General features: G+C 62.5%; 44 protein-coding genes (1 of these 44 running past the window's edge). 13 read left to right on the forward strand and 31 right to left on the reverse strand.

All coding sequences use genetic code 11. From position 1 onward, the window contains the following. Together FHS84_RS21605 and FHS84_RS18705 are read left to right on the forward strand one after the other, a co-directional pair. Nucleotides 1-278 (forward strand): hypothetical protein (locus tag FHS84_RS21605; protein ID WP_208393966.1); only part of this gene is annotated, 278 nt, incomplete at its 5' end. A gap of 34 nt (nt 279-312) precedes the next feature. Then, on the forward strand, nt 313-651 hold the full coding sequence (locus FHS84_RS18705) for a hypothetical protein (RefSeq protein ID WP_166937064.1): 339 nt from the start codon (nt 313-315) through the stop codon (nt 649-651). A 131-nt stretch (nt 652-782) separates the two neighbouring features. Here the strand turns inward: FHS84_RS18705 and FHS84_RS18710 are convergent, their stop codons facing one another. After that, the gene (locus FHS84_RS18710; RefSeq protein ID WP_166937065.1) at nt 783-1,067 is read right to left on the reverse strand and encodes a hypothetical protein; all 285 of its coding nucleotides are present in this window, start codon (nt 1,065-1,067) and stop codon (nt 783-785) included. Between the two features lie 127 nt (nt 1,068-1,194). Next, on the reverse strand, nt 1,195-2,100 hold the full coding sequence (locus FHS84_RS18715; protein WP_166937066.1) for a patatin-like phospholipase family protein: 906 nt from the start codon (nt 2,098-2,100) through the stop codon (nt 1,195-1,197). Between the two features lie 137 nt (nt 2,101-2,237). On the opposite strand from FHS84_RS18715, the gene FHS84_RS18720 reads away from it, so the two are divergent. Beyond that, a complete protein-coding gene (locus FHS84_RS18720) occupies nt 2,238-2,681 on the forward strand; it encodes an SRPBCC family protein (protein WP_166937067.1) in 444 nt (147 codons plus the stop codon). A 4-nt stretch (nt 2,682-2,685) separates the two neighbouring features. Here FHS84_RS18720 and FHS84_RS18725 read toward each other — a convergent pair whose 3' ends face one another. The 7 genes from FHS84_RS18725 to FHS84_RS18755 form a co-directional block, all read right to left on the reverse strand. Then, entirely contained in the window at nt 2,686-3,054 is a 369-nt protein-coding gene (locus FHS84_RS18725; RefSeq protein WP_166937068.1) for a DUF1428 domain-containing protein, read from the reverse strand. 113 nt (nt 3,055-3,167) lie between these two features. Continuing rightward, entirely contained in the window at nt 3,168-3,968 is an 801-nt protein-coding gene (locus FHS84_RS18730) for an outer membrane beta-barrel protein (RefSeq protein ID WP_166937069.1), read from the reverse strand. A gap of 248 nt (nt 3,969-4,216) precedes the next feature. After that, the gene (locus FHS84_RS18735) at nt 4,217-4,564 is read right to left on the reverse strand and encodes an arsenate reductase (protein ID WP_166937070.1); all 348 of its coding nucleotides are present in this window, start codon (nt 4,562-4,564) and stop codon (nt 4,217-4,219) included. 10 nt (nt 4,565-4,574) lie between these two features. Beyond that, the gene (locus FHS84_RS18740; RefSeq protein ID WP_166937071.1) at nt 4,575-6,449 is read right to left on the reverse strand and encodes a CocE/NonD family hydrolase; all 1,875 of its coding nucleotides are present in this window, start codon (nt 6,447-6,449) and stop codon (nt 4,575-4,577) included. Nucleotides 6,450-6,491: 42 nt separating this feature from the next. Then, nucleotides 6,492-7,013, reverse strand: a complete 522-nt coding sequence (locus tag FHS84_RS18745; RefSeq protein ID WP_166937072.1) for a 2'-5' RNA ligase family protein — start codon at nt 7,011-7,013, stop codon at nt 6,492-6,494. Nucleotides 7,014-7,161: 148 nt separating this feature from the next. Next, the gene (locus FHS84_RS18750; RefSeq protein WP_166937073.1) at nt 7,162-7,482 is read right to left on the reverse strand and encodes a hypothetical protein; all 321 of its coding nucleotides are present in this window, start codon (nt 7,480-7,482) and stop codon (nt 7,162-7,164) included. A gap of 132 nt (nt 7,483-7,614) precedes the next feature. Further along, the gene (locus FHS84_RS18755) at nt 7,615-7,815 is read right to left on the reverse strand and encodes a response regulator transcription factor (protein ID WP_425061569.1); all 201 of its coding nucleotides are present in this window, start codon (nt 7,813-7,815) and stop codon (nt 7,615-7,617) included. Between the two features lie 378 nt (nt 7,816-8,193). On the opposite strand from FHS84_RS18755, the gene FHS84_RS18760 reads away from it, so the two are divergent. Continuing rightward, complete coding sequence (locus FHS84_RS18760; protein ID WP_208393968.1) at nt 8,194-9,504, forward strand: MFS transporter; 1,311 nt, start codon at nt 8,194-8,196, stop codon at nt 9,502-9,504. A gap of 9 nt (nt 9,505-9,513) precedes the next feature. On the opposite strand, the gene FHS84_RS18765 is transcribed toward FHS84_RS18760, so the two are convergent. From FHS84_RS18765 to FHS84_RS18775, 4 genes are read right to left on the reverse strand one after another with little or no spacing between them, the layout of a single operon-like run. Next, a complete protein-coding gene (locus FHS84_RS18765) occupies nt 9,514-10,257 on the reverse strand; it encodes a glucose 1-dehydrogenase (RefSeq protein WP_166937074.1) in 744 nt (247 codons plus the stop codon). Next, nucleotides 10,254-11,150: a 2-hydroxy-3-oxopropionate reductase gene (gene garR / locus FHS84_RS21610; protein WP_208393969.1), complete on the reverse strand. Its 897-nt coding sequence runs from the start codon at nt 11,148-11,150 to the stop codon at nt 10,254-10,256. Before garR ends, FHS84_RS18765 begins: the two co-directional genes overlap by 4 nt. A gap of 3 nt (nt 11,151-11,153) precedes the next feature. After that, nucleotides 11,154-12,092 carry a transketolase family protein gene (locus tag FHS84_RS21615; RefSeq protein WP_208393970.1) on the reverse strand — a complete coding sequence of 313 codons (939 nt, stop codon included), beginning with the start codon at nt 12,090-12,092 and terminating at the stop codon, nt 11,154-11,156. Further along, nucleotides 12,089-12,928, reverse strand: a complete 840-nt coding sequence (locus tag FHS84_RS18775; protein ID WP_166937075.1) for a transketolase — start codon at nt 12,926-12,928, stop codon at nt 12,089-12,091. The genes FHS84_RS21615 and FHS84_RS18775 overlap by 4 nt, the downstream gene beginning before the upstream one ends. Nucleotides 12,929-13,171: 243 nt before the next feature. On the opposite strand from FHS84_RS18775, the gene FHS84_RS18780 reads away from it, so the two are divergent. Then, the gene (locus tag FHS84_RS18780; RefSeq protein WP_166937076.1) at nt 13,172-14,440 is read left to right on the forward strand and encodes a glycerate kinase type-2 family protein; all 1,269 of its coding nucleotides are present in this window, start codon (nt 13,172-13,174) and stop codon (nt 14,438-14,440) included. 105 nt (nt 14,441-14,545) lie between these two features. Here the strand turns inward: FHS84_RS18780 and FHS84_RS18785 are convergent, their stop codons facing one another. After that, on the reverse strand, nt 14,546-15,088 hold the full coding sequence (locus FHS84_RS18785) for a flavin reductase family protein (RefSeq protein ID WP_166937077.1): 543 nt from the start codon (nt 15,086-15,088) through the stop codon (nt 14,546-14,548). A gap of 85 nt (nt 15,089-15,173) precedes the next feature. Beyond that, nucleotides 15,174-15,917, reverse strand: coding sequence for an SDR family NAD(P)-dependent oxidoreductase (locus FHS84_RS18790; RefSeq protein WP_166937078.1), 744 nt, complete (start codon nt 15,915-15,917; stop codon nt 15,174-15,176). A gap of 152 nt (nt 15,918-16,069) precedes the next feature. Here FHS84_RS18790 and FHS84_RS18795 point away from each other — a divergent pair, with 152 nt between their 5' ends. Next, nucleotides 16,070-16,771 (forward strand): glutathione S-transferase, encoded by a 702-nt coding sequence (locus tag FHS84_RS18795; RefSeq protein ID WP_166937079.1) that lies wholly within the window; start codon nt 16,070-16,072, stop codon nt 16,769-16,771. Nucleotides 16,772-16,776: 5 nt separating this feature from the next. On the opposite strand, the gene FHS84_RS18800 is transcribed toward FHS84_RS18795, so the two are convergent. The 7 genes from FHS84_RS18800 to FHS84_RS18830 all read right to left on the reverse strand — a co-directional run bounded on the left by FHS84_RS18800 (nt 16,777) and on the right by FHS84_RS18830 (nt 27,770). After that, the gene (locus tag FHS84_RS18800) at nt 16,777-18,939 is read right to left on the reverse strand and encodes a glycoside hydrolase family 3 N-terminal domain-containing protein (protein WP_425061570.1); all 2,163 of its coding nucleotides are present in this window, start codon (nt 18,937-18,939) and stop codon (nt 16,777-16,779) included. A gap of 229 nt (nt 18,940-19,168) precedes the next feature. Beyond that, complete coding sequence (locus tag FHS84_RS18805; protein ID WP_166937081.1) at nt 19,169-19,987, reverse strand: carbohydrate ABC transporter permease; 819 nt, start codon at nt 19,985-19,987, stop codon at nt 19,169-19,171. Continuing rightward, the gene (locus FHS84_RS18810) at nt 19,984-20,859 is read right to left on the reverse strand and encodes a carbohydrate ABC transporter permease (RefSeq protein ID WP_166937082.1); all 876 of its coding nucleotides are present in this window, start codon (nt 20,857-20,859) and stop codon (nt 19,984-19,986) included. The genes FHS84_RS18805 and FHS84_RS18810 overlap by 4 nt, the downstream gene beginning before the upstream one ends. Further along, nucleotides 20,856-22,109, reverse strand: a complete 1,254-nt coding sequence (locus tag FHS84_RS18815; protein ID WP_166937083.1) for a sugar ABC transporter substrate-binding protein — start codon at nt 22,107-22,109, stop codon at nt 20,856-20,858. Before FHS84_RS18815 ends, FHS84_RS18810 begins: the two co-directional genes overlap by 4 nt. Then, the gene (locus FHS84_RS18820; RefSeq protein WP_166937084.1) at nt 22,106-23,626 is read right to left on the reverse strand and encodes a glucoamylase family protein; all 1,521 of its coding nucleotides are present in this window, start codon (nt 23,624-23,626) and stop codon (nt 22,106-22,108) included. Before FHS84_RS18820 ends, FHS84_RS18815 begins: the two co-directional genes overlap by 4 nt. A 188-nt stretch (nt 23,627-23,814) precedes the next feature. Next, a complete protein-coding gene (locus tag FHS84_RS18825; RefSeq protein WP_166937085.1) occupies nt 23,815-26,709 on the reverse strand; it encodes a TonB-dependent receptor in 2,895 nt (964 codons plus the stop codon). Nucleotides 26,710-26,768: 59 nt separating this feature from the next. After that, nucleotides 26,769-27,770 carry a LacI family DNA-binding transcriptional regulator gene (locus FHS84_RS18830; RefSeq protein ID WP_166937086.1) on the reverse strand — a complete coding sequence of 334 codons (1,002 nt, stop codon included), beginning with the start codon at nt 27,768-27,770 and terminating at the stop codon, nt 26,769-26,771. 151 nt (nt 27,771-27,921) lie between these two features. On the opposite strand from FHS84_RS18830, the gene FHS84_RS18835 reads away from it, so the two are divergent. Further along, the gene (locus tag FHS84_RS18835) at nt 27,922-29,268 is read left to right on the forward strand and encodes a GH1 family beta-glucosidase (protein WP_166937087.1); all 1,347 of its coding nucleotides are present in this window, start codon (nt 27,922-27,924) and stop codon (nt 29,266-29,268) included. Here FHS84_RS18835 and FHS84_RS18840 read toward each other — a convergent pair whose 3' ends face one another. Next, nucleotides 29,269-30,369: an ABC transporter ATP-binding protein gene (locus FHS84_RS18840; protein WP_166937088.1), complete on the reverse strand. Its 1,101-nt coding sequence runs from the start codon at nt 30,367-30,369 to the stop codon at nt 29,269-29,271. 135 nt (nt 30,370-30,504) lie between these two features. Here FHS84_RS18840 and FHS84_RS18845 point away from each other — a divergent pair, with 135 nt between their 5' ends. Next, nucleotides 30,505-32,259, forward strand: coding sequence for a family 43 glycosylhydrolase (locus FHS84_RS18845; protein ID WP_166937089.1), 1,755 nt, complete (start codon nt 30,505-30,507; stop codon nt 32,257-32,259). 161 nt (nt 32,260-32,420) lie between these two features. On the opposite strand, the gene FHS84_RS18850 is transcribed toward FHS84_RS18845, so the two are convergent. The 3 genes from FHS84_RS18850 to FHS84_RS18860 all read right to left on the reverse strand — a co-directional run bounded on the left by FHS84_RS18850 (nt 32,421) and on the right by FHS84_RS18860 (nt 35,277). After that, on the reverse strand, nt 32,421-33,677 hold the full coding sequence (locus tag FHS84_RS18850) for a radical SAM family protein (RefSeq protein WP_166937090.1): 1,257 nt from the start codon (nt 33,675-33,677) through the stop codon (nt 32,421-32,423). 37 nt (nt 33,678-33,714) lie between these two features. Continuing rightward, nucleotides 33,715-34,350, reverse strand: a complete 636-nt coding sequence (locus FHS84_RS18855; protein ID WP_166937091.1) for a 4'-phosphopantetheinyl transferase superfamily protein — start codon at nt 34,348-34,350, stop codon at nt 33,715-33,717. A gap of 387 nt (nt 34,351-34,737) precedes the next feature. Beyond that, nucleotides 34,738-35,277 carry a YcjF family protein gene (locus FHS84_RS18860; RefSeq protein WP_166937092.1) on the reverse strand — a complete coding sequence of 180 codons (540 nt, stop codon included), beginning with the start codon at nt 35,275-35,277 and terminating at the stop codon, nt 34,738-34,740. Nucleotides 35,278-35,555: 278 nt separating this feature from the next. Between FHS84_RS18860 and FHS84_RS18865 the strand changes: the two genes are divergently transcribed. Genes FHS84_RS18865 through FHS84_RS18880 form a run of 4 tightly spaced genes read left to right on the forward strand, consistent with a single transcriptional unit; the run spans nt 35,556 to nt 51,786 of the window. Next, nucleotides 35,556-48,026, forward strand: a complete 12,471-nt coding sequence (locus tag FHS84_RS18865) for a non-ribosomal peptide synthetase (RefSeq protein ID WP_279589367.1) — start codon at nt 35,556-35,558, stop codon at nt 48,024-48,026. Next, nucleotides 48,023-49,696, forward strand: a complete 1,674-nt coding sequence (locus FHS84_RS18870) for a cyclic peptide export ABC transporter (protein ID WP_166937094.1) — start codon at nt 48,023-48,025, stop codon at nt 49,694-49,696. Before FHS84_RS18865 ends, FHS84_RS18870 begins: the two co-directional genes overlap by 4 nt. A 40-nt stretch (nt 49,697-49,736) precedes the next feature. Next, nucleotides 49,737-50,615 carry a prohibitin family protein gene (locus FHS84_RS18875; RefSeq protein ID WP_166937095.1) on the forward strand — a complete coding sequence of 293 codons (879 nt, stop codon included), beginning with the start codon at nt 49,737-49,739 and terminating at the stop codon, nt 50,613-50,615. A gap of 37 nt (nt 50,616-50,652) precedes the next feature. Next, on the forward strand, nt 50,653-51,786 hold the full coding sequence (locus tag FHS84_RS18880; protein ID WP_166937096.1) for an ABC transporter substrate-binding protein: 1,134 nt from the start codon (nt 50,653-50,655) through the stop codon (nt 51,784-51,786). Nucleotides 51,787-51,884: 98 nt separating this feature from the next. Here the strand turns inward: FHS84_RS18880 and fabI are convergent, their stop codons facing one another. From fabI to FHS84_RS18905, 5 genes are all read right to left on the reverse strand, one after another. Continuing rightward, nucleotides 51,885-52,649, reverse strand: coding sequence for an enoyl-ACP reductase FabI (fabI, locus tag FHS84_RS18885; protein WP_166937097.1), 765 nt, complete (start codon nt 52,647-52,649; stop codon nt 51,885-51,887). A 9-nt stretch (nt 52,650-52,658) separates the two neighbouring features. Next, the gene (locus tag FHS84_RS18890) at nt 52,659-53,534 is read right to left on the reverse strand and encodes a 3-hydroxybutyryl-CoA dehydrogenase (protein ID WP_166937098.1); all 876 of its coding nucleotides are present in this window, start codon (nt 53,532-53,534) and stop codon (nt 52,659-52,661) included. Nucleotides 53,535-53,590: 56 nt separating this feature from the next. Next, the gene (locus FHS84_RS18895; RefSeq protein ID WP_166937099.1) at nt 53,591-54,766 is read right to left on the reverse strand and encodes an acetyl-CoA C-acetyltransferase; all 1,176 of its coding nucleotides are present in this window, start codon (nt 54,764-54,766) and stop codon (nt 53,591-53,593) included. Between the two features lie 94 nt (nt 54,767-54,860). Continuing rightward, nucleotides 54,861-56,036: an acetyl-CoA C-acyltransferase gene (locus FHS84_RS18900; RefSeq protein ID WP_166937100.1), complete on the reverse strand. Its 1,176-nt coding sequence runs from the start codon at nt 56,034-56,036 to the stop codon at nt 54,861-54,863. A gap of 1 nt (nt 56,037) precedes the next feature. Further along, on the reverse strand, nt 56,038-56,934 hold the full coding sequence (locus tag FHS84_RS18905) for an SDR family NAD(P)-dependent oxidoreductase (protein ID WP_166937101.1): 897 nt from the start codon (nt 56,932-56,934) through the stop codon (nt 56,038-56,040). Nucleotides 56,935-57,183: 249 nt separating this feature from the next. Here FHS84_RS18905 and FHS84_RS18910 point away from each other — a divergent pair, with 249 nt between their 5' ends. Next, on the forward strand, nt 57,184-57,671 hold the beginning of the coding sequence (locus FHS84_RS18910) for a TonB-dependent receptor (protein ID WP_166937102.1). 2,002 nt of this gene lie beyond the right edge of the window; only the first 488 of its 2,490 coding nucleotides appear in the window; it begins with the start codon at nt 57,184-57,186; its stop codon lies beyond the right edge, outside the window.

The raw sequence follows: 57,671 nt of genomic DNA on the forward strand, positions 1-57,671 counted from the left end.
ATGGCGGCGTGAAGGTAAACGGCGCTCGAACTGCAACTTCACAAGATCGTCAGGCCGGAAAAGACGCGCTCAGTGTCGAGTTTTTCCACAAAATCCGCCATAACGCGACATTCCCGCATCCTGACGCTCTCGGCTTTTCAACAGCACAAACTGCGCGCTATCTTAACAGTAGTGATCATTCGGGGCGTGGTCGTGTCTTCCATTTCGCCATATGCAGGCTGCATCATCGCAGCAGCTCTGTCGGTAATGCTCAGTGGCATGCCCGCGTACGGCTCTAACCTAAAGGGCTACAGCATCTCTCCGAGGGTTAAGATGACGGACAACGAGCGAATCGTTGGCCTAACAATCACGCTTACAAATGGCACGTTCAGTTCGTTCAACGGCATTCCAGAGGGCTGGTATTTCCGCATAGACAACAGCACTCACGCACAGGAGGCGTTGTCTGGCGAGGTGTCGGTAGGCGCCGGTGCGTTGTACCGCAAGGAACTGCAAAACGTATGGATCTGCGCTCGTGCCAGCGATCGGGCGAACGCTAAGTTCGCAGTGTCCGGTGAGCTTTGGATTACTACGGATTTCGTGAAGACACGGAAGCTCAAGTTGACCCAGGTTGACTTTGCGTCCCGACCTTGTGCGGCGCTACCGCACGAGTAGTGTGCAAACCATCCCAGGCGAACGGCGGCAACTGGCGGCAAACCGCCGCTCGGCCAATGTCTGGAATCGGTCTGGGATCGGAACTAGCCGCTTGGGCCGGAACGCGCCAGGAACGGTCATTCGCGAGCACTTCAACTCGTGCCCACGGTACAATTGCCTGCGGCTCCCGTCGCGGCGTCCACATTGACCATGATTGCAAACGTTTTTCCGCTCTTGTCGCCGCCCCACCAAACGCGCCACACACCAGCACTGTATTTTGCATGGAGTTCTTTGCGCGGAGGTGGTCCAGCCATGCATTCGGCCACGCCGATGCGAATGGCGGTTTCCTCGTCGCGAACAACAGCCCCTGTACCCGGTCCGTTTGCACAACCCGCTACCAGCGCCCCGGCGGCCATTGCCACAACGACCTTCTTCATCGCTGCCCCCTAATCTTCCTCACAGTGTAGCGGACAGTTGGAACGGCGACTATTGGCGCATTTCGGAAGTAGGCGATCCGTTGGGAATGTCTGCTTTCGAGACAGCATCGGACACGCGTAAATGGGGTCAGAGGAATGTCAGGCGCGCCGCTTCCCGTTTGCCTTGGGCGAAACCGGCGCGGGCGGCGGGGATGCGGGTCGCAAGATCCATCTGGTTGGTGCCCATCGCGGTGCGGGTCTCGGCGTCCGGCGTGATCACTTCGACGCGGCTGCCGTGTTGGCGTAACGCTTCGACCTGACTTGCCAAGTCCGTCCCCCATGCCGGATCGCGGCGCAGGCCCTCGAACTGGCCCGGCGGTCTCGGCCCGCCGAGCGGCGACAGCACCACAACGTTGGCATAGCCCGCCGCGAGGTCCGCATTCTCAGGTGAGCGGACACCGCCGTCGATATAGCGCGTGCCGCCAATGTCGTGCGTGGGAGCCAGACCGGGCAGCGCGCAACTCGCGGCGACCGCATCCACCACATCGACGCCGGACTCGCGGTTGAACGCCACCAACACGCCGGTATGCGCATCGACGGCTGTCACGAGCATCGCCTTCTCCGGCCATTCATGACGCGGCAATCGGGAGGCGACCGTCGCGCGGCGCAACTCCGCTGCGGGCGCGAGGACGGCATCGCACTCCAACCCGAACGCGCCCATCGCCCGTTGCAGGTCTACCGCCGACACGGCTGCGGCGCCGATCTCCCGCATCCGCGCGAACACCGTCGTCATCGGCACGGACGGCTGCGGCGCCCGGCTCTGTCCGCCGGGCGGAGCCGGTGGCGAAAGCACCGAGGCCAACAATTCCTTCGCCGGTATGCCGCTCAATATCTGCGCGGCGGCGGTGGCGCCGGCCGACGTGCCGATCACCAGATCGGCGATCTGCGCCATATCGAGACCGGCATCGGCCAAGCCGGCGACGATACCGATCAGCCATGCATTGCCGACAGCACCGCCGCCGCCGAGAACCAGTGCAAGATGTTTGCGAGCCATCGCCGCACTATTCCAGTCCGCCGACGCGTCCGTCCATCCCATTTTATTCGGGAACCAAATCTCCTGTCGCGCGTTCCGGCGTCATCCACCCTTCGCGTCTCCGAGACGGCGCCATCCCCAAAAAACAGGGAGAGATCATGCCCAGCACCATCCGTCTGCATCGCGTGCTCGCCACCAAGCCGGAAAAAGTCTATCGCGCGTTTCTCGAACCGGATGCGCTCGCCAAATGGCTGCCGCCGAACGGATTTGTTTGCAGCGTCCATCAGTTCGAAGGAAAGGTCGGCGGCACCTTCAAGATGTCGTTCCGGAACTTCACCACCAGCCAGAGCCACGCGTTCGGCGGCACATACGTCGAACTCGTGCCCCACGAACGGATCGTCTACACCGACGCGTTCGACGATCCCCACCTGCCCGGCGAAATGCGCGTGACGGTGACGCTGAAGCCGGTTTCGGTCGGCACCGAGGTCAGCATCGTGCAGGACGGCGTGCCCGACGTCATTCCGGCGGAAGCCTGCTATCTCGGCTGGCAGGACTCGCTGCGCAATCTGGCCAAGCTGGTCGAGCCCGACATCCAGCAGTGAGGCGCTATTTCTCCAGCCGCACCACCGGCTGGAAGCCGCCGAAGATCATGCGCTTGCCGTCGAAGCAGGGCGGATGCTTGGCGGGATCGAAGCGTTCGTCGGTCTGCATCATCTCGTGCAGCTTGGCCATGCCGGCGTCGCGCGCGGCTTTGTCGGGCCATTCGACCCAGGAGAAGACGATGCTCTCGTCCGGCGTCGCCTGCACCGCGCGGCGGAAATCGGTGAGCTTGCCGTCGGGCACGTCTTCGCCCCAGCATTCGAGAATGCGCAGCGCGCCGAGTTCCATGAACACCGCATCGATGGCATTGGCTTGCTCTACGAACGTGTCCTTGGCGGCGGTAGGCACGGCGATGACGAAACCGTCGACGAACATGGGTCTCTCCTGTCCCGGATTTCTCCGGTAACGCCGCCAAGCCGGAAAGGTTGCCAAAAAAACGGCCGCACCCCGGAAGGATGCGGCCGCCAATACGTCAAATGCCGAAGCCTTTAGTGGCTGGGCGCTGTGAAGTCGTAGTTCAACGCGTTGACCGGCAGCTTCACGCTGCGCGCGTCGAGCGGGCCGTTGCGATCGTATTCCACCAGCGAATTGCCTTCGCCCAGGTGCCAGGTCAGACGCACCATGAGGCCGTTGCTGTAATAGCGGCGGCCGTAATAGTTGGTGTTGTTGTAGGTGTAGGCGGCCGACAGCGACACCGGAACCTCGGCGAACGGCATGTATTCCGGCCCGATCTCGACATTGGTCCAGTGCAGTCCGCCCAGCGTGGCGTAGGAAAGATCGGCCTTCGCCGCGAGCTGCGGCAGGATGTAGTAGTTGACGCCGGCGCCGAGATAGCCGCCGTCCTTCGAGAAGCCGTCGTAGCCGCCGCTGATGCCGCCGCCGCGCACGCGCACGGTCAGATTGTCGGCCGCATACCATTCGCCGAACACGCCGTAGGTGCCGTAGTTCGAACCGGTGCCCAGCACCTGCTGCGCATGGTAATCGCCGTTGGCGCCCAACGCGAAGTTACGGTCGCGCCAGGTGAGCGCGCCGCCCGACGTCCAGGTATCGCGCGGGGTATGCTGCGAACGGACTTCGGAATAGTCGACCAGACCCTGCACGTTCAGTTTGGTGCCGGGAATGGCGTAATTGGCCTGACCGCCGAAGTTATAGGCATCGTATCCGGTCCCCCGCACATCGGAATAATCGTAGCCCCCGGTAAGCGTGCCGCTGAATCCCGACCAGTCCGTCGCATTGGCGGAGGTGGCAAGAACGGCAGCGGTCCCCAACAAGAGCATCGTAAAGCGCATAATGTACTCCATGACGAATTGAAACTGCGCTTTACATAGGAAGCATCAAGCCCTCCCGCCACATACGAGATTTTCATAATGTATTTCGATGTATTTCGACGGCCACGAAAAAGGCGCGACGGCCACAAATCCGACAGACGCTGACCAATCTCGCCACATTAACGCGGCCGTCGGACGCAGACCTGTTGCGTGATCGTCACTACACGGACAAATTCCGCGGGAAACGCCGCAACGGCCTTACCGCGATGTCATCGTCCGAACAGCGCCGCGTAACGTTCGGGCTTGAATCCGATCTCGATCGCACTGCCGGTTTCGAGGATCGGGCGCTTGATCATCGACGGATTACCGAGCATCAGCGCGATCGCCTTGGTCTGATTGAGGCCGGTCTTGGAATCATCGGGCAGCTTGCGGAAGGTCGGGCCGGCGCGGTTCAGCACCGTTTCCCACCCCATCGCGCGGCACCACTCGGTCAGTTGCGCCTTGGTCGGCGGCACCTTCTTGTAGTCGTGAAAGTCGTAGGCGATGGCGTTCCCGTCGAGCCAGGCGAACGCCTTCTTCATCGTGTCGCAGTTCTTGATGCCGTGAATCGTGACCATGGTGCGCTTCCTATTTGACCGGCAACAAGACCGCCGACGGGCCGTATTCTATCGTGATCGTCGCTTTCTTGAAGTCCGACGGCTTGGCGAAGAAGACGTTCGGCACGAAAGTCTGCGGATTGCGGTCGTAGAGCGGGAACAGGCTCGACTGGATTTGCACCATGATGCGATGGCCGCGCTTGAAGGTGTAGTTCATCGTCGGCAGCCGGAACTTGATCTCCGCCGTCTCGCCCGGCTTGAAGGCTTGCGGATGCGCGAAGCCGCCCCGGTACCGGCCGCGGAAAATGTCCTGGCTGACCGGAAGCTGATAGCCGCCAAGCTCCGGCTGTTCGGCATAGCTCGGCGGATAGACGTCGATGACCTTCACCACCACGTCGGCGTCAGTGCCGGTGGTCTTGAGGAAAATGTCGGCGAACGGCGCGCCTTCGACCTTGACGTCGTCGCTCAGCACCGGCGTCTGATAGACGAGCACGTCGGGACGGGTGGCGACGGGACGCTGATCCTCGACAAGCCACGTCGTCCAGCGGGCGTGATTGTCGAAATCGACCGGCGGGGTCAGGAACGGCACCGGCTTGGCGGGATCGGACACATACGAATCTTCGCCGCCCGCGGGCTTGTCGAAACCGAGCGCGAAACCGGGCTTGAGATAAAGCGGCCTCACCGCCTGTTTTTCCGCCACCGGCCAGTCGGCGAAGGTTTCCCAGCGCTTTTCCGCGGCATTGAACAGCATCGCTTCCGGCAGCGGCGGCGCGGCGCGATCCTTCAGATGCGCATTGAAGAACGGCAGCAGCACGTTCTTGCGGAAATCGGCGGAGGTGTCGCCGTTCCACTTCAAGGGCCCGAGCGTCTCGCCGGTGCGATTGATCTGGCTGTGATACCACGGCCCCATCACCAGATGATTGTTGGCGCCGTGGCCGGAGCGCTTCAGCGCCTCCCAGGTCGTGATGGCGCCGTACATGTCCTCCTGGTCCCATAAGCCCTGCAGCCAGATGGTCGGCACGTTGGACGGATGGGCCGCAACCAGCTTGTCGAGCGCCTGCAATTGCCAGAACGCATCGTAAGCGGGATGGGCGGCGACGCGGTTCCACCACGGCAACTGCTTGAAGCCGTAGATTTCGGCATAGGCGCCCGCGGAGCCGGCATCGAGATAACCCAGGTAATCGTCGCTGCCCTCGCGCGGAATGGATTCGCCGCGGCCGCGAGCCGTGGTCTGGCCGAGATAATAGTCGAGACTGTTCTGGCGGAAGGCGCCGTAATGGAACCAGTCGTCGCCCATCCAGCCGTCGATCATCGGGCTTTCCGGCACCGCCGCCTTGAGCGCGGGATGCGGCGCCAGAAGCGCCATGGTCACCGCCCAGCCGTCATAGGACGAACCGATCATGCCGACGCGGCCGTTCGATTGCTTGATGTTCTTGGTGAGCCAATCGATGGTGTCCCAGGCATCGGTGGTGTCGTCGGTCTTCGACGGATTGAGCGGCCCCATCGGCGGACGCGTCATCACATAGGCGCCGTTAGAGCCGTGCTTGCCGCGAATGTCCTGGATCGCGATGATGTAGCCGTCGTCGATGAACTCGCGGAACGCGCCGCGCGCCGCATCGCGCATATGCGGCTTGTCGTCGACAAACCCGCCCGCATTGTAGGGCGTGCGCTCCAGAATGATCGGCAGCCCTTTCGCGTTTTTCGGGATCAGGATGACCGTGTTCAGCTTCACCCCGTCGCGCATCGGGATCATCACGACACGTTTTTCGTAGTCGTAGCCCGGATGCGGAGCGACGAACTTGCCGGTGACGTCGGAGCCGGCCTGCACCATGTCGGGCGTGACGGGCGCAGAAATTGCCGGGGCGGCAAGAATAGCGGTGAAGGCAAGAACAACGGAGCGGCGCATCGGTGCCTCGGAAAGTGAGCGGAGCAAGCTTAAGGGACGTTTTCAGGCGGATAAACCGCGATTGGTCGCGGCGCCCTCACGTCGTCGTGATACGGAATTCAAAGGCCAGCGCCGCAGCACCGAGAACGCCCCGGTTTGCTCGCCGCGCAGGAGCGCCAGACCGGTGACGCGGATCTTGACCGGCTTGATCGCTTCCGGCGGCATCCGCGCAAGACCATACGCAAGCGGTAGAAAAGGTGCCGCCTCCTCCGCCTTGAGACCGTTCTGCACAAGAGCGGTGCGCAAATTCTCCTGCACGGCCGCCAGCGCCGGATCGCGGCTCGTCAGCGCCAGAACCCGGCGCTCGGGCGTCGTCACCGTTCCCACCGCATCGAACCGCAATGTCAGCCCGGCCGCCGCAACCGCCTGCCCCGCCAGCTTGGCGCCGTAGAGCACCGGGTCCTTGCACGCGTAAAGACGCTGCAACGCGACGATCGGCTTGACGCGTACCGCCTCGACCCCGTTGGCGATCAGGAAGCGATCGAGAAACTCGGTCAGCACGAACGAGGCCGTCTCGTCGGGCATCAAGGCAAAAAACAACCGCTCCGGTTTGCGCGCCCGCGCCGGAGGCCGACAGAAATCGAATGCCGCTTGAACTGACACGCCGCCCAACTCGAGTCTTGATCCGGCCGAACTAGAACAAATCGGGAACTATTTTTCAAGAGGGAGGCGTTCAATCCTTCGCCATCGAGCGGATGACCTTCAGTTTGTCATCCGAGAGGCCAGCAAGCGCCTTCTCCTCCAAACAGCCATTGCGAAGCGACCATGCAAACACCAGTGGGAGCTTGGAGTAGCTGTAGATAAATATGGAACTGATTTCCCATCGCCGGTCGCCCAGATAGTTCTGCAAATCCCACATTTCCGACGGCGACGCGGCGGCCTGCGCCTTCTGCTTGAACTCGGTCATGACCTTGTTGAGAGCGGCGTGCAACGCGGCGTCATAAGCGGACCGCGCGATCTTCTTTTCTGCGGCAGACCATTTTAGCTGAAACATCGTGGTGCGCCTTCCACAGGACAAACCGCGCGAGCACTGTACCGGTAAATTATCGCGTTCGGAACTTCACGAAATCGCAGGCTTGCGGCCTTCGACCCGTGCATCGCCGGCGTTGGCGCGAGCGGCCTATCTCTATGCGGACGGCTTGGTGTGCATCGCCTGCGCCGCCAGCGCGACCTGGGTGCGATTGCGGACGTTCATCTTGCGCATGATCGTCGTCATGTGCGCCTTGACCGTGGCTTCGGCAATTCCGAGGTCGTAAGCGATCTGCTTGTTGATCCGGCCGGCGCGAACGCCGTCGATGATCTTCCACTGCAGGGGCGACAGAACCAGCGATGCTGCGTGGCAACCGCAGGCGTCATCGCCTGCTTCCGCAACGATCTGGTTGTCCACGAACCACCTCCCGGCGTGCCGGCACGCGCGTTTCAGGCCGCTAAAGGCCGGGAATAGCTTAGCAAGATTGGTCCGGTTGCTTCAAGTGGTACCGGTACCATTTTGCCGGGTGCTGGAGTTTCCGAAACGGTCCGGTCAGGCCTGCCGTTCCAATTCCGGTATAATCCGTATACGGATCACACCCGCAGCGCATCGGAAAATCAGGACACACCTTCCGGGACGGAATGCCGACTTTGGTAGCATCGACACGATTGTTTCTATCACAGACCATTGATGCCGTTCGCGGCAGCGCGTTCGCTTGCCTGGGAGCAGATCGCAATGCCGGCCCTGAAAATGCGGCAAGACCAAGCCGCGGAAAGCGACACGATCCAGGATGCGGCGACGGTTCCGTCGGCGCGCTGGTGGCGCATCATTCCCGCCGCCATCCTGGTCTACATCTTCTCGTTCATGGACCGCACCAATATCAGCTTCGCCATGGCGGGCGGCATGAACGAAGCCCTCAACATGACCGCGGCGCTGTCGGGACTGGCGGCCGGCATCTTCTTCATCGGTTATGTCGTGCCGCAAATTCCCGCCGGCCATTTCGCCGAACACGGCAATGCCAAGCAGTTCATCGGCCTGTCGATCCTCGTCTGGGGCGGGCTGTCGATCCTGTGCGGTTTCGTGCGCAGCCCGACGGAACTGTTGATCGTGCGTTTTCTCACCGGCGTCGCCGAAGGCGGCGTGTGGCCGGCGATGCTGGTCATCATCAGCCACTGGTTTCCCAACGAGGAGCGCGGCCGCGCCAACGCGTTTTTCATCATGAACATCGCCATCGCCTCGATCCTCACCGGACCGTTGTCGGGATGGATGATCGCCTGCTGCGGCTGGCGCTGGGTGTTCATCGGCGAAGGCGCGCTGACCCTGCTCTTGATCCTCATCTGGTATCCCTTGATCGCCAACCGGCCGGACCAAGCCAAATGGCTTTCTGCCGCCGAGCGCGACTGGATCGTCGCCCGCCTCAAGGCCGAACAAGCGGAGTTCAAGGGCAAATCCCGCATTTCCTATCGCGCGGCCCTGGCCGACGCCAATCTGTGGAAGCTGGTGCTGCTCTACTTCTGCTATCAAGTCGGCATCTACGGCTTCGCGATGTGGCTGCCGACGCTGCTGAAAGTTCTGACCAACAGCGGCATGGCCGGCATCGGCTGGCTGTCCACCCTGCCCTATGTCGTGATGGTGGCCGGGCTCTACACCTTCGGGCGCCTGTCCGACCGCAGCGGCAACCGCCGCCGCTACATCGCGCTGCCGATCCTCGGATTTGCGGTGTGTTTCCTGGTGTCGACGCTGTTCACGGTCGATATCTGGCTGTCGTACACGTTCCTGGTGGCGTGCGGCTTCTTCATGCAATCGGCCTCCAGCGTGTTCTGGACGGTGCCGCCGCTGATCTTTCCGGCGGAAGTGGCGGGCGGCGTGCGCGGCGTCATCAACGCGCTCGGCAATCTCGGCGGCTTCATCGGCCCGCTCGCGGTCGGCTGGCTGCGCGTGGTGTTCCACAATTACGATGCGGGCATCTATTTCCTGACCGCCTCGCTGGTAGCCGGGTTTCTCATCACGCTCACTTTGCCGAAATCGACCACGGGCAAACCGTGACGCGGCGGCTCAATCCGCCGTGGCGCCGCCGTCGATGGGGAGCGCGACGCCGTTGAGGAACGCCGCTTCGTCGCTGGCGAGATACGCCGCCGCATTGGCGACATCCGCCGACGTTGCCAGCCGTCCGAGCGGCACCTCGCCGAGGCGTTCGGCCCGGCGCTGCGGATCTTTCAGCATCTCGCGCACAAAAGCGGTTTCCACCGTCGAGGGATGCAGCGAGTTGCAGCGGATGCCGTCCTTGCCGTAGCGCACCGCAATCGACTTGGTCAGCAGCGTCAGCGCGCCTTTGGTGGTGGTGTAGGTCTCGTTGGTATAGGCGTGGCCGATCAGGCCGCACACCGACGACATGTTGAGGATGACGCCGCCGCCCGCCGCGCGCATCACCGGCAGGGCGTGCTTGATGCCGAGGAACGGCCCCTTCACGTTGACCGCCAGCATGGCGTCGAGCGACTCCACCGGCATCTCCTCGATGGCTTTGCGGACATTGATGCCGGCATTGTTGACCAGGATGTCGAGCTTGCCCGCCTGGGCAAGCACGGCGCCGATGGCATCCTTCCAAGCGGTTTCGCTGGTCACGTCGAGGCTGAGGAACGTGCCGCCGAGCGATGCCGCAGTGGCCTCGCCCTGATCCTTGACGACGTCGGCGATGAACACCGTGGCGCCTTCTTCGTGGAAGCGCGTTGCGATCGCGGCGCCGAGCCCACCGGCCGCACCGGTGATCAGCGCGACCTTGTCCGCGAGGCGGCCGCTCACGCGAGGCCTCCTTTGCGCACTTTGATGCCGGCCAGTTTCTCGTAGAACTGGATCAGGCCGCCGTGATCGTCGCCCGCTTTGCCGTCGACCTTCAGCGCTTGCAGGAATTCCATCACCTGGCTGGTCAGCGGAACCGGAACGCCGGTGGCGTGGGCGGTGTCGAGGGCGTTCTGCAGATCCTTGATGTGCAGCTCGATGCGGAAACCGGGCTTGTAGTTGCCGGTCAGCACCATCGGCGCTTTCGCGTTCAGCACCGTCGATCCGGCGAGGCCGCCCTTGATCGCGTCGAACACTTTTTCGGGATCGACGCCCGCTTTGGTGGCGAGCACGAAGGCTTCCGACATCGCCGCGATGTTGAGCGCCACGATGACCTGATTGGCGAGCTTGGTGACATTGCCGGCACCGATATCGCCGCACAGAACCGCGCTCGCGGCCATTTTGAGCAGAAGGTCCTTGACCTTGTCGAACACGGCCTGTTTGCCGCCGACCATCACCGACAACGTGCCGTCGATGGCTTTGGGCTCGCCGCCGGACACCGGCGCATCGAGCATTTCGATACCCTTCGCAGCGAGCGCTTCGGCGATTTCGCGGCTGGCGAGCGGAGCAATCGAACTCATGTCGACGACGATGGTGCCGGGCCCAGCGCCTTCGATGACGCCGTTCTCGCCCAGCACGGCCGCTTTCACATGCGGCGAGTTCGGCAGCATGGTGATGACGATCTCGCTTTGCGCAGCGACATCCTTGGGCGAGGTTCCCGCCTTGGCACCGGCTTCGACCAGCTCGGCCACGGGCGCGGCCACGACGTCGTAGACGACGAGGCTGTAGCCCGCCTTCAACAGATTCCTGGCCATGGGCTTGCCCATGATGCCGAGGCCGATGAAACCGATGGTCATGTCCTATGTCCTCTTCAGAAGCGCCTTGGCGGTCTTGACGACCGTCGCCGGGGTGAGACCGTAGCGCGCCATCAGGCCGTCATAGCCTTCCGCCGAAACGCCGAACGTGTCCGGCACGCCGACGAACTCCACCGGCGCGTGGGCGACGCTGCGCAGCGCCTCCATCACCGCCGAACCGAGTCCGCCGATCAGCGAATGCTCCTCCGCCGTCACGATGGCCTCGACGCCGGCGGCGTAACGGACGATGGCGTCGCGATCGAGCGGCTTGATGGTCGAGACATTGACGACCCGCGCCGAAATGCCTTCGGCTTCGAGCGTCTTGGCGGCTTCGAGGGCAATCGACACCATGACGCCGGCGGCAAAAATTGCGACATGACGGCCGTCGCGGAGCTGGGTCACCTTGCCGATATGATAAGGCTCGTCGGGCGGCGTGACGAACGGCAGGTCGTTGCGATTGATGCGGATGTAGACCGGCCCTTCCCAATCGAGCAGGCACTCCATCATCTTCTCGCATTCGATGGAATCGGCCGGACAGACCACCGACATATGCGGGATCGCCCGCATCAGCGCCACGTCTTCGATGCTCTGGTGGGTCTTGCCGTCGCCGAAATCGGACAGGCCCGCGCTGGAGCCGCAAATCCGCACATTGAGGTTCGGCACGCAGATCGAATTGCGCAACTGGTCGTAGGCGCGGCCGGTGGCGAAGATCGCGAACGTATGCACGAACGGAATCATCCCGGCGAGCGCCATGCCGGCGGCGGTCGAGGTCATGTCCTGCTCGGCGATGCCCATCTGGAAATAGCGATCGGGAAACTCGGCCTGGAACATCACCGATTGGGTCGATTTGCCGAGGTCCGCTTCCAGCGCCATGACGCGCCAGTCCTTGCGGCCGAGCCGGACCAGCGCTTCGCCGTAAGCGGTTCTCAAATTCACCGCGGTCATTGCAGTTTCCTCTTGGCTTCGGCGATTTCGGCGAGCGCCTGGTCGTATTGCGCCTGGGTCAGCGACGCGTTGTGGAAGGCGGAGGTGTTCTCGGCGAAGGAAATGCCCTTGCCCTTGACGGTCTCCGCGATCAGCACGGTGGGAATGCCTTTGGTGGTGGTCGCGGCATCGAGCGCATCGAGGACCGCCCCGACGTCGTGACCATCGACGCTGATCACGTTCCAGCCGAACGAACGCCACTTGTCCTCGAGATTGGGAATGTCGAAGACGTCCTTGGTGGCGCCGGTTGCCTGGAAGCGGTTGCGGTCGACGATGCCGGTGAGCGAATCCAGCTTGTAGCGCGCCGCCGCCATCGCCGCTTCCCAGATCTGGCCTTCAGCGATCTCGCCGTCGCCCATGACCACGTACACATGCGACGGGCTCTTGGCGTAGCGCAGCGCCAGCGCCATACCGACACCGATGGAGAGGCCCTGGCCGAGCGAACCGGTGACGGCCTCCATGCCCGGCGTCTTCATGTCGGGATGGCCTTGCAGCTTGCCCTTCAGCGTCTTGAGACCGCCGATGTCCTCGCGCGGGATGATGCCGAGTTCGATCAGCGCGGCGTACTGGATCGGAACGGTGTGGCCCTTGGAGAGCAGGAAGCGGTCCCGGTCGCGGTCGGTGTAATTCTTGGGATCGAACCGCATTTTGGAGAAGTACAGCGCCGCCGCAATCTCGGCCAGCGAGCACGAACCGCCGATGTGGCCCACCTTGCCGACGCCGATCATCGTGATGACGTCGGTGCGAAGATCGCAGGCGATCCTTTCGATCCGGCGGATTTCCTCAGGCGTCGCCATCCGGCTTCCTCCCGCACATGTTTTTCGAATCCATGGAAACCTCGCTCTCAGACAGGCCGGTAGAGGCGGCCGCGCACCCCCGATGATGTACCGATACCACCCCGCCGTGGTACCTAGACCAACGTCGATAAGGCCGTGCCGCCGCAGGCAAAACCGGGCTAGAATGTCCGCGATCGGCCGGACCAATGCAGCCAGTGGATATCGGTGTTTCGTCGTAACCGTTCAGGTCGGGAGAAAAATCTTATGCGTCCGCTCCTGCTTCTCCGCGCCCTGTTCGATGCCGCCGTCGCCGCGGCCCAGCCGGCGCTGTGCGTTCCCGCCAACCTGCCGCCGCGGCCCAAGGGCCGGTTGATCGTGATCGGCGCCGGAAAAGCTTCGGCCGCGATGGCCAAGGCGGTGGAAGATCATTGGGATGGCCCGCTCGAGGGTCTGGTGGTGACGCGCACCGGCTACGCCGTGCCCTGCACCCGGATCGAGATCGCCGAGGCCGCCCATCCGGTGCCGGACACGGCGGGGCTCAAGGCGGCGGAGCGCATCCTGGCGCTGGCGCGCTCGGCAGGACCTGACGACACCGTGCTGTGCCTCATTTCGGGCGGCGGATCGGCGCTGCTGCCGCTGCCTCTCGACGGCATCAGCCTGGAAGACAAGCAGCAGGTGAACCGCGCCCTCCTCGCGTCCGGCGCCACCATTACCGAGATCAATACGGTGCGGCGGCATTTGTCCGCGATCAAAGGCGGACGGCTGGCGGCGGCGGCGCATCCGGCGCGGATCTTGACGCTGCTGATTTCCGACGTGCCGAGCGACAATCCGGCCGACATCGCATCCGGTCCCACGGTCGGCGATCCAACGACGTGCGACGACGCCCGCGCCATCATCGACCGGTATGGGATCGAACTGCCGGCGAATGTCCGCGCCGCGCTGGAGCGCGACGATGCGGAATCGATCAAACCCGGCGATCCGCGGCTGGCCAATGCCGAAGCCCGGATCATCGCCGCGCCGCAAATGGCGCTGGAAGCGGCGGCCGAGGTGGCGCGCGGCGAAGGCCTGCCGGTGCATATCCTGGGCGATGCCATCGAAGGCGAAGCGCGCGACGTCGGCAAGGTGATGGCGGGCATCGCGGCGCAGGTGGCGTCGCGCTATCAGCCGTTTGTGCCGCCCTGCGTGCTGCTCTCCGGCGGCGAAACCACCGTGACGGTACGCGGCAAGGGACGCGGCGGACGCAATGTCGAATTCCTGTTGTCGCTGGCCATAGCGCTGGGCGGGCGGGAAGGCATCTGGGCGCTGGCGGGCGATACCGACGGCGTCGACGGCCTTGAAGAGATCGCCGGCGCGGTGGTGACGCCGACCACGCTGGCGCGCGCGCGCAAGGCCGGGATCAATCCACGCGATGCGCTCGCCAACAACGACGGCCACGGTTTCTTCGGCGCCCTCGGCGACTCGGTGGTGACCGGCCCGACACTGACCAACGTCAACGATTTCCGCGCGATTTTGGTTGAGCGCGAAGAAGGGTAAGGGCGCCGAAGGAAGAGCACTTTCCTCCCCCACGGTGTCGAAACCAGCGAGCCGCACAATGCTCAAAAAGCGGGGGAGGAAAGGAGTATCGGCTCCTGAAAGCGATCACACGCCGTCCGGCAACTTGGCGCGCATCATCCGCTTGCGGTCGAGGCGGCGGCCGTCGACGATAAACGTGCCGTCGCCGACGGCATGAAGCATTCGCTTCTCCTTGCGCGCGATGTCGATAGAGGCCGCAAGGCCTTGCAGCACGACGATGTTGTATGGCGTGACGATGTCGGCCACCCGGCACTCGATATTGGCAAGGCATTCCTTAATGAGAGGCACCTTGACCTTCTTGGCCTTCTCACGCGTCAACGCGAATTTCGCGAACTTGTCGGTGTCCGATCCCGAGCACATTCCGATGCCGACCACGGTATCGATCATGTCCACGGTGGGAATGGCGATCACGCATTCCTTGGTCCGGCGCAGCGCTTCGAAGGAGTAGTTCCACGGTCCGGTGGTGATCGCGAACGAGGCCGAGAAATCCAGCACCATGGTCCAGGTGATGGTCATGACATTGTCTTTGCGGCCGTCGTTGGTCGCGACCAGAACGACCGGCCCAGGCTCCATCAGCGTGAACGCCTTGCCGAGCGGCAGAGTTCTCATGGTCCGCCCCCATCAAATTCCGGCTTACATTATATACTCCGGGTTTCGGGAGACATGACACTTTCGCGTGCGAAGCCGGGCCCGGTTATTTCGGCGCCAAACGGATGGCGCCGTCGAGACGGATCACCTCGCCGTTCAGATACGCATTGGCGACGATGTGCCGGACCAGCGCCGCATATTCTTCGGCCTTGCCGAGGCGCGACGGGAACGGAACCATTTTGCCGAGCGAATCCTGGACCTCCGCCGGCATGGCTTGCAGCATCGGCGTTTCCATAATGCCCGGCGCAATCGTCATGACGCGGATGCCGGAACGCGCCAGTTCGCGCGCGACCGGCAAGGTCATCGCCACGATTCCGCCTTTGGACGCGGCATAGGCCGCCTGCCCGATCTGGCCCTCGAACGCAGCCACCGATGCGGTATTGACGATCACGCCGCGCTCGCCGTCCGCATTCGGATCGTTGCGGGCCATGATCTCGGCCGCGAGCCGCAGCATGTTGAACGAACCGACCAGATTGACGGAGATCGTCCGCACAAACGACGACAGCGCATGGGCACCGTTCTTGCCGACGACTTTTTCGGCCGGTGCGATTCCGGCACAGTTCACGAGTCCGCGCAAAGGCCCCATCGCTGCCGCAACCTCATAGGCCGCACGGGCGCCCTCTTCGCTCGCAACATCGGTGTGCACATAGCGGGCGCCATCCATGACAGCCGCCTGGTTGATGTCCGCGACCACGACCTTGCCGCCGTTGGCGACGATCATGCGCGCGGTGGCGGCGCCCAATCCGGAGGCGCCACCGGTCACCACAAACACGCCACCTGCGATTTCCATGTGCGTGGTCCTTCAAAAGCGCGGTCATGAGAGGCGGAGACCGATCGGGCGTCAACGGGCGCCGTTAGGGCATTGCGCGGCGCGCGGTGCATGACCGCTGCGACGGAACCGCAGCCCGGACGCGGCGTTACCGGCTGACACCGGAGGCTCTCATGTCCGATTACGATCTTTATTACTGGTCGGTGCCGTTTCGCGGCCAGTTCGTGCGCGCCGTTCTCAGCTTTGCCGGAAAGCGCTGGACCGAAGGCGGCGACGAAGCCATCGCCAGACTGATGGGCGGACCGGTGCGGGACATGCCGGTTCCCTTCATGGGGCCGCCGCTCTTGATCGACAAAAAGGCGCACGTCGCCATTTCGCAGATGCCGGCGGTCGTTCTTTACCTAGGCGAGACGCTCGGGCTGCTGCCGGACGATGCCGCCAGGCGCGCCATGACGATGAAGATCGTCTGCGATGCCAACGACGTGATCGACGAGATCACGCTCGACGGCGGCCGATTGATGTGGACGGAGAAGCGTTGGGACGAGTTCGTTCCGCGATTGAAGAAATGGATGTCGTTCTGGGAAGAGACCGGGCGACGCCACGGACTGACCGCGGACTCCGGATTTCTGCTCGGCGGCGAAACGCCGGGGATCGCCGATGTCGTCAGTGCCACGCTGTGGTCGACCATGACCGAGCGCTTCGAAACGCTGAAATTGCTGTTGGAAGAGACGGCACCGATGACGGCGGCATTGACGGCACGCATCGCCGCGCTGCCGCCGCTGGCCGAACTCGCCGCCAAAGCCCGCGAAGACTATGGCGACGCCTATTGCGGCGGCCAAATCGAAGCATCGCTGCGCAAGGTGCTGGACGCGTAGACGGTTCAGACCCGCTTCGGTTTGATGCCAATCCCCGGCAAGAGGCGGAATTGCGCGAACGTGCCGGCGGTCGAGGACGGCGCCACCCACACTTTGAAGAGTCCGGGTTCCGCTTCCCATTTCAAGGATGCATTGACGAACGCGAGATCGTGGCGCGACAGCGTGAACGTCACCGTCTTGCTTTCGCCGGGGGCGAGATCGATGTGCCGGATGCCTTTCAGAACACGAACAGGCTGCGTCAGGCTGGCGACGGTGTCGCAAATATAAAGCTGCGCCACTTCATGGATCGCCCGCTTGCCGGTGTTGGCGATCACGGCCGAAACGGTGACCGTGCCGTCCCAGGACAGCTCCGGCATATCGACGGCGGTGGCGCCGTAGGAAACGCTGCCGTAGGTGAGGCCGTAACCGAACGGATACAGCGCTTCATTGGTCACCTCGCGATAGCGCGACTTGAACGAGGCATCGTCCGATGTCTGGGCGCGGCCGGTCGGACCATGATCGTAGAAAAACGGCTCCTGGCCCGAGGCTTGCGGGAAGCTGACCGGCAAGCGGCCGGACGGGCTTGCATCGCCGAACAACAGATCGGCCATCGCATGACCGGTTTCGCTGCCGAGGAACCACGTCGCCATGATCGCATCGGCATTGCGCACCGCGCCGGTGAGCGCCAGCGCGCGGCCATGACGGAGCAGCACGACAACCGGCTTGCCGACGGCGGCGACGGCTTCGGCCAACGCCTGCTGCGGCGGCGGCACAACGATCTCCACCCGCGCCTGCGCTTCGCCGGACATATTGGCGCCCTCGCCGATCGCCAGCACGACGACGTCGGCCGATTTCGCCGCAGCAACCGCCGCGTCGATGCCGCCGGCCAGAGGCTCCTCGATGCCGCTGCCCGCAACGACCGTCAGCAAGGACGAATCGCTCAGCGCGGCACGCAAGCCTTGTTCGAGCGAAACCACTGCGGTGCGGTCGGGGAAGATGGTCCAGGGACCGAACAGATGATCGCGGTCGGCGCCGAACGGGCCGATCAACGCGATCTTCTTGCCCGACTTCGGCAGCGGCAGCAGCGATTTCTCGTTCTTCAGCAGCACCACCGAGCGGCGCGCGGATTCCCGCGCCAGCGCAACCGTTGCAGGCGTGCGGATATCGCGCTTTTCGCGTTCTTCATTCAACGAGCGGTACGGGTTCTCGAACAGCCCGAGCATCTTCTTGACGTACAGCACGCGCCGCACCGCTTCGTCGACCACCGCAACGTCGAGCGCACCGCTGCGCACCAGATCGGGCAGATACTTGTTGTAGAAGTCGCTCTGCATGCTGATATCGCAGCCGGCCGTGATGGCTTTGCGCGCCGCATCGGGACCGTCGGCGGCGTAGCCGTGCGCGATCAGTTCCTCGTCGGAGGTGTAATCGGAGACGACGAGGCCGCGGAATTTCCACTCGCCGCGCAGGATGTCGGTGAGCAAATGATGGTTGCCGGTCGAAGGCACGCCCGCGATGGTGTTGAACGAACTCATGGTCGACAGCGCGCCCGCCTCGAACGCGGCCTGGAACGGCGGCAAATGAACCTGGCGCAGCGTGGTCTCGGGAATGTCGACGTCGCTATATTCCATGCCGCCCATCACGCCGCCGTACGCCGCGAAGTGCTTGGGACAGGCGAGCACGGAATCGTCGTTCTTGAGACTCGAACCCTGGAAGCCGCGCACACGCGCCGCCGCCAGGAGACTGCCGAGATAGGTGTCTTCACCGGCCGCTTCGGCCACCCGGCCCCAGCGTTCGTCGCGGGCGATGTCCACCACCGGCGCGAAGGTCCAGTGGATGCCGAGTGCGCTCATCTCGACCGCCGACGCGCGCGCCGTGCGCATCGCCAGATCGGGATCGAAACTCGCCGCCTCGCCCAGCGGAATCGGGAACACCGTGCGCATGCCGTGAATGATGTCGCCGGCGAAAATCAGCGGAATGCCGAGCCGCGAACGTTCCACGGCCGTCTTCTGCAATTCGCGCCCGCCCGCCACGCCGATGCCGTTGAACAGCGCGGTAATGCGGCCCTTGGCGATCAGATCCAGCGTCTGTTCCCTGGTGACCGCATCGCTGGCGGGATTGATGCGCTGGTAATCGAAGCGCGTCTGGTCGGAATAGATGCTGAGCTGCCCGGCTTTTTCCTCCAGGGTCATCCGGCCGATCAGGTTCTCGATGAACGGATCGCGCGCAAGCTTCGGCTTGGCAAAGCCGGGGGCGGCAACGGCCGCAAGCGCGAACATCGAGGCAGCACCTTTCAAGGCACCGCGGCGGCTAAGCTGACAAGGATTCACGGGAGCACTCCGGGCATAACCAGTCGTTGTCGTGAAAGTAAGGTTGGAGGCCGCAAAAGGCAAAGCTCCTCACGCGGCCAGACAAAGAGTCTCATCCTTTGACGCTCCCCGCCAACAGCCCCCTCACATAGTGGCGCTGCAACGCAAGGAACAGGACGAGCACCGGCGCAGTGGTGACGACGGCGCCGGCCATGACCATCGCACTGTCCTGGACATGCTCGCGCGACAGCGAAGCGACCGCCAACGGCAACGTATAGAGCTGGTCGTGGGATAACACGATTAACGGCCACAGGAAGTCGTTCCAGGCACTCAGGAACGTGAAAACGCCGAGCGTCACCATGATCGGGCGGAGGTTGGGAAGTACGATTTTGAGGAAAATCTGAACTTCGCTGGCGCCGTCGACCCTGGCCGCCTGCAGCATCTCGTCGGGCAGGCCGAGCGCGTATTGGCGGACCAGGAAAATGCCGAACAACGACGCCATGAACGGCACGACGACCCCGCCGTAGCTGTTCAAAAGGCCCAATTCTTTCATGAGAAAGAAAAGCGGTAACATGCTGAGCTGGCCAGGGATGATGAGCGCCGCCAGCAGACCGCGAAAGATTCGGTCGCGGCCGGCGAACCGCAGCTTGGCGAAGGCATAGCCAGCCGCCACGTTGAAGGCGAGCGACAATACGGTGGCCAGCGACGCGACGATGAGACTGTTGAGGACATAGCGGCCCATGTTCTGATGGGCGAAGAGTTCGCGATAATTGGCGAGCGTCGGATGCGACGGCCACAGCGGCGGCGGGAAACCGACCGCATCGTGCGGCGGCATCAGTGATACCGATACCATCCACGCCAACGGGAACAGCGCCATCAGCGATGCGGCGGTCAGAAAGAGTTCGGCCAGGATGGCGCGACGGGATTTCATGCCACGCCCTCCCGTGTCCGCGGCCGCAGCAGCGACAATCCGACCAGAACGGCGAACAGGATGAACGCGGTCGCCGAGGCGTGACCGAGGTTCCACCATTTGAAGCCGTCCTGATACATGAAATAGAGGAGCGTGACGGTCGATTGGGCGGGGCCGCCTTGGGTCATGACATACGGCTCGGCAAAAATCTGGAAATAACCCGCGGTGGTCAGCAGCGCCACCAGCCAGAGGCTCGGCGCGATACCGGGGACGGTGACATGGTGGAAGCGCATCCACGGCCCCGCCCCATCGACGCGCGCGGCGTCGTAAAGATCCTGCGGCACGTTCTGCAACGCCGCCAGAAGGATCAGCATGTTGTAGCCGAAGTTCTTCCACACCGCGAACAGGATGATGGCGGGCATCGACCAGCGCGGATCGCCGAGCCAATCGACGGCGGGAAGTCCGATGGCATGCAGGATTTCGTCGAACGCACCGCCGCTGCCGAGCAGATAGCGCCACACCACGGCGGCCGCGACGAGACTGGCGACATAGGGCGCGAACAACGCGGTGCGATGCAACGATTTCAGCCGTACCGCGGGGACGTTGAGCGCCATGGCGGCAATAAGCGACACCGCGATCGACAGCGGCGCGCCGACGAAGGCGAAATAGCAGGTGTTGGCGAACGCGCGCCAGAACAGCGGCGTTTGCAGCAGGTCGAGGTAATTGGCGAACCCGACGAAGCGCAGGTTGTGCAGGCTCGCCAGGGCGTAAATGTCGAAATCGGTGAGGCTCATGACGAAAGCGGCGCACACCGGCCCGAAGAAGAAAACCGTCAGCACGAACAACGCCGGTGCCGCGAAAAGAAATCCGGGAGAAAGCCGCCGCGTCCTCATGCTTGCGCCCGCCCCCGCATCCAGCGCCGCTTGGCGAGCACCGCATCGGCGAACGCATCGAGGCGTGCCAGAGCGGCGTCGAGCGGCTCCACCCCGCGCACAATGCGCTCGAGCGCCGTCGCCATCTCATTGGCAATGCGTTCCCATTCCGGCACCATCGGCGGCGGCTTGGCGATCATCAGTTGATCGAAGAACGCCTTCGAGCGCGGGTCGCGCATCAGTCCGGTGTCGAACCAGGCCATCTGATCGGCGGGCAAATCGCCGGTGGTCCGATGCAGGATCTGCTGCTGACGGGCGTTGCAGATATAATCGATGACGGCGAAGGCGCGCGCCTTGTTGCGCGAGGCCCGCATCAGACAGAGACTGACGCCACCGGCGAGCGACGCACCGGCACCGGAGAGTCCAGGCAAGGGCGCGGTCGCCCAAGCATCATGCAGGTCCGCCGGAAGCCGCTGGGCGAATTCGCCCAGATTCCACGGCCCCGAAATCAGGAATGCAAAATCGCCGCGGGCGAAGCTGCCATAAATGTCCGGTACCTCGGTGTTGGTGACCACCGGCGCGAAACCGCGATCATACAGCGACGCGACATAAGCGAAGGCCTGCCGCACAGCGGGCTGACGGAAGCCGCCTCGCGTACCGTTGTCGAGCAGAAGCGGAGCGCCGGCTTGCAGTGAGAAGGCCACCAGCGGCTCGTACTCGTTGATCGGCATCAGCAAGCCGTGACCGGCGCGCGACAGCACCGACAACTGCCGATCCCATTCGGAACGCGTCACCGCGATGCGGTCGAACCCCGCCGCTTTGAGCAGGTCGCGCCGGTAGTAGAGAAGACGGGTGTCGACATACCAGGGAAGGCCGTAGAGCTTGTCCGCGATCGTCACCGAGCGCCGCGCAACGGCAAAGTCCTTGTTCAAATCGATCCTGTGGGCGGCGACGAACGGTTCGAGCGGTTCGAGGGCATCGAGGGCGACGAACTCGGGCACCCAGGTATTGCCGAGCGCCAAAACGTCGGGAAGGCTGTCGGCGGCAAACGCCGTCAGCAGCTTTTCGTGCGCCGAGCTCCACGGCAAAGCCTGAACCACCACCTCGGTGCCGCGATCCCGCATGAAGCGCTCGGCGAGCGTACCAAGCGCCTCGCCTTCGACGCCCATCGCCCACACCTGTATGGCACCGGATGAACGGGAACAGGAGGTGAGGCCAATCGCGCCCGCAGCCGCGGCCGATGCCAGAAGATGGCGCCGGTCGAGCTTCATTTTGCCCCCGCGACGAGCCACTTTCCGTCGCTCTCCAGCGGTTCGAAGCCGGCATGCAACAGGCCGCGCCGTATGATGGCGCCGGTATAGGGATCATCCTTGAGCAGCTTCCAGACAAAGCCGGACCGGTAGTTCTCGAGCATCGCCAGGATCGGCCCCTGATCGATCCCGAGATAATCGTTCGACACCCAGCCGGCCCGCGGCGTCTGCCGTCCGTAGGGCGACTGATAATCGCCGCGGAAGGTCGGATTGAACGAGTCGTAGAAACCGTATTTGCCGTAAATGTCGCTGCCGTATTTGGCCAGCATGGCTTTCGTGGCCTGGATGCAGATCTCGGGCGCAAACACCACCGACGAAATCGCCGCGGTCGGCGCGATGGTGCCGTCGTCGAGCACGCCTTCGTCGTCGTCCTGCGACGGGCCGCGGGCGGAATAGCTGTGGAACTGGATTTCGCGGCCGTCGATCTTGAGCGTGACGTCGCCGGGACCGTCGCACGCCGTCAGCCCCCAGATGTTCGGACCGTAATCGGCAAATTTCTTCGGATTGGCGATGGCGTAATTGCGCTGAGCAACCGTCGCGATGCGCGAGTTCTCGAAATAGTCGCTGTGATGGCTGCGCATATAGGGGTCCACGATATGCTGCAGATCGTACCACACCTCGGTGTATTGGTGGCCCATCATCGGACCGAACCCGAGGTGAGGGTCTCCGAAATTCGTGCCCCAACTCAAGTCGTAGGTGGCGCACCAGTAAGCCCAGGACTCCGGCGACAACGGATACTTCGGCGACGCCATGGCGAGAAGGTAGATCATCATGCCTTCGTCATAGCCATTCCACGTCGTGCGGTTGAACCCGGTCTCGGGGTCCCATCCCATACTCAAGACGCCGTTGGCCTGCTCGAAGAACGTCCAATCGGCGCGCTCATAGAGGGCGTAGGCGTGGGCCCGGATCTCGGTCTCGACCGGCGTCTTGCGATTGAAGAACGCGGCAGCGGTCAACGCCCCGAGGAAGAACATGGTCGAGTCCACGTTCGACAGTTCGCAATTGGCGAAGCGGTTGCCGTCCTTGAAGTCGAGAAAATGATAGAAGAACCCCTTGTTTCCGATGCAGCCGGTCTTGGCGTCGCCTTGGCGGCCGTTCCAGAAGGTTCGCAAGGTCGTCAGCGTGCGCTCCGCCGCCTCGCTGCGGCTGACGAAACCGCGATGAACGCCGATGCAATAGGCGGTCAAGGCAAAGCCCACCGCGGCGATGGAGCAGTATTGGTTCGACGGCCAGCGGTCGGGCGCCAGTCCCGTCTTGGCATCCGTCGCATGCCAGAAAAAGTCGAACGTCCGGCGCTGAACGTCGGTCAGCGTGGCATCCCAATACTTGGGTGCTTGCCGCTGATGGCGCGCCGAACGCCGCGCCGCAGCCCACGCCGATTCGCCGTAAAGAACGAGGCCGGGAACAGCCGTCAACAAAGCGCGGCGATCGAGGCCGCGGACGACGTTTTTCTTCACACCCTCAGAAACCGCGGACATGCTGCTTCCGCCCAGGCGCCCGATCAGAAGAGGATTACGCAAGGCAACGCCTCCGCGAACCACTGCCGAACAGGTTCAACGCGCCGCTGTAGCTGCGGTGCCCGGTTGCGCACACGGTTCCACCCCCTCTATACGTCCGATCCGCAGCCGGAAAAACACATCCGGACTGCGGACCGGTATTGACTCCGTTAGAAATGATACTTGATGCCGACCTGGAACGTACGGGCGGGTCCGGTCGTGTCTTTGTCGGGCCGCAGCGTGGCAGGCGTCGTGTCATTGCTGAAACCGGCGACCCATTGCGAATAGGTCCGGTTGATCCAATCGAAGACGTTGTAGACCTGGAAGTCGAGCGTCACGTTCTGGCCTTCGAAGGTGTCGAACGTCTTGGCAAGCTTGAGATCGATTTGCTTGTAGTTCACCAGACCCTTTGGATAGTACCAGCTCTGATTGAGCCTGCACGCCGGAGCCCGGCAATCGGCCCTGCCGAACGGTGCGCCCGATGCCAATGTCACCAAGCCGGAAAGCGACGTGCCCCACGGACCATCGACGACGGCCGAGGTCACCCAGCGATAGCGGTCGACACCGGAAGCCGCGTGCCAGCCGCCCGCTTCGGGCGTGGCGACATCGAAGTTGAATGCGTCGCTGTCGTTGCCGAGCGCCCGCGCATTGGCAATGGTCAAGGTCGAACTGAAGCCCCATGGCGAGGTCTCGCTATAGGCCTTCGAAGCGGTCAGATAGACCGCATTGTAGTGCGTGCGGCCGCTGTCGTTGGAGATGATGAAGCTGCCGAAACCGGGCAGCCCATTGCCCCAGGGCTGACAGGCATATTGCGGGCCGTTGACGCACCACGATCCATCCGCCTGGCGGTTGCCCAGCATCCAATTGAAGTTGTGGTAGCCTTCGATATGCGCGAACGTCACGCCGGTATCGAGCCAGCCGAATTTCTGACGGATGCCGATGTTGAACTGGTCGGTGTAAGGCACCTTGTTGTTGTTCTTGAGTGCCTCAATTTCGCGCGCCCCCGAAACGGCGCCGAGGGTTTCCAGCTTGGCCGGATCGAGATAAGCCGGATTCCACGGCACCTGCCCTGGCCCAGTGCCGAACACGAGCGAATACTGCGATGCATAGGAGCGGCGATATTCGAGCTGGGTATAGTCGTAGATGTCGCGATCGTAATAGCGGCCCGCGCCGGCAAAGAACACCGTTTCGCCATCGCCGTCGAGATCGTAGGACGCGCCCAGACGGGGCTGGAACATGCCCGCCGTTGCCGTGCGATTGCCGCCATTGGAGATGTAGTCTTCGGGATTGAAGCCGGCGTTCTTGAAGTTCGACCAGCCGCGGATCGCCGCCGCCACATCGGGCGGGGTGATGAAATTGTTGTCGAACATGTTGGTTTCGTAGTCCCAGCGCAGGCCGATATTGACGGTCAGGTGCTGGTCCACCGTCCAATCGTCCTGAATGAAGACGCCCAATTGCATGTTGGAGCTTTTCACTTCCGGACTGCCGACATTCACTTGCGCCGCGATCGGGGTGTTGGATCCGCTAAAATTATAGGTCGTGGTGTCGTAGAAGTACTGATGCAAGGCTTCGGTAGCGCTGTAGCTGTAATGGGCGATCTTGATGCCCGCCTTCAGGATGTGCTGGCCGTACCAGTCGATGCCGGCATAGGTGAGATTGTCCTTGAAGGTGAAATTGTCCTGCGATTTTTTCTGGTGATACTGGTTGCCTCCGGTCAGCGCCACAACGGAGCAGTAGACCGTGCAGCCAGCGGTCGATGATGTGTCCACCAGCGTGATATTGGGCGAGTTGTCGAGGTTCGACTGCTTCCAGTGATAGGCCTGCACTTCGAAGCTCATCTCGTTCAGCACGTCGCCGGCACGATGCTTCCAGTTCAAAGTCCCCTGACGCACGAACTGGTTGAGGTTGTGACCGGCCGAATAGGTGGTCGAGCCGCCGAAGTCGCGCCGGTCGCTTTCCTCGCGATCCATCAGCGTCAAGTCGATGGTGTCGTTGTCGCCGACGTCCCAAGTGAACTTGGCGAACGGCATCTTCTGATGGAAGTTGCCCGCAGAGGCCGTGCCGGTCAATTTCGCAAGTTCGGGCGGAGCCAGCCGATTGCTGAAATTATAGGGCGTGGTTGGGGTATTCTGGTCGACGGCCTCGTAAGCCAGAAGGAAATGCAGTTTGCCTTCGATGATCGGGCCCGAGAAATTGGCGCCGTACTGGTGCCGACTGTAATCGGGCTTCTCCGCGCCGCGCGAATAGTATGGCTGACCGACCATATCCTTGCCTTGGTATTCCTCGAACAGATCGCCATGGAAGTCGTCGCCGCCGGTCTTGGTCACGGCCGTGATGATGGCGGTGCCGGCCTGCTCGTATTCCGCCTTGAAGTTCTGGGTCGATACTTTGTACTCGTCGATCGCCGCCAGCGGGAAGGGGTTGCCGCGGGAACTCTCTTCGCCCGCTACACCGCCTTTGAGCACCTGATTCTTCATGCTCTGGCCGTCGATGAAGACATTGACGCGGCTGGACGAACCGCCGCCGGCGCTGAACGTCTTGTCGCCGGCAATACCGGCGTTCTGCACGATGACGCCGGGCGCCGTCGCGGCAAAGCCGAGGAAGTTGCGGTCGAGCTGCGGCAGCTTTTGAATCTCAATTTGCGAAACGGAGGTCGCCACTTCCGATGCGTGAAGATCTTGCTGCGGGGCGAACCCCTGCGCCACTTTGGTGCCCGAAACGACGACGGTCTCGGTCGCCGCGGCACTGGCATCGAGATTGAGCGTCGCCGTGGTGCCGACCGACAGCCGGATGCTTTCCTTGTCGCTTCCGGCCGTGATTTCGTAGGCGCCCGGCCGCAGGCCGAGGAAGATATAGCTGCCGTCGCTGCGCACTTTGCCTTGGACCGTCTCGCCGGTCGTCCGGTTGACGGCTGTGATCGCCGTTCCCGCGGCGGCGTTGGCGACAGTGCCTTGCAGCCGCGCGGTCTGCTCGACGGCGTACGCCGGATCCACTGAGAATGCGGCCATTATCGCGATGGCCGATGCGGTCAAAACGAGCCGCGCCCGATTGGTCAGATTGAACATGCCGTAACCTCCCCTGATTTCCGTTTTGCGGAGCCGCCGGTTTCCGGTCGTGCCTCCGCTCAGTTGGTGTTCGTTCCTCTCTTCGAACTCTCCCGAACTACGAGTTGGGGAGAAATCACGATGCCTTCCACTTCCGATGCGTCACCGGCTTCGATGGCCGAGACCAGCATCTCGAGCGCCTGCTTTCCGAGTTCGCAGACTCCCACCCTCAACGTGCTAAGCGGCGGAGAGGTGAAGCGGGCCAGCGGAATATCGTCGAATCCGATCACCGCAACGTCTTCCGGAACGGCAAGACCGGCTTCCTTGATGGCGAGGATCGCGCCCGCCGCCATCATATCGTTGGCGACAAAGACGCCGTCCGGCCGATCGGCGCGATCGAGCAGAGCAGCCATCGCGCGATGGCCGCCCTCTTCCGTGAAGTCGCCTTCGCGGACGCGCAACTCAGCACCGGGATCGACCTCGGATGCCGTTGCGGCAAAACCGCGGAAGCGTTCCTGGGCATCGAGATTTTCGGCAGGCCCGGAAATGTGCGCCAGACGGCGGCATCCATTGGCGGCAAGATGGCGAACCGCCGTGCAGGCTCCGGCGAAATTGTCGACTCCGATCGCGCACCGCTCGCTGCCGTCCGGCCTGCCGCCGATCGTTACCAGCGGAACGGTGACCGGCAAATCGCCCGCGCTTGCGACCGGCGACATGACCAGAAGCCCGTCGACCCGTCCCGACATCGACTCGATGACGGCCGCAGCTTCGGCGAGATCGCCGTGCGATCCCGACACCAAGAGATGCAGGTCGCGCGCACGCGCCGCGATATCGACGCCGCGGATGATCTCCGAAAAGAACTCGCCGTAGATATCGGGAAGGAGCAGACCGACCGTGTTGGTCCGGCTGGTGACCAGGCTGCGCGCGCCCCAATGCGGCACGTACCGCAGCCGTTCGGCCGCCTCGAGCACCCGCGCCCGGACGTCCTCGGTAACCGTGCCGATCCCGTTCATCACCCGCGATGCGGACGCCACTGAGACGTCTGCCTCACGCGCCACATCCTTGAGTGTCGACCCCTTCATGGTGGGCCCCGCGTTGCCATGCCTTCAAGAAAACGTTTTCTTTAGAGCTTGTCAAGAAAGAAGTAAACGTTTACACAAGGCAATAACGCCATTTGAGGGGCCCAAAATGCGATGTGCCGCTAAGACAATTTATTGGTGTGCGAGGTAGCACGTGGCGGCTTTCCCGAGCGGATTCCTGTGGGGGTGTGCCACCTCGGCCTATCAGATCGAGGGCTCGCCTCTGGCCGACGGCGCCGGTCCCAGCATCTGGCACCGCTTCGCCCATACACCCGGCCTGATGCGCGACGCCGAAACCGGCGACATCGCCTGCGACCACTACCGGCGGTTCAAGGACGATGTGGCGTTGATGAAGCGCCTGGGCATGCAGGCCTACCGCTTTTCGGTTTCGTGGTCGCGGATTCTGCCCGACGGTACGGGCCGCGTGAATCAAGCCGGCGTCGATTTCTATTCCCGCCTCGTCGACGAGCTGCGCGCCAACGGCATCGAACCGTTCGTAACTCTCTATCATTGGGACATGCCCGCGGCGCTGGACGACAAAGGCGGCTGGCTCAATCGCGACTCCGCGGAATGGTTTGCCGAATACGCCAGCGTGCTGTTCCGGGCGCTCGACGGCCGCGTGACGAAATGGGCGACGCTGAACGAGCCGTGGGTCGTCACCGACGGCGGCTATCTCTTCGGTGCGCTCGCACCGGGGCACCGCAATCTGTTCGAAACGCCGATCGCCTCGCGCAATCTGATGCGGGCGCATGGCGCGGCGGTTCGCGCCTATCGCGAGACCGGACGGCACGAGATCGGCCTCGTCGTCAACATCGAGCCGAAATATCCCGCCTCGGAAAGCCCCGAAGACCTCGCCGCCACGCGCCGGGCGACGGCGTATATGAACGAGCAATATCTCGATCCGGCGATGCTCGGCCGCTGTCCGCCCGAACTACGGGACGTCTTCGGCGAAGCCTGGACGGATTGGAGCGACGACGATCTCGCCGCCGTTCGCCAGCCGATCGATTTCCTCGGCATCAACTACTACACGCGCGCCGTAACGCGCGACGATCCGGCGGCCTGGCCGGTCCGTACCGCAACGGTGCGCCAGGACGGCGCGTTCTATACCGAGACCGGCTGGGAAGTGTACCCGCAAGGGCTGGTCGACACACTTGTGTGGATCAAACAACGCTATGGCGACATCCCGCTCTACATCACCGAAAACGGCGTGGCGCTGGCCGATGCGCCGGTGGAAAACGGCCGGCTGCACGATCCGCAACGCATCGAATATCTGCGACAGCACCTCCTGGCGCTGCACCAGGCCATCGCGGCGGGGGTGGACGTTCGGGGCTACATGGTGTGGTCGCTGCTCGACAATCTGGAATGGTCGCTCGGCTTCTCCAAACGTTTCGGCATCGTCCACGTCGACCGGCAAACCCAGGAGCGCACGCTCAAGGACAGCGCCGAGTACTACAGCCGCATCATCGCAAGCCATGGACGCGCACTGGACGATCCAACCTGATCACGGCCGCTTGCGCGCGAAGGCCGCGCCGCGGGCGTCGAAGAGATAAGCGTCATGGGGATGGAAGCCCAAGTTCAGCATCTCGCCAGCTTTCACGTGCTCCGCCGCCGCGACAAGCGCGACCAGCGGCGCGTCATATCCGTCCAGCACGCCATAAACCGTGACGCTCGCGCCCAAGGTTTCCACGATATCGACGCGCACCGGGAAGCCGTTGTCCTTCTCATCCGGTTTCAGCGCATCGGGACGCACGCCCACTGTCACGCGGTCGCCCGGCTGCGGCGCAACGTCAGCGGCGGCAAACCCGACGCGAATCTGCCGGCCGCCGGCGATCTGCACGCGCGCTTCTTCGCCCTCGACGGCCACGAGTTCGCCGGGCAGAAGGTTCATGCGCGGCGAGCCAAGGAACGACGCCACGAACAGGGTCTTGGGCGCGTGATACACCTCGAGCGGCGAACCGACCTGCTCGATGCGGCCCTCGTTGAGCACCACGATCTTATCGGCGAGCGTCATGGCCTCGACCTGATCGTGCGTCACATAGACCGTCGTCGTTTTGAGTTCGCGGTGCAGGCGGGCGAATTCGTGCCGCATGTGAACGCGCAAGCCCGCATCGAGATTGGACAAGGGTTCGTCGAGCAGGAACAGACTGGGCTTGCGCACGATGGCGCGGCCGATCGCGACGCGCTGGCGTTGGCCGCCGGACAAGGCCTTGGGCTTGCGGTCCATCAGCGCTTCGATCCCGAGCAGCCGCGCCGCCCGCTCCACCGCCGCGCGGATTTCGTCGGGAGCCTTGCCCGCCACCTTGAGCGCGAAGGCCATGTTCTCGAACACGCTGAGATGGGGATAAAGCGCGTAGGACTGGAACACCATGGCGACACCGCGCTTGGCCGGCGCGACGCCGAGAACGCTTTGCCCGTCGATCAGCACATCGCCCGAGGCCGGCGCCTCAAGTCCGGCGAGAATGCGCAGCAAAGTGGACTTGCCGCAACCCGACGGACCGACCACCACGACAAACTCGCGGTCGCCGATCTCAAGATCGACGTTCTTGAGAACGGCCTGACCGCCGAACGCCATTTCCAGAGACTTGAGAACAACAGCAGGCATGAAGCACCCCCTCGCGCACGATAGCGGGTCGCGCAGGGAAACGGGAGTCCCGGCATGCAATACGATACGGCACTGTCCATGGTGAGAGCGGCACTCGTCCGTCTCGGATGCGTTGCGCTATGCGCGGCGATCGCAATGTCCGCTGCGAACGCGGCCGAGAAGCGCGCGACATGGATCAATCCCGTCGACATCGACTACAAGTACGACTTCACGCTGGAGCATCAAGGCGTTTCGTTCCGCACCGGCGCCGATCCGGCCGTCGTTCTGCACAAGGATGCCTATTATCTTTTCATGACCAAAGCCGACGGATACTGGCGCTCGAGCGATCTCGTCCGCTGGCATTTCATTCCGGCAATCCGCTGGCCGTTCGAGGGCAACGTCGCGCCCGCTGCCGTCAGCGACGGCAACAAGCTCTATATCATGCAATCCTCGTTCGGACCGCGGCCGCTGCTGTCCACAACCAACCCCGCATCGGGCACCCTCGATTTCGAAGAGCGCATGATGGAGAAACTGCCGGACTCCGTCCCGGCCGGGCAGGAAGACCGCGTCGGGAAAGGACAAATCCCGCCCGGACCGTGGGATCCGGACCTCTTCCGCGACGACGACGGCCGCTGGTATCTCTATTGGGGTTCCTCGAACCTCTATCCGATCTACGGCATCGAAGTCGATCCGTCGAAACACTGGTCCTACATCGGCAAGCCGGCGCCGCTCTTTCTGGCGCATCCCGACCTGCACGGCTGGGAACGCTTCGGACAGGATCACCGCAGCGAGCAGACCAGACCGTATGCGGAAGGCTCGTGGATGACCAAGCACGACGGCCACTATTACCTGCAGTACGCTGCCCCCGGAACCGAATACAACGTTTATGCCAACGGCGTGTATGTCGGCGACAGTCCGCTCGGGCCGTTCACTTACGCGCCCTACAATCCCATCAGCTATAGGCCGGGCGGATATGCGACCGGCGCCGGACACGGCTCGACCTTCCAGGACCGTCACGGCAACTGGTGGAACACGGGCACGACCTGGATCGGCAACAACTGGAATTTCGAGCGCCGCATCGTGCAATACCCGGCGGGCTTCACCGCCGACGGGCAGATGTACGCCTCGACCCGGTTCGGCGATTTTCCCCATTGGGCGGCCACGTCGCGGGTGAGCAATCCCGACGATCTCTTCACCGGCTGGATGCTGTTGTCGTACCACAAGCCGGTGACGGCCTCTTCGACGCGCGCCGGTTTCGAAGCGAAGAACGTCACCGACGAAGACCCACATACCTTCTGGGTGGCGGCGCGCAATGCGGCCGGCGAGACGTTGACCGTCGATCTCGGCGCGGTGATGACCGTGCGGGCCGTGCAGGTGAACTTCGCCGATTACCAATCGACGCTGTTCGGCGACAATTCGGAAATCTGGACGGCCTTCAATCTGCTCGGCTCCAAGGACGGCAAACATTGGATTGCGCTCGGAGTCGTTCCCGCAACGGAGCATCGCGACCGCCCCAACGCCTATGTGCCGTTCCCGGTCGCGGCGCGGGTGCGTTACGTGCGCTACGACCATATCCATGCCGGCGCCGCCAATCTGGCGATCAGCGACATGCGCGTGTTCGGAAAGGCCGACGGCAAGCTGCCGCTCACGCCGCAAATCGTCGATGCCGCGCATGAAGCCGACAGCCGCAACGCGGTGATCCGCTGGACCGCAATTCCAGGCGCCATCGGCTACAACATCCGCTGGGGACTGAGGCCGGACCGCCTCTATCAAACCCATCAAGTCTGGGCCGGCAGCGACCCGATCGTCGAACTGCGTGCCCTGACCGCGGGACAGTCCTATTGGGTCGCCATAGAGGCCTTCAACGAAACAGGCGTCTCGGAACTCTCACGCCCGATCCTGATGCGATGACCAACGCCTGCACCCTCACGCAAGCGCCGTAGCCAGTGACGCCGAAACACGTGCGAAAAGACCACGCCGGTCGTGTTCTCCGGCGACCTCGCGGTTGATCGCTGGCTCCGACACTCTATCGGAGATCAGACCACTCCGTATCGGGTTCGTCTCGGACCGACTTATTCGGCGCTTTGGCGGATTACCGGTTCGACCGCTTCGTCCTCGAAGAAGCGAACATAATAGCCGAGACAGGCATAGCCGTTGGCTTTCGATCCCGTATCGTTGGCGATCGAGCCGACCCAATCGGCCTTTTGCATCAGTTCGCGCCGCACCCAGTTGCAGATGCTGATCGAGATGCCGTGCCGCCGGGCGGTGTCCCGGATCAGCGCCAGCTTTTCGATACAGATCGACTTCTCCGGCGCCATCCGCGAGCGCTGCTTGAGGTGGGTCTGGTTCTCTTCCATGAGATAGGACTGGAAGAACTCGGCCAGCCGCCCCGGATCGTAGTAGTTGATGTACTGCGCGATGAGCGACAGGTTGGCCAGATCGGCGGTCAAAAATTCCGGCTTGATATTGATGACACCGGCATTCGCCAAATCCGACATGTAGTCTTCGACGAATTCGGGCGTCAGGTAGGGCAGGATCAGCGGCTGGCACAAGACGGAATCCGACACCAAGCCCATATCCTGGCAGTGCTGCATCACCTCCAGCCGATCCGCAATCGTACCGGCATGCGGCTCCAGAATGTTGCGAAGATATTGGGGCATGATTCCGATCGAGCCGTTCCACTGGGCTTTGCCGGCCAACTGGCGCGCCAACGACAAGATGGTATCGCCGCGATGGGCGACGCGGACCTGCTTCATGCCTGCCTTGGAACAGATGAAGAGGCGCACCCGCGAGTTGGGGTGACGGTCGTAGTGATCGATGAATGTCCTGAGAACGTCATGCGCGACGCCGGAAACCAGCAGAGGTTCGCTGAACGCGTCGGTCTTGGGCGAAAAATAGTAGAAGAGGTTCTTGTCCGTATTGCGTTCCAGCGAGGCCTTCAACTTCTCGGCATAGTTCGTGTAGACGGTAATCGGCTTGCACTGATTGCCGTCGGTCACCAGACAGTACTGACAGGAAATCGAGCACGACCCGGAGGACGGCGTGATTTCGTAGACATTGGTCGGGCAGATGTTGGTGTAGTTGTGAATCTCCAACTCCTGGTCGGTCGGAACCTTTTCTTCCAGATAGGTCGATCCGGGCTGGAGCGCGTTGTTGTCGAACAACATCTTGTAGCGTGCGGAGCCCGCGGCCAGCGCGGCGCGAACCTCGGGTGAGACGGGATATGGGAGCCCAAGCGAATCGATCAGTGAGTCATCGACCATCAGGGGCTTGAAGTTGGGAAGGCGATGGGCATCGCCATGCGTTTCCAGATCAGCGTAGATTGGCATTGTTATGTCCTCAATGATCAGCGAGGTCTCGCCGCGTTCACGCAAATTTCGCCTGGAGTTGTCCCTCATGGGAAACCCAGGCCGTCAAGTCGTCGCCGCACAAACAGCGGCTTTCCACCGCGCCGTCTATTCCGTCCCAGGCCAGAGCCAGGACATGACGGGGCGTCGGCCGGGATCGCCACAGCGTCCAACGCCGTGATGGTCCCAGCGCCCGGTCTTGCTGCACTTCGATTTCGGAAAGCGACAGAGACAGCCCCTTCCCTTCGGCCTTGATCACCGCTTCCTTGGCGGTCCAAAGCGCCAGAAACGCGTCGTCCCAGTCTCCGGCGCGCGCGAGCGCCGCTCGCTCGGAAGCGTTCAAAACCGATTGCACCGCATCCCGACATGGGAGGGCTGAGCCCAGCGTCTCAACATCGATACCTATCGGCGAACGGAGCGATACGGCCACTGCGGACAAACCGGTCGTGTGAGATAAGTTGAACGGCAACACTGCCGTTTCCGCCAAGAACGGCTTGCCGAATGGATCGGCGGCAAACCGCAGCGCCGCAGCACTGCGGCCGGGAAATGCTTGCGCCAATATCAGGCGCTTCAAGGCATGCGCCGCGACAAACGCCACACGGTCCTGCGTCCGGACAAAACGGTCGGCACGCGCGATCTCGCTGTCGTCCAGCACGCCCAGCCATTCCGGCGGCACGCTTTTCATTCCGAAAAGATCGACAGCATAGACCCGAGGCATAGGTCACGTCGGCGAATGGCTGGCACTGGCGGCGGTGTCACGCTTTTCCGGCTTTATCGGATCGGACGCCCAAAGGATGATCAGGCCAACAATAGGGGTCAGAGCCAAGGAACAGAAAAAGTATCCCCAGAACCCGAACCGCCTATTCCGGCCGATCCAGCCGACGACAACGCTTGCCAGGGCACACAGAAATAATGCTCCCACGACAGTCTCTCCATCCCGGAAACGATGCGCTTTGAGCGCCTTGCCTACGCGCAGCCCACCATCTCCGAACCGCTTGGCTCGGAAGATCGACGGCAGGCCACCCTGACAACGCAGACCGCCTTAACTGGCGGCCTCTTTTTTGGCGTGAAGGTCGGTAGCGGCTTTCTTGCCGGCACAGAACTCTTCGAGGAAGACCTTCTTCATCTTGCAGGCATCGAAATCCAGGATCGTGCCGCCAGCTTCATAATGCTGCGCAAATACCTTGCCGACAGCATAGGTCGAAGCCCCGAAAACGATCGGCATCGTCGCCACACTGAACGTCGTCCCGACCAGGGGAATGAACTTCAGAAGACTGACGGCTGCCTCTCCCACGGCCATGGGCGCGATCCCGCCCAGGAGCGACGTCAAAATGGCCTTGCCGCGATCCTCCTTGAACGGAACTCCGTATTCCGCCGAGAGCTTCTTGATCAGATCGAGTTGGACCGCCATTGCGCCGAGGATGTCCACCACGGGGAGCGGAACCAGTGCAACCCCCATGGCCATCAAGATGTGATTCCTCGAGAGCACCTCAACACGCCGCGCCCGCTCAACAGGATCAGCTGAAGTAACAGGAGCGTCTGCCACGGGATCAGACGGCTTTTTATTGCCTTTTTCAGACATAGCGGTGGCCTCACATGTTTCGAAAAGTGAGATGATACTTATACGCAATTACCCGGATAGAGCAGTAAAACAATGACGTGAACATATCACCGTACAACGCAATCATATTATATGTGGTAGCGATAGTATGTAAATAAAGACATAGATGTGGATAGGTTCACAGCGAACTTCTCGCGTCCTTCTCTGCCGCAAAATTTTCTATACCGTACAAAGACATTCGTTATCTGGCGCCGTCCGGCTTGGCCAATGTCATGACAGCCCTCTCCCCGCCTCAGACGATGCTTCGCGCGACCGCTGACGGTCCTTGCAAGCGTTGGCCGGCGGAGCGATTTCACGAATGTTTTGAAGCGATAGCGGATCGCAGCCCCAGTTCGGCAGCGATCATCTCCGACACGACCGTTTTGACGTATTGGGACGTCGAGGTTCGGGCCAATGCCCTCGCTCGCGCATTAGTCGCCCACGGTTTGGCTCAGGAAGAGCCGGTCGGTGTTCTCACCGAGCGGTCGGGCCTGCTTCCCATCGCCCTCCTCGCAATCTTCAAGGCTGGTGGCGCGTATGTGCCGATGGGCGCGGATCTTCCGGCCGATCGACTCGTCAGCATGATCCAGCAATCGAAAATGCGCTGTTTGATTGCGCTCGATGGACTGGAACCACCCGATACGATTGTAAGCGCTCTTGAGGGAAACGCGTCCGCCGAAGAAGGAATTGCCATCCTTCGACCCGAGGAGATCCCTCCCGACGCGATTGCCCGCGACGGAGCTCGGCTCAAGACGTTGGGCAAGCCGACCGATCTTGCCGCCATCCTGTTCACGTCCGGATCGACCGGCCGCCCCAAAGGCGTGCAGTTACAGCACGATGCTGTCCTGAACATGGCCTTTGGGCATATCGATGCCCAAGCGATCACGTCTGAAGACCGCGTCCTACTCGCCACCGCCCCTGGTTTCATTCTGGGGTTTCGCGAGCTTTGCATGCCCCTGTTGGCCGGAGCCGCTCTGGTCCCGGCACCGCGCGCGCTGCTCGACGAACCGGCAAACCTTCTCGCGTTGATGTCCCGCCACCGGGTCAGCGTGGCTTTCTTCACGCCGTCGTATCTGCGCTTGTTCGATGGCGCCATTCCAAGCGGTTTGCGCTGCCTGATCACGGCGGGCGAACGGCCGAATGCCGACGATGCCCGGAGTTACGCCCGTACAATCGAGGTGTGGAACGTCCACGGAGCGACCGAGGTCTGCGGTACCATCTGCATGATGCGGGTGGCCCCGAACGGACACGGTCCGATTCCGAGCGGACGCCCCTTTGCCAACACCTCCGTCCATCTCCTGAATGCAGAGGGACAAGACGTTGCTCCCGGCGAGACCGGAGAGATCTACGTTGTGGGCCAAGGCCTTGCCCGCGGTTATCTCGATCAGCCCGATCTGACGGCCGCCAGTTTTGTGCCGACGCGTTACGGCCGCGCCTATCGCACGCACGATCTGGGACGGTGGTCGCCGGAGGGAAATCTCATCACCCTCGGTCGCACCAGCGATATGGTCAAAGTCTCGGGCCAGGCAGTCTCGCTCGGAGAAATCGAACAAACCCTATTGCTCCACCCCGATGTTCGTCGTGCCTTCGTCGTCCAGCACGACGGCAAGCTGATCGCATTTGTTGAAAGCACGGCGGAGCCGAAGCCGCTGGAAGACTGGCACGCGTTTCTGGGGAAAACCCTGCCGTCCTACATGTACCCGGCGCAGGTCGAAACCCTTGCCGAGATGCCCATCAACCCAGCGGGCAAAGCCGACCGCCAAGCGCTCGAGGCGCTCGCGGCGGATCTGCACGCCAGCGAAAGACGAGGACTGGCTCCTCAGGGCGCGCTGGAGCAACAGATCGCCGGCGTATGGGAAAACGTCCTTGGGATGCATCCGGTGCTGCGGGACGACAACTACTTCGCCTTGGGCGGAACCAGTCTTCTGGCCATCGTCATCAGCCAAAAACTCCAGGCGTCAGGCATCACGGTCGCGGCGCGCACGATTTTGACATCGCCGACGGTCGCCGCTTTGGCCGGGAAGATCATCCAGACCCCCGCCCACGATTCTTCTACCCTTGAGCGTATGGAGGGTGTCGCCACCAAGGGCCAGGAAGATTTCTGGATCGCGGCAACCCTCGGCCTGGCCACGACCGACGCCCAGATCGCTCGCATTTTGACGGTCAGAGGAAACGTTCCGACGCCGGAGCACTGGCGTGCGGCATGGACGAACCTCTTGGCGCGCCACGCCGCGCTGCGCACGGCGTTTCATGCCGGCGCCGATGGCACGATCCGGTGGCGGACGGAGGCGAACGACGATCTTCCGCCCGGCGCCGGCTTTCGCATCGACGACGGCCTCGCTGCCGACGCGGGGAAGCGCCTGATCGCTGAGCAGGCGACGGCCCCCTTCTCGCTCACCGAACCGCCTCTGGCCCGCGCCGGATTGGTACGGCTGGTCACAGGCGAGACGCTGTTTTGGTTCAGCCTGCACCATGCCGCGGCCGACGGCGTCTCCGCCGCCCTCCTGCAGGACGAGATGCATGCCCTGCTGCTCGGTCGTCCGCTGCCGGAAGGGCTCAACGGACCCGCGATCGCCGCGCAAGCGGAAGAGGCGTATCTGGCATCGCCCCAGGCCGAACACGACAGCCGGTATTGGCGCGATCTGCTCGACGGCCTCGCGTCCGCCCCGGACGAGCCGGTCTTCAGCGAACTGCCCACCGATCACAGCCGCCCGTCCTATCCCAGTGGAAAATCCTCTGTCCGCCTGGTCGAACGGCTCGATGCGGCGACGGTCGCGACGCTGACCCGCTTGGCGCAAGCGCAACAGGTAGGACTTCACGCCCTGCTCTTGACCCTGCTGGCCGCGGAGACCCGGCGGCGCAGCGGACGATCCACCATCCTCCTGGGCACCAGCGTCTCGGTTCGTCCGGCTTGGGCCGAAACGGCGGTCGGCTATTTCGTCAATCTGCCGCCGCTCGCCTTGTGCGGCAACCAAGCCGATACACTTTCCGCTGCGATCCGCACCACCCAAACCGTTTTGGCCGAAGCCCTGGAGCACGCCGCCTATCCGTCCGGCTTGCTCTATCGCGAATTCCGCCAACGCCACCCCGAGGCCCGGTCGCAGGCCCGAACCTCGCTGTTCGATATTTCGCTTACGGCCAATCCGTCGCGAATCTGCGGCAATGCCGAAACGGATTTTTCTCTTTCCCCATACGTCTTGCCCGATGAGGTCACCGCGCCCGCGGCCGGTCTCGATCTCGCATTCAGCCACGAGCCGTTGCCGGATGGCGGCTTGGAATTGGCGCTGGTCTGGAATCCCGATGTCTATCGCCAGGAGACCGCCGAGGCATGGCTCAAATCCTTTACCGCCTGGGCTCGCTGGCTGGCCGAGGATCGGATGCGGATCGAAGCCCCCGTTCCCGCGCTGCGGACGGACGAAGTCGCCACCCTCGCGCAATGGGAAAACGGGCCGTCGGTCTCACGTCCGGCCAAGCGCGTGCATGAACTGATCGAGGCCATTGCGGACACCGATCCGAACCGGATTGCCATCGTCGCAGACACCGGCGAGTGGACCTTTTCGGTGCTGGAGCGCGAAGCCAGCCGCATCGCGCAGCTTTTGATCCATCATGGCGTTGAGCACGGCGATGCCGTGGCCGTTCTGACGGAATGTTCGCCCTCGCTGCCCGCGGCGGTGGTTGGCATTTGGAAAGCCGGCGCGGTCTATCTGCCGCTGCCGGTCGAACAACCCTCCGAACGGCTGGCCTTCATCGCCAAAGATGCGAGCGCGAAGATCGTGCTGGCGCTCGACGGCCTCGAACTGCCGGCGACTCTGTCGGCGATGACGGTGCTGCGTCCGGAGACCGAGCCGGACATTTCCGCCGAGCGCCCCGCGTGCTCCGGGTCGCCGCACGATGCCGCCTATATCATCTACACCTCGGGGACCACTGGCGCGCCCAAAGGCGTGGTCCTGCCGCATGCAGGTGTGGTCAATGTCGCCTACGCGACGGCGGAAGCGATCGGGCTGACGTCAGAGGATCGCGTCGCCTTCGTGGCAACACCCGGCTTCGATGCCTCGGTTTGGGAATTGACGCTGGGACTGGTGAACGGCGCGGCGATCGTGCCGGTGTCCCGCAATCTGCGCGATGACCCCTGGGCGCTGAAACAGAAATACACGGCCAGCGGTGTCACCGTTGCCTTCCATGCGCCGTCCTACTTGCGCATATCGCGAGAGACGCCGTTCGCCGGCTTGCGGGTTTTGCTCAGCGGTGGCGAAGCGCCGACCCATGACGATGCCCGCGCCCATGCGTATCTCGACTTCTGGAATCCCTATGGTCCCACCGAGGCCACGATCATCGTCAGTTTGGGCAAAGTGAATCCGGCGGACGATCGTCCGTTGACCGTCGGCCGCCCCATTTCCAATACGTGCATCTCGATCCGCCGCGATGATGGCACTCGCGTTCCGCCGGGCACGACGGGAGAAGTGTGGCTCGGCGGCGTCGGCGTGACGTCGGGCTACCTCGGTAACCCGGAACTGACCGCGAAACATTTCGTCGAGACATCCGAGGGGCGCTTCTATCGGACCGGCGATCTGGCGCGGTGGACCGTTGACGGACGGCTGGAATTGCAGGGCCGCATCGACACCCAGGTGAAGTTGCACGGCCAGCGCATCGAACTCGACGAAATCGAGCGGACGCTGCAAAGCCATCCGGCCGTCACCGAGGCGGTAGTTGTGATGGCGGCGGCGGCCAGCGAAACCAAAGCGCTGCACGCCTTCGTCCGGCTTCGTCCGGACGCATCGATGCCCGAAGAAGAAAGCTGGCGGGCTTATCTTTGCGCCCACCTTCCCCAACACATGATTCCGGCATCGATCACGGAGGTAGCCTCATTTCCGTTGATGGCGAACGGCAAGCGCGACCGCGGCGCTCTGCTGACACGCCTGCAAACCTCCAAAAGCCAGGGCAAAGCCAAAACGCCGCCAACCGACGGACTGGAACGCCGCATTGCCAAGGCGTGGAGCGACCTCCTCGGCGAGCCCGTCGCCCGCGAAGACAATTTCTTCGCTTTGGGCGGCAACAGCCTGCTTGCGGTCGCACTGGCGCATCGGCTTTCCCTCGACTTGCAGCGACCGGTTCCGGCCCGCGATTTGTTTGCGGCACCGACACTGGCGGGATTTTCCGCGCGGGTCGCCGAGATTCTGCACAGCGATACCGCAGCTGCTCCGGTGCTCTCCGGCGTCTTATCGAAAACCGATCTCGCCACCGAAGGCCAGCGCGAGTTCTGGGTTGCCGAAGCGGCCGGCCTGGATACCGGAACATTCACCATTCCGCTGATCCGGATCGTCGACGCGTATCCACTCGAGGCGTGGCGGGCGGCGTGGACCACATTGGTAGCGCGGCATGCCAGCTTGCGCACATCGTTTGTGATGGACGCGGACGGCGTTCTCTGCCGCACGATCGCGCCGCCGCAAGAGGGGCCAGCGCCGTTCGAATTTTCCGCCCAGCCCGACAGAACTGCGGCTATTGCCTTCGTCCGCCAGCGTCAGCAAGCGCCGTTTTCGATGGCGGCTGCACCGCTGTGGCGCACCGGCCTTGTTACGGCCGCCGATACGGGCGAGCAGCTATTCTGGTTGGCGCTGCATCATTCAGTAGGCGACGGACAATCGCTCGGGATTCTCGTCGAAGAACTGGAACGCCTGCTGCGCGGCGACGCACTGCCGGATGTGACGGGCGATTTTGCCGACACGGCGTCACGCGAGCAGGCTTATCTTGCAGGACCCGAATGCCGCGAGGACGCGCGCTATTGGGACGATCTGTTGGCCGGCCTTCCCGATGCCACGTTCGACGAAGCCCCGCTGGACACCGCGCGATCCACCACGGCCACACCGGGAACGCATCGGTTCGAAGCCACGCTCGATGCCGCAACCGCCCAAAGACTGAAGACACTGGCGCGCGCCCACAACACCAGCCTGCACGCGGTGATGCTGAGCCTTCTGGCCATCGAGGCGCGGAGGCGTATCGGCCACTGCGATGTCATTATCGGCACCACCGCATCCGTTCGCGAAACCGCGGCCGAGGCGCGCGTGGTCGGCTATTACGTCAATATGCTGCCGGTCCCCGTTCATGTGCCTCCGGGCGCTTTGTTTGCAGACATTTTGGACGAGACCGGCAAGCGGCTCAGCGGTGCCTTGGCGCACGCGCGCTATCCCTTCGCGCGCATCTATCAAAATCATCGCAACCGGCATGCGCTGGCGCGCCATCCGGCACGCTACCCCGTCTTCGATATCGCGGTGACGGAAAATCCGCCCGCGTCCGCGCCCCAGATGCGCCGTCGCGCTGCCGCCTATGAGCGATGGGAGACATCGCCCGGCGAAGACATGGTGCTGAGCCACGAACTCCAGCCCGACGGCACGCTTCTGTTGCAATGGCACGTCAACGCAGCGATCTACAGCCGCGACACGGCCGAGCGTTGGCTGACTTCGCTGACCGGATGGGCCGATTGGCTGACGGAAAGCCCTGAGCGCGCCCAATCACTCCTGCCAGGACTTCTGCCGCAAGAAGCAGAACTGCTTGAGGTGTGGGAGTACGGACCACAGGTCGAACGGCCATCGCTGCGCTTTCACGAACTGTTCGAACAGCGCCTTGATGGAAGGGGCAACCATCCCGCTGTTTTGACGCAATCGTCGCAGCAGACCTATGCCGAGATCGAACGCGACGCGAATACCCTGGCCCACGCCTTGATCCAAGATGGCGCCGAACGCGGCTCTGTGATCGGGGTTTTGACCGAGCGCTCCGCCGCCCTTCCAGCGGCCGTTCTGGGAATTTGGAAAGCGGGCGCAACCTATCTGCCCTTGTCCGCCGATCTGCCGCCCGAACGCTTGGCGTTCATGGCCGAGGATGCGGGCCTCACACATCTTGTCGTGCTCGATGGTTTGGCGGTTCCACCCGAACTTGCCGACGCCGCGCCCGACATCGTGCGGCCGGAAACGCTCGCTGCTGAGGAGAACCGTCCGCACGTCTCCGGTTCGCCGGACGATATCGCCTACATTCTCTACACCTCCGGCTCGACCGGGCGGCCCAAAGGAACGCGGATCTGCCATCGCTCCTATATCAACATGGTCCTGAGTACCGGCGAGATCTACGGCCTGACGCCGGACGATCGCACCCTGATGTTCTCCTCTCCCTCGTTCGACGTCTCGCTGTCGGATATCGGATTGCCGCTGGCGTTCGGCGCCACCATCTGCCCCCTTCCCTACGATGTCTTGCGTTCGCCCACCGCGTTCCAAGACTTCCTGCGGGCGCTGAAGATCACGGTCGCCGATGTGACGCCGTCCTATCTGAGGTTGTTCGAGGGCGCCGATCTGCCGACCTTGGGCATTCTCGTCACCGGCGGTGAGGCGCCCGCGCCCGCCGATATTCGGACATACGCGCCGCGGCTTCGCTATTACAACGCCTATGGGCCGACCGAGAACACCATCAGCAGCACGATGGCGCTGCTGTCGGCCGAGACGGACTTTTTGTCGGCCGGGCGCCCGTTGCCCAACACCAGCGTTCACATCTGCAACGCGGACGGAAATCCGGTTCCGCCCGGCGTGATCGGCGAAGTGTGGCTCGGCGGCTGCGGCTTGGCGCAGGACTATGTCGGACGGCCGGACCTGACCGCCGCCGCGTTTGTCGCGACACCGCACGGACGGCGCTATCGCTCCGGCGATTTGGGACGCTGGCGTGCGAACGGCGAGCTTGAAATCATCGGCCGCGCCGACGATCAGGTGAAGCTGAACGGCATCCGGGTCGAGTTGGGTGAAATCGACTCTGCGCTGCGGACGCATCCCGATGTCGCCCAGGCGGTGGTTCTGTTGGACCGCGGCGATGGCAACGATCACCGTCTGTGGGCATTCGCCCTGCCACGATCCGGCCGAACGCTGCCGACCGAAGAAGGTTGGCGCACGTATCTGGCGGAACGGCTTCCGGCCTACATGATCCCCGCCACGGTGATCGCCGTGGACGCCATTCCGCTTTCCGATTCCGGAAAAGTCGATAAGGCCGCCCTCAAGCGCCTTTTGAGCGAACGGTCGCGCGCCACAGAAGACACTGAGCTCCAAGACGGACTGGAACGCGATATCGCCCGCATCTGGAAAGAACTTTTGGGCGTCCAAGAGCTTCATCGCGACGACAATTTCTTCGCCTTGGGCGGGCATAGCCTGCTCGCGATCGCGCTGGCGCATCGTCTGGAAAAGCTTCTCGGCCATCCGGTTCCGGCGCGCGACCTTTTCGTCGAGCCGACCTTGCGCGGCTTTGCCGCCCGCGTTCGCCAATGGACGCCGGTGGCCGCCAGCGATGTCCGTTCGGACCGGGCCACCGAAGGCCAACGCGAATTCTGGGTAGCCGAACAAGCCGGTCTCGACACCCGCGGCTTCGTCATTCCGCTGACCCTGGTCGCGCGCAATGCGGAGGACATCCCGCAATCGGTGTGGCGTGCGGCATGGACTGCCGTGGTGGATCGTCATGAGGCTCTGCGCACGGGATTTCGCACCGATGACGCCGGTGTTCTCAGGCGGTTCGTCGCGGCGCCGGGGACGGCCGATCTCGAATTCTGCGCATGTGCCGATCTGCCGGCCGCGCTCAGCTATTGCCAAGCGCGCCAGAGCGAGCCCTTTGCGATGGTGTCCCCGCCCTTATGGCGCGCCGGGATCGTGCGCGTCGCCGAGACCAAGCAAATTCTGTTCTGGATGGCGCTGCACCATTCGGTGGGAGACGGCGTCTCGCTCGGGATCCTGACCGACGATCTCGCCCGTTTCCTCAAGCAACAAACACCGCCGCCGTTGCCGTCGTCGTTCGATCTGGTGGCGGGACGGGAAGAGACTTATCTGTCGAGCCCTGCCTGTCAAAGCGATGCGCGCTATTGGCAAAAGACGCTCGCCGAACTCAGTACGGAATCTGATACGCCCTTCGACGAATGGCCATTGGATTTCGCCCGTCCCAACGGACGCACGGCACAAGCGACCAAAGGCGTCCACATATTCCACGCCTGCTTGGACGAGACGACTGCCACGCGTTTGCGTGCCTTCGCGCATAAGCATGGCGCCAGCCTTCACGCCCTGTTTTTGACTCTGCTGGCTCTGGAAGTTTTCCGGCGCAGCGGCAGACCGGCGTTTCTGCTCGGAACGGCGGCTTCTACCCGAGAAACCGCCGGCGAGGCCGATCTCGTCGGCTATTTCGTCAACATGCTGCCGGTCCCGTGCCGGATCACCAAAGAGATGCCGGTCGAGAAGGTTCTGCAGACGATGCAGGCCGCATTGGCGGAAGGGTTGCAGCATGCCCGCTATCCCTTTGCCCGCATCTATCAGGATTTCCGCCGCGATCAGGCGGTGTCCCCGCATCCGGCGCGCTTCCCACTGTTCGATTTTGCGGTGGCGGAAAATCCGGGCGCCACGGACGATCAAATCGGACTCCATTTCGAAGCGCTTCGTTCGGATGAAGACTATCGCCTCCGCCCCAATACGCCCGCGCAGGATATGGTTCTGGTCCATGAAGGCCGGACGGACGGCAGCGTGCATTTGCAGTGGTACGCCAATGCCGCGCTCTACGAAAAAGATACCGCAGCCGCGTGGATGGACTCGCTGGTGGGATGGGCAAGGCAGCTTGCCTCCGACGACCGCCCCGCGAACACGCCGGTACCGGTCTTGCTGCCGGCGGAAGCCGCGCTGCTCAAGCAGTGGGAATACGGACCGCGCGTGCCGCTTCCGACGCCGGACTTCCCGGCCCGGTTCGAACAGTGGTGCACACTGCAGCCCGATCACCCTGCCGTCGTGACCGAACAGGGTATTCTCAGCTATGCCGCTGTGAATGCCCGTGCCGATGCTCTGGCGCAGGCCCTCAAAGAAAGTGGTTGTGCGCCGCACGAGCCGATCGGCGTGTTCACCGGCCGCTCCATCGCACTGCCGGAGACGGTTCTGGCGATTTGGAAAGCGGGCGGATGCTACGTTCCGCTGGCGAGCGAGCTGCCGGCCGAGCGGCTGGAATTCATCATCCAGGACGCTGGAATAAAGCGGCTCGTCGTTCTCGACGGCCGCCCCCTTCCTGCGGCGCTGGCCGCGACCGGCTGTTCGGTTCTTCGTCCCGAAACTCTGACACTAGGTTCAGCGTGCAATCATCCCAAGCTCGATTGCTCCGGCCCGGCCTATGTCATCTACACCTCCGGTTCGACCGGCATTCCCAAAGGCGTCGTCCTTTCGCATCAAGGGTTGAACAATCTCGGCATCGCGCTTTCGGGCGCCCTGAACATCGCAGCCGAGGATCGTGTGCTGTTGACGGCATCGCCTGCCTTCGACGCCTGGATTTCCGATCTTGCCATGGCCTGGGCGGCCGGAGCGGCGGTGGTTCCGGTGGTGCGCAGCGAGATGGACGATATTGCCGGCATGCGGGCCAAGCTGCCCCGGCTGGGTGTCACGGTGGCGACCTTACCGCCGTCGTATTTACGCTTGTTCGAACACGCCGATTTTCCGGGACTGCGTATCTTGATGACCGTCGGCGAGCCGCCCGTAGCTGCCGATGCACAGCGTTACGCGGCGCGTCTTCGCTACATCAACGGTTACGGCCCGACGGAAAACACGGCCGCAACGACGGTCGGCGCAATCGTCCCCGGCATGCCGCGCCTGACAACCGGAAGACCGCTCGCCAATATCGACGTTCATATTTGCGACGATCACGGCAATCCGGTGCCGCCGGGCTCTATCGGTGAGGTCTGGCTCGGCGGCATGGGACTGGCCATCGGCTATCTCAATCGCCCGGATCTGACGGCGGCAAGTTTTATCGAGACCCAATCCGGTCGGCGTTATCGTACCGGCGATTTGGGGCGCTGGACGTTGGCCGGCGATCTGCAAATCCTCGGCCGCTCCGATGGCCAGGTCAAGCTGCGCGGCCAGCGGATCGAGTTGGGAGAAATAGAGCATCTCCTCGCCGCGCATCCGAGCGTGCGCCAGAGTGTCGTTCTGGTGGGGACCGAGAGCGACGACCGCCAAACCCTGTGGGGCTTTGTATGTCTCAAGCCCGAAGCCGACGAACCGCGCCAGGATGCATGGCACGCCTATCTGGCCGCCAAACTGCCCTCCTACATGGTGCCGTCGTCGGTCGTCCGGGTGCCGTCCATTCCCGTGAGCCATAGCGGAAAAATCGATCGGGCAGCCCTTCTTGCATTGGTGAGCGGCCAGAATGCGCTACCAGACGTAGCTGGACCTCTGCGGACGCCGCCAAGTTCGGAGATCGAGCAGCGCATTGCCCAAGTCTGGTCCGAGCATTTGAAGCGCTCCTTCATCGGCCGCGAGGACAATTTTTTCGATCTCGGTGGCGACAGCCTCGGGGTCATCGCGGTGGTCAATCAGCTTCGCCGCACGTTCCGCTGCGCTATTACCGATCTCTACGAACATCCCCGCCTGGCCGACTTTGCAGCGGTTTGCCAGTACCGTCCCGAGCATCTTCACACGCTTATCCGCTCCGCCAAACAGCATTGGCGAGATTATCAGGCGACTCTCGCAGCCTATGAAGACGAACGTGATGCAGCCCTCGCGCCCGAATGGCGCGCTTACGAGACGCGCAATCTCGCCTATCGGGGCATTGCGACGGACCGCCGAGATTACGGCCACGTTCTCTTGACGGGCGCGACGGGGTATCTGGGCAGCTACGTTCTGCGCGAACTTCTGGCCGACACGACGAGACATGTCACGGCTTTGGTGCGCGGGGCCGACGACCGGACCGCGCGCGTGCGCCTCGGCGATGTCCTGCGGTACTATTTCGGCGACGAGAACGGGAACGCCTTGCTTAATGCACCGGGCCTGACCGTGCTGGCGTCGGATTTGCGCCGCGACGGCCTCGGTCTTGCGCCTCGGGATTATGACCGGACGGCGCAGGAGATTCAGGCAATCTATCATTGCGCCGCCAACGTCAAACATTTCGGCCATTACCGGGATTTCGAGGCCGACAACGTCGCCGCCACCGCCAGACTGCTGAACCTCGCCGCCCGTCGCTGCGCCGATTTTCATTATGTTTCGACGCTGTCGACCGGCGGCAAGGCGCCCGAAAGCGAGTTTCATCTCTTCACCGAATATGACCCCGTCCCCGATGTCCTGGATGAGAACTATTACGTTCGCAGCAAGCAGGAAGCCGAACGGCTGGTGATGGCCGCACGCGATTATCTGCCCAACGCCTCGATCCATCGCGTCGGCAACATCGTGTATGCGGCCGACGGCGGGCCGTTGCAGCGCGATATCGCGCAGAACGCGTTCTTCCGGCAATTGGCGGCGTTCCTGAACCTCGGAACGGTTCCGGATGATATGCACATCTGGCTTTGCCACGTGGATGTGGTGGCGCATGGAATTGTGCTGCTCGCCGAAACCCAGGCTTTGGCGAACGAAACGCATCACCTGGAAAACAGCATCCGGCGCACCCTCGCCTCCTTCATCGCCGAGGCCGAAAGCATTCGCGTCACTGCCTTCGACGAATTCCTCGACCGCCTGGAGACCGCTATCGACCAGCCCGAGGCCAATACCGCGTTGACCGAAACGCTGGAGAATTTCGGCCTCTATCGCGGGATTTCGCCGCAGCCCCGGTCGCGGCGGTTCGAAATCGTATCCATACGGACCCAAATGCTTCTTACTCAGCTCGGCCTCGCCTGGCCACCAATTCCCGAACAAGGACGGCGGGCCGTTTTGCATCGCGCAGTACGTCTCTTCGCCCCAACGAAATCGGCTCCCCCATGAACATTCCGTCGCGCATCGGCATCCTCGGCTTCCTTCAGCGGGAAACGCACGCTCTCAACAAAAAGCTGTTCCTGCTGACGGCCGTATCGGGCGTCGCCAACGCCATGAATCTGGCGGTCATCAATGCATCGGTCGATACGCTCAAAACCGGCGGGCCGTCGTGGCAGCATTTTCTGTGGTTCGGCCTCTCGATTGCGCTGTTCGTATACTCGTTGCGCTACGTGCTTTACGAATCCAGCCGGATTGCCGAGAACGCGATTTGCAGCGTCCGGGTGAGACTGGCCGACAAGATCCGCCGGTCCGATCTCCTCGCCCTGGAAACCATCGGCGGCACCGACATTCATGCCCGCATCAGCCGGGATACGGCAGCCATAGCGCAATCCGCGCGCCCGCTCTTTTCGGCGGCGCAGTCGGCCGTCATGATCGTCTTTACGCTGGGCTATATCGCGACGGTCTCGCCGGTTGCCATGCTCTTATGCGCCGGGCTCATCGCCGGTGGCGCCGCGGTGTACCTCAAAGACCGCAAGGGATACGAGGAGGGGCTGAAAAAGTCGTCCGAGAAGGAAGACGAGCTTTTCTCCTCGCTCACCGGATTATTGGCGGGCTTCAAGGAACTCCGCATCAATCAAGCGAAAAGCGACGACGTATTCGGCGACTTCACGGAGACGGCCGGTCAGGTGCGCGATGTCCGGACACGGGTCATGATGTTGTTCTCGAACAACATCGTTCTCGTCGAGATGTTCCTCGTCCTCCTCTTGGGAGCGATCGTCTTCGTGCTTCCGATCTTGTCGGGTTCCTTCACCGGATCAGCAACGAAAATCGTGGCCGCGATTCTGTTTTTCTTCGGGCCCCTCGGCAACGTCGTCACCATGATTCCGGTGATATCGCAGGTCAACGTCACGATCGGCAATCTCCAGCGCCTGGAGACAACGCTGGACGATACCTTGGCAAAATCCGCGAGTTACGAAGACGCACCGATCATCGACATGAGCGCGTTCAAGGCCATTCGCTTCGACGGCATCGGCTTCACCTATCTCGATCCGGACGGCAATGCGACGTTCCGGGTCGGCCCGATCGACTGCACAGTCCGCCACGGCGAGATGCTGTTCCTGGTCGGCGGCAACGGCAGCGGCAAGACGACATTCCTGAAATTGTTCACGGCGCTCTATCAGCCGCAGCAGGGCGCGATCCGCGTCGACGACGAGCAAATCGGTCCCGCCAACATCCAGTCCTACCGCAACCTGTTCTCGGCGATCTTTTCGGATTTCCACCTGTTCGACAGGCTGCACGGCTTGCGCGATGCCGCACCGGAGCGCGTCAACGCTCTGCTCAAGCTCATGGGGATTTCGCACAAGACGGCCTTCGTCGACGGGTATTTCACCAACACCCGTCTTTCGACCGGACAACGCAAGCGCTTGGCGCTGGTCGTGTCCTATCTCGAAGACAAGGCGGTGTATGTATTCGACGAGGTCGCGGCCGACCAGGATCCGCATTTCCGGCGCTATTTCTACGAGACCATGCTTCCGGAACTCAAAAAGGCGGGCAAGACGGTCGTGGTCGTAACCCATGATGACCGCTATCACCATATCGCCGATCGCGTTCTGCAAATGGACTACGGGACATTGCGCGACACGTCCAATCCCGCAGATCCCAACTCTACCAATACCTGATCTCAAACAAGCGCAGTGCTTCCCCGTAGGAGGGTAGCGAATGAAAAAGTTTCTGGAAAAGTTTCTGCAGTGGTTCACCGATGTCCGTCGGCACTTCAAAGCCCACGTCCGGCGGCAAAAGCCGTATTGGATCCTCGGCGGATTCCTGTTCGTCTTCGCGGCCGTATTCTTCCACGACACCTACATCGTTTCGATTCACTCCGGACAATTGGGAATACTGTGGCGGCGTTTGGGCGGCGGGACCGTCATCGACACGGTGTACGGGGAAGGAATTCACCTGATCCTGCCGATCAACAAAATGTACGTCTACAACGTCCGCACCCAACAGTTCAGGGACACGATCGATGCCCTGACTGTCGACGGCTTGAACGTTCGCGTCCGGTATTCCGTCCGCTACTTTCTGCCGGCGGAAACCCTGCCGCTGTTGCACCAGCGCGTCGGGCCGGATTACGCCAACGTGGTAATCCGCGCGGAAATGCGCTCGGTCGTCCGATCCGTATTCGGCCAGTACAAACCGGAAGAGATCTACACGACGCAGAAGGCTATCCAGGAACGGGTCAGTGAGCTGGCGAAGATACGCCTCGAAGCGCGCTTTATCGATCTCGACGACGTCCCGCTCGAAAGCATCACGCTGCCGCCCAGGATCTCGCAGGCCATCGAAAGCAAGATGGCCTACCAACAACTGGAAGGTGAATACGTCTACAAGCTGTCGATTGCGGAAAAAGAAGCCGAGCGCCGGCGCATAGAAGCGAATGGACTGAAGGTCTATAATGACACCGTCGACAAAAGCCTCACGTCGTCTGTCTTGAGCTGGTATGGCGTCCAAGCGACCCAAGAGCTTGCCAAATCGCCCAACGCCAAGACCGTGGTCATTGGAGCGGGAAAATCCGGCCTGCCGATTATTCTCGGAAAGGACTGACGGGATGAGAAAACTGCTCTTCTGGGCGGCGGGGCTGGTGGCGCTGGTGGCGTTGGTCCTTCTTTTGATGCCGCAGTGGACGTCGCCGCAGAAAATGGGCGCGCATCGGTTCGCCTATCTCGAAAAGCACCATGACGAACTGGTGGTCGGCATAAGTTGGCCGATCGCGGAGGAACAGGACGGCATGGTTGATGGACTGACTCTGGCACGAGACGAGATCAATGCCCGCAAGATTCCGGGCATCCCGCCGATCCGCTTGGTGATCCGCGACGACAAGAACGATTGGAGGACGGCGCGCGACGTCGCCCTCGAATTCGCCAATACGCCCGAGATGAGCGCCGTCATCGGCTATTATGAAGACGGCGTCGCCATACGAGCCTCGCAGATTCTGGAAGCCAGTCGGCTTTTGCACTTTGCCGTGAATGCCAACAACCGGGCCATGACCTCTCATGGCTACAAATATATCGTCCGCACCGTTCAGGCCACCGACCAGATTTCACGGTTCCTTGCCGTTTCCTCCCCGTCGGGCCGTAACCCGCAGAAGTACGCGATGGTCTGGGAGGGCGACGCCTACGGCCAGGACATTGCCTATCAGTATCGCATCGCCCAGGACGCGCTCGGGAGTGAATTGGTTTATCAAGCCCCTTATCCTGCCGGCCGCCCAGACTTCCGCCTGACAGTCAATCAACTGAAGGGGATCAAGGTCGACGTCATCATGTTCTCGTCCGGAAACGATGCGAATACGGCTGCGTTTCTGCGCCAGGCCCGTCGCGTCGGTATCACAGCGCCTATTCTGGTTGCCTGCGACCGGAGCAGCGATTTTGCCGGCATCTCCGCCGCGGACTTGCGGAACACCACGTTTATCCGTCTCTACAACGTTGCCGCCAAAACGCCGGAGAACCGGAAATTCGTAGCGGCCTTTCGGGCCCGCTACGGCCGAGACCCCGATACGTCGGCGGCGCAAGGCTATGACGCGCTTCAAATCCTGGCGAACGCGGTCAGGATCACAGGAACATTGAACCCGCTCGATCTAGCATTCACCGTCCGATACAAGCCCGCCTGGATCGGAGCCAACGGCGAATATCGCTTCGATGGCAACGGAGAGTTGAAGGAAAAACCGCTTTTCGCGGAACGCCACGATTCCGAAGGCAACGTGACGGTAGCCAAATGAACCTTTGACTTTGTGTTTTCGGCGGGAACGACCGGCAAGTGGATGGTCGCCCCGATTGGACAGGCGATTAGCGGTCGCCGGAAGGGAATGCCACCTGGCTACGCACCCAAGATGTTGTAGCCGCCGTCGACATAGCAAACTTCGCCGGTGATAGCGCGCGCTCCGTCGCCGACTAGAAATGCCGCAAGATTGCCGACATCGTCGATATCCGCCATGTGCTTAAGCGGCGTCTGCTGCCTCGCGTAGTCAAGCGTGGTCTCGAAGTTTTTCACGCCGCTCGCGGCTCGCGTTTTTATCGGCCCCGGTGAAATGGCGTTCACGCGAATACCTTTTCCGCCCAACTCGGCCGCCATATAGCGCGTGCAAGCCTCCAATGCCGCTTTGACCGGTCCCATCATGCCGTAGGCGGGAATGACCCTTTCGGCGCCCAAATACGACATGGTGACAAGAGAGCCGCCCCGATCCATGAGCGGCTCCGCCAACCTCGCCATGCGAACGAAAGAATGACAGGAGATGTCCATCGCCAGGCTGAAGCCAGCGAACGAACTATCCACCAGACGGCCCAGAAGATCTTCTTTGGGCGAAAACGCGACCGAGTGAACCAGAAAATCGAGGCGGCCCCATTCGGTACGGACGCGGTCGAACACCGCCTCGATCTGTCCAGGAATGCGAAGATCGAGCGGCTCGATGATCGTAGCGTCCAGCTTCTCCGCAAGAGGACGGACATACGGCTCCGCCTTGGCATTGAGATAGGTTATGGCCAGATCGGCACCTTCGCGACGAAACGCTCTGGCACAGCCGTAGGCAATGCTGTCTTGATTGGCGATCCCGAAAACGAGACCACGCTTTCCGTTCAACGTCATGTGTCTGGCTTATCGCGTCGGGACCGGCTGTTCGCCGTGGTAATCGTAGAAACCGCGGCCCGTTTTGCGGCCGTGCCAGCCGGCTTCGACATATTTAATCAGCAGCGGACAAGGCCGATATTTGGAATCACCGAGACCCGTGTGCATCACTTCCATGGCATAGAGCAACGTATCGAGGCCGATGAAGTCGGCCAGTTGCAGCGGGCCCATCGGGTGGTTGGCGCCAAGCTTCATGCAGGTGTCGATCGCTTCGATGGTCCCGACACCTTCGTAAAGCGTGTAGACGGCTTCGTTGATCAGCGGCAGAAGGATACGGTTGACGATAAAACCTGGGAAATCACCGGCTTCGGCCGGAGTTTTGCCGACCCGCCGCACCACCGCGAGCACAGCCTCATAAGTGGCGTCCGCCGTGGCAATTCCGCGGATCACTTCCACCAATTTCATCATCGGAACCGGATTGAAGAAGTGCAGTCCGATGAAACGCTCGGGGCGTCCCGATGCAGCCGCGAGCCGCGTCACCGAAATGCACGAGGTGTTGGTGGCGATAATGGTCTCCGGCTTCAGGATTTTTGCCAACTCCTGGAAGATGGACTTTTTCACGGCGTCGTTCTCGACCACCGACTCGATCACCAGATCGCAATCGGCGAGACCACCCAGTTCGACAACCGGCTTGATCCGCGCGATCGCCGGTTCGATGTCGGTCTCCTTGATGATATCGCGCCCGGCCTGACGGCCCATATTCTTGCGGATCGCCCCGATGGCCTTGTCGATCAAGCTTGAGTTCACGTCCGACAGCGACACGTCATATCCCGCCAATGCCAGAACGTGCGCAATACCGCCGCCCATCTGACCGGCGCCGATGACTCCTACGCGTTCGATAGTCATTTTGTCCTCCTTGGCGCGGCTTCAGCCGAACGCCTTCATGAGTTGTTCCGGTTTGCTCAACAGGCTTCGACGCAGAGCGCGATGCCCATACCGCCGCCGATGCAAAGCGTGGCAAGACCCTTTTTCGCGCCGGCACGGCGCATTTCGTGCAGCAAGGTGACGAGAACGCGCGCACCCGATGCACCGATCGGATGGCCAAGCGCGATAGCGCCGCCATTGACGTTGACCTTCGCGGGATCGAACTCCAGCTCGCGCGTCACCGCCAGCGCCTGCGCCGCAAATGCCTCGTTCGCTTCGATCAGATCGAGATCGGCAACACTCCAGCCCGCCTTGGCGAGGGCTTTGCGGGTTGCCGGAATAGGGCCCGTGCCCATCACCGCCGGATCGACGCCAGCCGTTGCCCACGACACGATGCGTGCCAGAGGTGCGATGCCGCGTTTTATCGCTTCCGCTGCGGTCATCACCACTACGGCCGCCGCACCATCGTTGATGCCGGAGGCATTGCCCGCCGTCACCGTGCCATCCTTGGCGAAGGCCGGACGAAGCTTGGACAAAGCTTCCAGCGTGGTCTCGGGCTTCGGGTATTCGTCCTTGTCGACGATAGTATCGCCCTTGCGTCCCTTGATGGTGACGGGAACGATTTCCGGCTGAAAACGTCCGGCGGATATCGCGGCCGCGGCTTTCTCCTGGGAAGCCAAGGCGAACACATCCTGATCGGCGCGGCTAATGCCGTAATGCCGGGCGACATTCTCGGCAGTGATGCCCATGTGGACGTTATTGAATGCGTCCCAAAGGCCGTCTTTGATCATGGTGTCGGTCAACTCGCCGGCACCCATCTTGATGCCGCCACGCAGATGCACGGCATGAACCGACTGGCTCATCGATTCCTGGCCGCCGGCCACCACAATGGACGCATCGCCCGCCGCGACGGCCTGGGAGGCGAGCGCAACGGCGCGCAAGCCGGACCCGCAAACCTGGTTGATTCCGATTGCGGTCGAATGGGCGGGCAACCCGGCCGCGAGCGCGGTCTGACGTGCCGGGTTCTGCCCCTGCCCGGCCGCCAGAACATGACCCAGGATCACCTCATCAACATCATTCGGGGAGATTCCGGCGCGCTCGAGCGCGGCACGGATGGCGACTTCGCCGAGGCGCACAGCCGATACCGCGGCAAAAGCACCATTGAAGGAACCGATCGGAGTACGGGCGGCGGAAGCAATGACGATTTCGGTCATGGACAAAAATCTCCTCAGGTGGATCGGGGTGAGTGGCCTTGTGCCAGAGGGACGGGACTCTGCGGGACCACGCGGCGCACTCACCCCAAAGCCGCTACAGGACTTCGAACAGGCCGGCAGCGCCCTGGCCGCCGCCGATGCACATCGTCACCACGACGTATTTGGCGCCGCGGCGTTTGCCTTCGATCAAGGCATGCAAGGTGAGACGATTGCCGGACATGCCATACGGATGGCCGACCGCAATGGCTCCGCCATCGACATTGATGAGCTCGTTGGGAATTTCGAGCCGGCGCTGGCAAGCCAGGACAATCGCGGCGAACGCTTCGTTGACTTCCCAAAGCCCGATATCCTCGACTTTGAGACCATGGCGCTTGAGAAGCTTGGGAACCGCGAAGACCGGACCGATGCCCATCTCGTCCGGATCGACACCGGCCACCGCCATGCCGCAATACCGCCCCAGCGGCTTCAGCCCGCGTTTGACGGCAAGCCCACCTTCCATCAACACGCAGGCCGAAGCGCCATCGGATAACTGGCTGGCATTGCCGGCGGTGACGCAACCGTTTTCGCGAACGGGCTTCAGACCCTTCAGGCTTTCAAGAGTGGTTTCGGGACGATTGCCCTCGTCCTTCTCGAGCACCACCTCTTGCATCGAGATCGCACCCGTCGCCTTGTCCGTCACGATCTTGGTGGCGCGGACGGGAACGATTTCGGCATCGAAAAGACCCGCCGCCTGGGCAGCGGCAACGCGCTGCTGCGACTGGAGCGCATACGCGTCCTGCGCGTCCCGGCTGATGCCATAGCGCCTGGAGACGATCTCGGCCGTGTCGATCATCGGCAAAGCGAAGGTCGGCCGCTGCGCCAGGAGCGCCGGATCATAGATGATACGCAACTCCTTGGTTTGCACCCGCGAAATCGACTCGACGCCTGCGGCGACGACGACATCCATGCGGTCGAAGACGATCTCCTTGGCGCCGGTGGCAATCGCCATCAAGCCCGACGAGCATTGCCGTTCGACCGTCATGGCGGGAACCGTGACAGGCAGTCCCGAAGCCAGAGCAACTTGGCGTCCGATCATGTCCTGTTCGCCTTGGGTGAGCGCGCAGCCACAGATGCAATCGTCGATCTCGGCAGGATCGATCTTGGCGCGGGACACCGCGGCGCGCACGGCGTGCGCGGCAAGCGACGGTGCCGGTGTGGCATTGAAGGCGCCTTTGTAGGCACGGCCGATCGGCGTGCGGGCGGCGGAAACGATTACGGCATCACGGCTCATCTCAAGCGCCTTTCTTTTCGGGGGCGACGTAGCCCGCCTTTTTCAGTTCAAGTTCGCTCTGGGCGAAGGCATAGGCCGGCACGGATTCGTTCGTGCGGTCCACAACGTCCGGCCAGCGCGCCACGATTTCTTCCGCCGACGGGGGATCTCCGGCGACGTGAATGCCCTTGGTCATGGTGATGTTCGCGGCTTCGAAGCTGCCGGCGCCGGCGCAGAGAATCGCACGCGTCGGCGCCTCCTCGCGGACCAGCGCCAGAATGCCGGGGGCGACGAATTCGGGCCGTATGAGATTCAACTGCTCTTCGGGCCAGATGCCCTGGGTCATCCCGGTGGCGGCCGTCGGCGCGATCGCATTCACATGGATGCCGTACTTGGCGCCCTCGATGGCCAGCGTCTGCATCAACCCGACCAGGCCGAGTTTGGCAACGCTGTAATTCGATTGGCCGAAATTGCCATAGAGGCCTGAGGACGACGTCGTCATGACGATGCGGCCGTACTTCTGCTCGCGCATCGTTTCCCACACGGCTTTGGTGCAGGTGACGGCGCCCATGACATGGATTTCGAAAATCAGACGGAAGTCGTCGAGCGCGATCTTGGCAAACGACTTGTCGCGAACGATACCGGCGTTGTTGATGAGGATGTCGACCCGCTTCCAGTCCTTGACGGCCCGCTCGACCATCGCCTGGACGCCAGCGACATCGGTCACCGAGCATCTGGCCGCCTGCGCTTCGCCACCGGCCGCAGCGATTTCCTCGGCAACCTTCTCGGCGCCATCACCGAGATCGTTGACCACCACGCGGGCGCCGCGCTGCGCCAGCAGCAGCGCATAACTGCGCCCCAAACCGCCGCCAGCACCAGTAACGATGGCAACCCGCCCACTCAAATCTATCACGTGCATCTCCTTCCCATCTTGGGTTCGCAGCGCTGCAATTTCGCCGGCTGATGCGGTTTCCCTTTTGCGGTGCAGCGAGGATTTCTTTCTTAATCGGTCGACTGCAAAATGTTCAACCTAAGTTGAGCAAGATATTCAATCGCTATTGAATGTCTAGTGATTTTGTGGCAGTGTGACACCATGCGCGAGAGCGCTCGCGATGCGCCGAAGAGTGCACGAGGAAACGCCTAGATAACGAAGAGTGAAGGGGAACTCATGAAAACCTACGCATTGTTGCTCAGCGCATCTGCGCTTGCGATCAACTGGGCAGGCTCAGCTTGGGCTCAGACCAATAAAAACGAAGACGCTCAGATGCTGGAGACGGTGACCGTTACCGCACAGCGCCGCAGCGAAAATCTGATGCAGACGTCGATCTCGGCGTCGGTCATCACCGGCGAGCAGTTGTCGAACAAGAGCGTCGTCAAAGTCGACGACCTGCAGTTCGTTGCGCCGCAGATCACCATCAACAACTTCGGCCAAGGCATCAACTTCAACATCCGCGGCATCGGCAAGGGCGAGCACAATACGGCGACGTTGTCGGGCGTGATTACCTATCGCGACGGCACGCCGACCTTCCCCGGCTACATCACCGAAGAGCCCTATTACGACATCGCGGCCATCGAAGTGCTGCGCGGACCGCAAGGCACCTTCGTCGGCCAGAACGCCACCGGCGGCGCCGTGTTCGTCACGACCAACAATCCGAA

The organism is Rhizomicrobium electricum (assembly GCF_011762045.1).
Classification (GTDB): Bacteria; Pseudomonadota; Alphaproteobacteria; order Micropepsales; family Micropepsaceae; genus Rhizomicrobium; species Rhizomicrobium electricum.

Bases quoted from the DNA above. Each gene is read 5' to 3' on its own strand.
- FHS84_RS18705 (WP_166937064.1), top strand. From the start codon at position 313: ATGACGGACAACGAGCGAATCGTTGGCCTAACAATCACGCTTACAAAT.
- FHS84_RS18710 (WP_166937065.1), bottom strand. From the start codon at position 1,067: ATGAAGAAGGTCGTTGTGGCAATGGCCGCCGGGGCGCTGGTAGCGGGT.
- FHS84_RS18715 (WP_166937066.1), bottom strand. From the start codon at position 2,100: ATGGCTCGCAAACATCTTGCACTGGTTCTCGGCGGCGGCGGTGCTGTC.
- FHS84_RS18720 (WP_166937067.1), top strand. From the start codon at position 2,238: ATGCCCAGCACCATCCGTCTGCATCGCGTGCTCGCCACCAAGCCGGAA.
- FHS84_RS18725 (WP_166937068.1), bottom strand. From the start codon at position 3,054: ATGTTCGTCGACGGTTTCGTCATCGCCGTGCCTACCGCCGCCAAGGAC.
- FHS84_RS18730 (WP_166937069.1), bottom strand. From the start codon at position 3,968: ATGCGCTTTACGATGCTCTTGTTGGGGACCGCTGCCGTTCTTGCCACC.
- FHS84_RS18735 (WP_166937070.1), bottom strand. From the start codon at position 4,564: ATGGTCACGATTCACGGCATCAAGAACTGCGACACGATGAAGAAGGCG.
- FHS84_RS18740 (WP_166937071.1), bottom strand. From the start codon at position 6,449: ATGCGCCGCTCCGTTGTTCTTGCCTTCACCGCTATTCTTGCCGCCCCG.
- FHS84_RS18745 (WP_166937072.1), bottom strand. From the start codon at position 7,013: ATGCCCGACGAGACGGCCTCGTTCGTGCTGACCGAGTTTCTCGATCGC.
- FHS84_RS18750 (WP_166937073.1), bottom strand. From the start codon at position 7,482: ATGTTTCAGCTAAAATGGTCTGCCGCAGAAAAGAAGATCGCGCGGTCC.
- FHS84_RS18760 (WP_208393968.1), top strand. From the start codon at position 8,194: ATGCCGGCCCTGAAAATGCGGCAAGACCAAGCCGCGGAAAGCGACACG.
- garR (WP_208393969.1), bottom strand. From the start codon at position 11,150: ATGACCATCGGTTTCATCGGCCTCGGCATCATGGGCAAGCCCATGGCC.
- FHS84_RS21615 (WP_208393970.1), bottom strand. From the start codon at position 12,092: ATGACCGCGGTGAATTTGAGAACCGCTTACGGCGAAGCGCTGGTCCGG.
- FHS84_RS18775 (WP_166937075.1), bottom strand. From the start codon at position 12,928: ATGGCGACGCCTGAGGAAATCCGCCGGATCGAAAGGATCGCCTGCGAT.
- FHS84_RS18780 (WP_166937076.1), top strand. From the start codon at position 13,172: ATGCGTCCGCTCCTGCTTCTCCGCGCCCTGTTCGATGCCGCCGTCGCC.
- FHS84_RS18785 (WP_166937077.1), bottom strand. From the start codon at position 15,088: ATGAGAACTCTGCCGCTCGGCAAGGCGTTCACGCTGATGGAGCCTGGG.
- FHS84_RS18790 (WP_166937078.1), bottom strand. From the start codon at position 15,917: ATGGAAATCGCAGGTGGCGTGTTTGTGGTGACCGGTGGCGCCTCCGGA.
- FHS84_RS18795 (WP_166937079.1), top strand. From the start codon at position 16,070: ATGTCCGATTACGATCTTTATTACTGGTCGGTGCCGTTTCGCGGCCAG.
- FHS84_RS18800 (WP_425061570.1), bottom strand. From the start codon at position 18,939: ATGACCCTGGAGGAAAAAGCCGGGCAGCTCAGCATCTATTCCGACCAG.
- FHS84_RS18805 (WP_166937081.1), bottom strand. From the start codon at position 19,987: ATGAAATCCCGTCGCGCCATCCTGGCCGAACTCTTTCTGACCGCCGCA.
- FHS84_RS18810 (WP_166937082.1), bottom strand. From the start codon at position 20,859: ATGAGGACGCGGCGGCTTTCTCCCGGATTTCTTTTCGCGGCACCGGCG.
- FHS84_RS18815 (WP_166937083.1), bottom strand. From the start codon at position 22,109: ATGAAGCTCGACCGGCGCCATCTTCTGGCATCGGCCGCGGCTGCGGGC.
- FHS84_RS18820 (WP_166937084.1), bottom strand. From the start codon at position 23,626: ATGTCCGCGGTTTCTGAGGGTGTGAAGAAAAACGTCGTCCGCGGCCTC.
- FHS84_RS18825 (WP_166937085.1), bottom strand. From the start codon at position 26,709: ATGTTCAATCTGACCAATCGGGCGCGGCTCGTTTTGACCGCATCGGCC.
- FHS84_RS18830 (WP_166937086.1), bottom strand. From the start codon at position 27,770: ATGAAGGGGTCGACACTCAAGGATGTGGCGCGTGAGGCAGACGTCTCA.
- FHS84_RS18840 (WP_166937088.1), bottom strand. From the start codon at position 30,369: ATGCCTGCTGTTGTTCTCAAGTCTCTGGAAATGGCGTTCGGCGGTCAG.
- FHS84_RS18845 (WP_166937089.1), top strand. From the start codon at position 30,505: ATGTCCGCTGCGAACGCGGCCGAGAAGCGCGCGACATGGATCAATCCC.
- FHS84_RS18850 (WP_166937090.1), bottom strand. From the start codon at position 33,677: ATGCCAATCTACGCTGATCTGGAAACGCATGGCGATGCCCATCGCCTT.
- FHS84_RS18860 (WP_166937092.1), bottom strand. From the start codon at position 35,277: ATGTCTGAAAAAGGCAATAAAAAGCCGTCTGATCCCGTGGCAGACGCT.
- FHS84_RS18865 (WP_279589367.1), top strand. From the start codon at position 35,556: ATGCTTCGCGCGACCGCTGACGGTCCTTGCAAGCGTTGGCCGGCGGAG.
- FHS84_RS18870 (WP_166937094.1), top strand. From the start codon at position 48,023: ATGAACATTCCGTCGCGCATCGGCATCCTCGGCTTCCTTCAGCGGGAA.
- FHS84_RS18875 (WP_166937095.1), top strand. From the start codon at position 49,737: ATGAAAAAGTTTCTGGAAAAGTTTCTGCAGTGGTTCACCGATGTCCGT.
- fabI (WP_166937097.1), bottom strand. From the start codon at position 52,649: ATGACGTTGAACGGAAAGCGTGGTCTCGTTTTCGGGATCGCCAATCAA.
- FHS84_RS18890 (WP_166937098.1), bottom strand. From the start codon at position 53,534: ATGACTATCGAACGCGTAGGAGTCATCGGCGCCGGTCAGATGGGCGGC.
- FHS84_RS18895 (WP_166937099.1), bottom strand. From the start codon at position 54,766: ATGACCGAAATCGTCATTGCTTCCGCCGCCCGTACTCCGATCGGTTCC.
- FHS84_RS18900 (WP_166937100.1), bottom strand. From the start codon at position 56,036: ATGAGCCGTGATGCCGTAATCGTTTCCGCCGCCCGCACGCCGATCGGC.
- FHS84_RS18905 (WP_166937101.1), bottom strand. From the start codon at position 56,934: ATGCACGTGATAGATTTGAGTGGGCGGGTTGCCATCGTTACTGGTGCT.